The following is a 57,671-nucleotide window of genomic DNA, read 5'->3' as shown; positions in this document are numbered from 1 at the left end:
CTTTGCCCGACCAGCACCACACGTTGTCCGGCTGAAAGGGTGAAATTCAGTGGTCCTGCGAGAGTTTTATCTTCAGTTGATAGAATGACCAAATCACGAGCTTCAATGCTGATTGGCTCGTTATTATTGAATTTTGCTGTGCCTTGTTTGCGTTGCTGCAATGGCGCATCAAGGAAGGTCATCAGGCTGTCGGCCGCTCCCACCGCTTGTGCTTTAGCATGATAAAAAGTGCCCAGATCGCGTAGCGGTTGGAAAAACTCCGGGGCTAAAATCAACGCCAGGAAACCGGCAAATAATGTTACGCCAGTACTGTAATGACCAAAGTTCAGTTCGCCGAGATACGAAAAACCGAAGTAAACCGCGACCAGTGCGATGGACAGAGAAGCGAAAAATTCCAGCACGCCAGAAGACAGAAATGCCAGGCGTAATACTTCCATCGTGCGCTGACGGAAGTCCTGAGATGCCGTGCGGATATTCTCCGTTTCGGCATTGCCACGGTTAAACAAACGCAAGGTTTCCATACCTCGCAGGCGGTCAAGAAAATGCCCGCTCAGCCTCGCAAGCGCCTGGAAGTTACGGCGGTTAGCATCTGCGGCACCCATACCTACCATCGCCATGAACAACGGGATCAGCGGCGCGGTGCAAAGCAGAATCAGGGCTGCAACCCAGTTAGATGGGAAAATGGCGATTAAAATCAACACGGGTACCATGACCGCAAGCGACATTTGCGGCAGATAACGTGCGTAGTAATCGTGCATATCTTCGATTTGTTCCAGCACCAGGGTTGCCCAACTGCCGACCGGTTTCCCGTGGATCCAGGCTGGCCCTGCTTGATGGACGCGATCGAGTACTTGCCGGCGAATCTCCTGACGAATGTGCAACCCAGCGTAAAAACCGACTTTTTCACGTAGCCACACGACCCAGGCGCGCAATACAAAAATCAGTATCAGGATAACGAAAAGCAACAGCAGAGCTTCCCGGGGAATGTTTTCCATGATCATGTGTTGCAGCATCCGGGCAAGCAGCCAGGCTTGAGCAACAATCAATAACCCACTGACCAGCCCTAAAAAACGGGAAAGCCCCAACCAGCGGCGAGAGATAATGCTTTGTTTTTTTAGCCAGCGGCTAAGTTCTTGTTGACGGGTTTTATTCATGGATGCCAGTGCAGGTAGCTAATTAATTATCAGGCAAAATTTGCGGGCAATGTTACAACGCAGGCGAAAGAAAGGCGACCTATTCAGTCGCCTTTACGTATCTTCAAACTGCCGGTTAAGGCGGGGAGAGTTACTTATTCTGTTCGGCAAGTCCGTCCAGGTAGCGTTCGGCATCCAGTGCAGCCATACAACCGGTGCCCGCAGAGGTAATCGCCTGACGGTAGATATGGTCCATTACGTCGCCTGCCGCGAACACACCAGGAATGCTGGTTTGTGTGGCATTACCGTGAATACCAGACTGCACTTTGATGTAGCCATTTTCCAGTTCGAGCTGATCGGCAAAGATTGACGTATTCGGACTATGTCCGATCGCCACGAACAAACCTGCAACTTCTAACTCTTCAGTGGTATCGGTGTTGTGAACGTCACGCAGACGCAGACCACTGACACCCATTTGATCACCAGTAACTTCATCTAAAGTCCGGTTGGTGTGCAGCACGATGTTGCCGTTCTTCACCTTTTCCATCAGACGGTTGATGAGGATTTTTTCGGCTCGGAAGCTGTCACGGCGGTGAATCAGATGCACTTCTGAGGCAATATTTGCCAGATAAAGCGCTTCTTCAACAGCGGTGTTACCGCCACCAATTACCGCAACTTTTTGATTGCGATAGAAGAAGCCATCACACGTTGCGCAGGCTGAAACGCCACGACCTTTAAACGCTTCCTCAGAAGGCAGACCCAGGTATCGGGCAGAAGCTCCGGTCGCGATGATCAACGCATCGCAAGTATATTCGCCGCTGTCACCCGTCAGACGGAATGGACGGTTTTGCAGATCCACTTTAGAGATGTGGTCGAACAGGATCTCTGTTTCGAACTTGGTTGCGTGTTCGTGCATGCGCTCCATTAACGCAGGGCCTGTCAGGTCGTTAGGATCACCCGGCCAGTTCTCAACTTCGGTGGTCGTGGTCAACTGACCACCTTTTTCCATCCCGGTAATCAAAACGGGCTTGAGGTTGGCGCGAGCCGCGTAGACTGCTGCGGTGTAGCCCGCAGGGCCGGAGCCAAGAATTAGCAATTTACTGTGTTTAGCGGTGCCCATGAGATCCTCATTGTTCGTTGGCAGACAATCGAGGGATTGTAGGGAATTTGGCGGGTTAAAAAAAGGGTGAACGGTTGGTGTTGGCGATTATGTTAACTATATGTGCAATAGCTGTGTTCAATCAGCCGCGGTGAATATCGCGAAAGCGCATAAAAATCCACCTAAACAGGCTAAATACTCAGGTTGCTAAAGTGATGAATAATCGTCAAGTAGCCCAGATATATGGCACGTTCCACTAATTTTAGATGTTTTGCTTTGACAATCCGCTAAGCATTTGCGAAAACATTCGAGGAAGAAAAACATTTGGTGTGGCGTTTTGAAATATTCACGCATACCTGATGCAAATTTACCGGGTTATTGAAATCTACTCATGGCGTGGACAGACGCCATGAGTGATGTCGCTAGCAGCCGTTGGGCACCGGTCTTCTCACGTACTCCCGGAACAGTGACGTTACCAGGGTTATGGCAGGTGAAGGAAGGAACACAGAGAGACTATAATAATGGTAGATAGCAAGAAGCGCCCTGGCAAAGATCTCGACCGCATCGATCGTAACATCCTTAATGAACTACAGAAGGATGGGCGTATTTCTAACGTCGAGCTTTCTAAACGAGTAGGGCTTTCACCGACTCCGTGCCTTGAGCGCGTGCGTCGTCTGGAACGACAGGGTTTCATCCAGGGCTATACCGCTCTGCTGAACCCGCATTATCTGGATGCATCACTTCTGGTTTTTGTTGAGATTACTCTGAATCGTGGCGCCCCGGATGTGTTTGAGCAATTTAATGCCGCAGTTCAAAAACTTGAAGAAATTCAAGAGTGTCATTTGGTATCCGGTGATTTTGACTATCTGTTGAAAACCCGTGTACCGGATATGTCTGCGTACCGCAAATTACTAGGCGAAACCTTGTTACGACTGCCAGGTGTGAACGATACCCGTACCTATGTAGTCATGGAAGAGGTCAAACAGAGTAATCGTCTGGTTATTAAGACCCGTTAACACGGGCCAGGTGCAAAATCTGCGTATTTTGGTTACACTCCTGGTAATTCATACAGCAACAGTGCCGGGAATGCCCGGCACTGTTGCTCTCCATATTTATTAAGGACCTGGAGAGTCTTACTTGAGCCAGGAATACACCGAAGAAAAAGAAGTTACATTGAGGAAACTCAGCAGCGGGCGTCGGGCATTAGAGGCGTTACTGCTCCTTGTTGCCATTTTTGCCGTCTATTTGATGGCGGCGTTGCTTAGTTTCAATCCTTCCGATCCTAGTTGGTCACAAACCGCATGGCACGAACCTATTCATAATTTAGGTGGAATGCCGGGGGCGTGGATGGCTGACACTTTGCTGTTCATCTTTGGCGTAATGGCCTACACCATTCCGGTCATCATTATCGGTGCGTGTTGGTTCACTTTCCGCAACAGAGATAGCGAAGAGTTCATCGATTATTTCGCCGTTTCTATGCGCCTGATTGGTGTACTGGCGATGGTGCTCACCGCTTGCGGCCTTGCGGCAATTAACGCCGATGACATCTGGTATTTCGCCTCGGGCGGGGTTATCGGTAGTTTGCTCAGCACTGCAATGATGCCCCTTCTCAACAGCAGCGGCGGCACTATTGCGTTGTTGTGTGTATGGGCGGCAGGGTTAACGCTGTTTACCGGTTGGTCCTGGGTCAGCATTGCTGAAAAAATTGGTAGCGCGACCCTGAGCGTGCTCACTTTTGCCAGTAATCGTACTCGTCGGGATAACACCTGGCAGGATGATGACTACGACTATGAAGATGAAAAACACGACGAAGAGCATGCGCCAGATGTTGAAAAGCGTGAGTCTCGTCGTGCGCGTATTTTGCGTGGCGCATTAGCCCGTAAACAGCGTATCTCTGAAAAATTTGCCAATCCAAACGCACGTAAAACAGATTCTGCGCTGTTTTCTGGTAAGCGTATGGACGACGCTGACGATGACGTTTTGTTCTCAAATAACAAAGCGACGCTTCCGGAAGATGACGTCCTGTTTTCTGGTAACAAAGCCACACTGCCGGAAAGCGAAGAGTACGATCCGCTTCTACACGGCCAGTCAATTGTTGCGCCTGTGGCTGCTACAGCCGCCGCGGCGATGGCTAATACGGCATATGCGGCTCCAGTTATGCCAACGGCAACCGTGCCACCGGTTACGGCCCCAGCTCCAGAAGTTGAGTTTTCGCCTGCAATAGCCTGGGAGCCTGCTCCAACCACAGTGACACCAGAACCGGTGATTGCGCCTGCACCAGAGAATTACACTTCGCCGTACGCTGCGGACCAGTACGTTCCGCAACAGGAAGCCAGTCATTGGGCAGAACCTGTTAGTGAGCCACCTGCTGTTGAACCTCCGCATGCGGAACCTGCTTATTTTGAACCATCTCCGGTAGAGCCTGTCGCCCAGCCAGAGCCTGTTGAAGAAATAAAACCGGCAGCCCGCCCGCCGCTTTACCATTTTGAAGAAATCGAAGAGCGACGCGCGCGTGAGCGTGAACAACTGGCTGCCTGGTATCAGCCAGTTAATGAACCTAAGCCTGACCCATATGGTTATGATCAAAACCCTGCGTTTGCGCAGACAACGCCTGTTCAAATGCCTCAAAGCAGTACTCCGACAATTCCGCAAGGTGGCTTCGATACGTCACCCGCGGTGCCAACCCCTGGTGCCTCTGTTCCACAGGATGTAAAGGATGTGGCAAAAGTGGTCGGCGTCGCTGCGGCCTTCAGCCCGGTATTTAGCATCGCCAGTGACGCGCCTCGTCCACAAACCAAAGAAGGTATTGGCCCGCAATTACCTCGGCCAAATCGTGTGCGTGTTCCTACTCGCCGTGAGCTTGCGTCATACGGAATTAAGTTGCCTTCACAGCGAATGGCTGAAGAGGAAGCTCGTCGTCAGAATGGCATGGACATCGAAGATGACTATGCTGACGAAGCCGAAGAACTTCAGCAGCATGAACTTGCTCGCCAGTTCGCCGCTCAACAACACCAGCGTTACGGTGAAGAGCATGAAGACGACTCTTTGCAGCAAGATGAGGATGAAGCCGAGCAGGCTGAGTTAGCACGTCAGTTTGCGGCGCAACAGCAGCAACGCTATTCAGCTACACAGCAGCAATCCCAGCAGCAAGAGCCGAATAATGTGCCGTTCTCACTGGATGATTTTGATTTCTCACCAATGAAAACGTTAGTCAACGATGGGCCAAGCGAGCCATTGTTTACGCCGAGCCCGGTTGAAGAACCTGTTCGTACTCAGCCTCAGCAAAGCTGGCAGGCTGTGCAACCGCAAAGTGCGCCACAGCAACAACAGCAACAACCCGCACCGGTTGCTGCACCATCGGTACATGAAAGCTTGATCCATCCTTTCTTAATGAGAAATGGTGATGATCGTCCGTTGCAGCGTCCTACCACACCTTTACCATCCCTGGACTTGTTGACATCTCCGCCAGCAGAAGTTGAACCAGTGGATACCTTTGCACTCGAGCAAATGGCGCGTCTGGTGGAAGCTCGTCTTGCGGATTACCGGATTAAAGCCGATGTTGTGGATTACTCTCCAGGTCCCGTCATCACACGCTTTGAGCTTGATTTAGCACCTGGTGTAAAAGCCGCCCGTATTTCCAATTTGTCTCGAGATCTGGCGCGTTCACTGTCAACCGTCGCGGTGCGTGTAGTTGAGGTTATTCCGGGTAAACCTTATGTTGGTCTGGAGTTACCGAACAAGAAACGCCAGACCGTTTACCTGCGCGAAGTGCTGGATTGCGCCAAGTTCCGTGAAAGTGCTTCACCGTTAACCGTGGTGCTGGGTAAAGATATCGGTGGTGAGCCAGTGATTGCCGATCTGGCGAAGATGCCACACTTGCTGGTTGCCGGTACCACGGGTTCCGGTAAATCTGTTGGCGTAAACGCCATGATCCTCAGCATGTTGTATAAAGCGACGCCTGAAGAAGTCCGCTTTATCATGATCGACCCGAAAATGCTTGAGCTCTCAGTTTATGAAGGTATTCCACATCTGTTGACTGAAGTCGTTACAGATATGAAAGACGCCGCTAATGCATTGCGTTGGAGCGTTAATGAAATGGAACGCCGCTACAAACTGATGTCAGCGTTGGGCGTGCGAAATCTGGCAGGTTACAACGAACGCGTGCTGGAAGCCGAGCGCATGGGCCGTCCAATTCCAGACCCATTCTGGAAGCCGGGCGATAGCATGGAAGTTGCCCATCCAATGCTTGAAAAACTGCCGTATATCGTCGTTCTGGTGGATGAATTTGCTGACCTGATGATGACGGTAGGCAAGAAAGTCGAAGAGTTGATTGCTCGTCTGGCTCAGAAAGCTCGTGCGGCGGGTATTCACCTTGTGCTGGCGACCCAGCGCCCGTCGGTTGATGTGATTACCGGCCTGATTAAAGCCAACATCCCGACGCGTGTGGCGTTTACGGTGTCGAGCAAAATTGACTCCCGTACCATTCTTGACCAGGCCGGTGCTGAGTCACTGCTGGGAATGGGGGATATGCTTTATTCCGGGCCAAACTCTACATTGCCAGTGCGTGTGCATGGCGCGTTTGTCCGAGATCAGGAAGTGCATGCAGTCGTTCAGGACTGGAAGGCACGTGGTCGCCCACAATATATCACCGGTATTACTTCAGATAACGAAAGTGAAGGTGGCGCGGGTGGCGGTCTTGACGGTGATGAAGAGCTCGATCCGTTGTTTGACCAGGCTGTTGCTTTTGTGGTCGAAAAACGTAAAGCGTCTATTTCTGGTGTTCAGCGTCAGTTCCGTATCGGTTATAACCGTGCCGCTCGAATCGTTGAGCAGATGGAAGCTCAGGGAATCGTGAGCCCGCAAGGTCATAACGGTAACCGCGAAGTACTTGCTCCACCTCCATTTGAGTAACCCTGAGCACAAGTGTCGTTGTTGCGGCGCTTGTGCAAAGAAGGGTAAATTACCGGAAAATCAGTTTTTTCTTCTGTTGCACCTGAATATCTCTCAACTAGAGTGGGCAGCAGAAATGCCACAGTGCAGTCGCTTTGTGGTGCATGAATTTTAAGGGATCATAATGAAAAAAATCGCTATTACTTGTGCTTTGATGACTGCTCTAACAGCTACATCTGTCTGGGCTGATGCCGCAGGTGACCTGAAAATGCGTCTGGACAAAGTCAGCAGTTTCCACGCCAGCTTCACCCAAAAAGTGACCGACGGCAGTGGTGCAGCAGTCCAGGAAGGTCAGGGTGATTTGTGGGTTAAGCGTCCTAATCTGTTCAACTGGCATATGACTCAGCCCGATGAAAGCATTCTGGTTTCAGATGGTAAAACACTGTGGTTCTATAACCCGTTTGTTGAGCAAGTCAGTGCGACCTGGTTGAAAGATGCGACCGGTAATACGCCGTTTATGTTGATTGCACGTAACCAAAGCAGCGACTGGCAGCAGTACAACATCAAGCAAAGTGGTGATGATTTCATGCTGACGCCAAAAACCAGCGCTGGCAATCTCAAGCAGTTCACCATAAATGTTGGGCGCGACGGGACTATCCACCAGTTCAGTGCCATTGAGCAAGATGATCAACGCAGCAGCTATGCGCTGAAAACTCAGCAAAATGGCGCAGTGGATATGAGCAAGTTTACGTTTACCCCGCCTAAAGGCGTGACGGTGGACGATCAACGTAAGTAGAGGTATGAGTGAGCAACCTGTCGCTCGATTTTTCTGAGAATACCTTCCAGCCTCTGGCCGCGCGTATGCGGCCGGAGAACCTCGCACAATACATCGGTCAACAACATCTGCTCGCCGCTGGCAAACCGCTTCCAAAAGCTATCGAAGCGGGACATCTCCATTCGATGATTTTATGGGGACCACCGGGTACGGGTAAAACCACGCTTGCAGAAGTGATTGCTCACTATGCTGACGCAGATGTTGAACGTATTTCAGCTGTGACTTCCGGGGTGAAAGAAATCCGCGAAGCCATAGAGCGCGCGCGACAGAACCGCAACGCGGGGCGCCGCACTATCCTGTTTGTCGATGAAGTCCATCGCTTCAACAAAAGCCAACAAGACGCTTTTTTGCCGCACATTGAAGATGGCACCATCACGTTTATTGGTGCCACCACTGAAAACCCCTCGTTCGAGCTGAATTCAGCGCTATTGTCACGTGCGCGCGTTTATTTGCTCAAATCGCTCACCACGGAAGATATTGAAAAAGTACTCGACCAGGCGATGAACGATGCTGCACGCGGGTATGGCGGGCAAAATATTGTTCTGCCGGATGAGACTCGTCTTGCAATTGCAGAACTGGTAAACGGTGATGCCCGTCGCGCGTTGAATACGCTCGAAATGATGGCGGATATGGCTGAAACCGATGCGAGTGGCAACCGTGTTCTACAAATTGCGCTTTTGACAGAAATTGCAGGGGAACGCAGCGCGCGCTTTGATAACAAAGGTGACCGTTTCTACGATTTAATTTCTGCATTGCATAAGTCAGTTCGCGGTTCATCACCTGACGCTGCACTGTATTGGTATGCACGCATTATTACCGCGGGCGGCGATCCGCTGTATGTTGCACGCCGTTTGCTGGCTATTGCCTCCGAAGATGTCGGTAATGCCGATCCGCGTGGCATGCAGGTCGCTATTTCTGCGTGGGATTGTTTTACCCGCGTAGGCCCAGCAGAAGGCGAGCGCGCGATTGCACAGGCTATCGTTTATCTCGCATGTGCCCCAAAAAGTAATGCGGTCTACACGGCATTCAAAGCGGCAATGGCCGATGCACGTGAACGCCCGGATTACGACGTTCCGGTTCATCTTCGTAATGCGCCAACTAAACTGATGAAAGAAATGGGATATGGTCAGGAGTATCGATATGCTCATGACGAACCCAATGCCTACGCATCTGGTGAGGTCTACTTCCCGCAGGAAATGGCACAAACACGCTATTATCAGCCGACAAACAGAGGTCTTGAGGGCAAGATTGGTGAAAAGCTCGCCTGGCTTGCTGAACAGGATCAAAATAGCCCGACAAAACGCTACCGCTAATGCAGGCGTTGCGGTAAGGTTAGCAAGAATATCAATGCGGTTGCAGGCTGTAACCGCACCCCTCCATTAATTCGATAAGCACAGGATAAGCATGCTCGATCCCAATCTGCTGCGTACAGAGCCAGACGCAGTCGCTGAAAAACTGGCACGCCGAGGCTTTAAGCTGGATGTAGAAACGCTGCGCTCTTTAGAAGAGCGTCGTAAAGTATTGCAGGTCAACACTGAAAATCTGCAGGCTGAACGTAACTCGCGATCGAAATCCATTGGCCAGGCGAAAGCGCGCGGGGAAGATATTGAGCCGTTGCGTTTGCAAGTCAACCAGTTGGGTGAAGAGCTGGATGCAGCGAAAAATGAGCTTGATGTCTTACTGGCAGAAATCCGCGATATCGCGTTGACGCTGCCTAACATCCCGGACGATTGTGTGCCGATGGGTAAAGACGACAGCGAAAACGTTGAAATCAGCCGCTGGGGTGAGCCACGTAAATTTGATTTTGAAGTGCGTGACCACGTTACGCTGGGTGAAATGGCTAAAGGCCTGGATTTTGCCTCTGCGGTTAAACTGACCGGTTCTCGCTTCGTTGTGATGCAAGGGCAGATTGCTCGTATGCATCGTGCGCTGAGCCAGTTCATGCTCGATTTACACACCGAACAACATGGTTACATTGAAAACTATGTTCCGTATCTGGTGAACCATGACACGCTGTACGGTACTGGCCAACTGCCTAAATTTGCAGGCGATCTGTTCCATACTCGTCCACTGGAAGAAGAAGCAGGTGCCAGCAACTACGCGTTGATTCCAACGGCGGAAGTGCCGTTGACTAACCTGGTGCGTGACGAAATTCTCGATGACGAATCTTTGCCACTGAAAATGACTGCTCATACCCCATGCTTCCGTTCTGAAGCCGGTTCATATGGCCGTGATACGCGTGGTTTGATTCGTATGCACCAGTTCGACAAAGTCGAAATGGTTCAGATCGTGCGCCCAGAAGATTCCATGGATGCGTTGGAAGAGTTGACTGGTCATGCAGAGAAAGTGCTGCAACTGTTGAATCTGCCGTACCGTAAAGTGCTGCTTTGCTCTGGTGATATAGGCTTTGGCGCGATGAAAACTTACGACCTGGAAGTGTGGTTGCCCGCGCAGGACACCTATCGTGAAATCTCTTCTTGCTCCAACTGTGGGGATTTCCAGGCGCGTCGCATGCAGGCTCGTTGCCGCAGCAAAGCAGATAAGAAAACCCGTCTGGTGCATACACTGAACGGTTCTGGTTTGGCTGTGGGTCGTACACTGGTTGCTGTATTGGAAAACTACCAACAGGCAGATGGCCGTATTGAAGTGCCTGAAGTGTTGCGCCCGTACATGAAAGGGCTTGAGTACATCGGCTAATGTATTGATGTCAAAACATTCTAAAAAAGCGCCTTAGGGCGCTTTTTTTATGTCTTAAAAAATCCGAAAATATGCGGATAATCCGCCTTTATTGACTCCAAACAATAACAAATACCTATTAATAAGTATTATTGCCCGAAGAAAGCGAGTGATGATATTTATAAATATTCATTAAAGTCATTTATCATTTGGTTGCCATGGTTTACATGATGTGACGCGGCAAAACCAATCTGCATAACTCTAATTTTCTCGACACTCCTTTCTCTTTTTGGCTGTGCAATGGAGCAGCAGGCCGTTCAATGTCTGCTTTACCGCTGCCAGTTTTTTTTAACTGTGAGCAAAATAAGTAGGTCATTATGACTGAGAAAACCCCTAACGCGATCCTCGCGGCAGAGGTCAGCCGTCGTAAGCTGGTCAAAACTACCGCAATCGGTGGCTTAGCTGCTGCAAGTAGTGCCTTTTCCTTACCCTTTGCCCGAATGGCTTTCGCGCAAACCCCCGATAACACCGTAACGGCGGCAGAAAAAATCATTTGGAGCGCTTGTACGGTTAACTGCGGTAGTCGTTGCCCACTACGTATGCATGTGGTGGATGGCGAAATCAAATACGTTGAGACTGATAATACCGGCGATGATAATTATGACGGCCTACATCAGGTTCGTGCTTGTTTGCGTGGTCGTTCAATGCGTCGCCGCGTTTACAATGCTGACCGACTGAAGTACCCGATGAAACGTGTCGGTGCGCGTGGTGAAGGGAAATTCGAGCAAATTAGCTGGAACGAAGCTTTTGACACCATCGCCAACAGCATGAAAGGCATCATCAAAGAGTACGGCAATGAAGCTATTTATTTGAATTATGGTACCGGTACGCTGGGCGGCACACTGACTCGCTCCTGGCCACCAGGATCAACCTTAATCGCCCGTTTGATGAACTGCTGCGGCGGTTATCTGAACCATTATGGCGACTATTCAACCGCGCAAATTGCCGCTGGCCTGAACTACACCTACGGTGGCTGGGCTGATGGTAATAGTCCTTCAGACATTGAAAACAGTAAGTTAGTGGTTCTGTTTGGTAATAACCCCGGCGAAACGCGGATGAGTGGCGGCGGGGTGACTTATTACCTCGAACAAGCGCGTGAGAAATCCAATGCGCGCATGATTATCATCGATCCGCGTTATACCGATACCGGTGCAGGGCGTGAAGATGAATGGATCCCTATTCGTCCAGGTACTGATACTGCACTGATCTCCGCACTGGCATGGGTCATGATTACTGAAAATTTGGTTGATCAGCCTTTCCTCGATAAATACTGCGTTGGTTACGACGAAAAAACGCTCCCCAAAACTGCTCCAGCGAACGGCCATTACAAGGCCTATATTCTCGGTGCGGGGGCAGACGGCGTGGCGAAAACTCCACAATGGGCTTCCAAAATCACCGGTATTCCTGCCGAGCGCATCACACAACTGGCACGTGAAATTGCGACGGCCAAACCGGCATTTATTAGCCAGGGCTGGGGACCACAGCGCCACTCAAACGGTGAACTGGTTTCTCGTGCCATCGCCATGCTGTCAATTCTGACAGGTAACGTTGGCATAAACGGTGGCAACAGCGGGGCGCGCGAAGGATCTTACGACTTGCCGTTTGTTCGTATGCCGACGCTGGAAAACCCGGTACAAACCAGCATCTCGATGTTCCTGTGGACTGATGCTATCGAGCGTGGTCCAGAAATGACGGCGACCCGAGATGGCGTGCGTGGGAAAGAAAAACTGGATGTTCCAATCAAAATGGTCTGGAACTACGCCAGTAACTGTCTGATTAACCAGCATTCAGAAATCAACCGTACCCATGACATCCTCCAGGATGACAAAAAATGCGAGATGATTGTGGTGATTGATAACCACATGACTTCATCAGCCAAATATGCCGATATTCTGCTGCCGGACTGTACCGCTTCTGAGCAAATGGATTTTTGTCTCGATGCGTCATGCGGCAACATGTCGTATGTGATTTTTGCTGATCAGGTCATTAAACCTCGCTTTGAGTGCAAAACCATTTATGAGATGACCACCGAGCTGGCAAAACGCATGGGCGTGGAGTCGCAGTTCACTGAAGGACGCACACAAGAAGGTTGGATGCGTCATTTGTACAAACAGTCTCAGGAAGCTATCCCTGATCTGCCGAGTTTTGATGAATTCCGCCAGCAAGGCATCTTCAAGCAACGTGATCCTGAAGGGCACCACGTCGCCTATAAAGCCTTCCGTGAAGATCCAGCGGCAAATCCACTGACCACGCCGTCAGGGAAAATTGAAATTTACTCTGAGCAATTGGCCGAGATTGCTGCGACGTGGCAACTCAACGAAGGGGACGTTATCGATCCGCTGCCGGTTTACAGTGCAGGCTTCGAAAACTTTGGCGATCCACTGGCCGAAAAATGGCCATTGCAGATGACCGGGTTCCACTACAAAGCGCGCACTCACTCCACTTACGGCAACGTCGAAGTATTGAAAGCTGCCTGTCGCCAGGAAATGTGGATTAACCCGATTGATGCCCAGAAACGTGGGATTAAGAACGGCGATATGGTGCGCATTTTTAATGGTCGCGGCGAAGTGAATATCAACGCCAAAGTGACACCGCGCATTATTCCAGGTGTCGTCGCGATGGGGGAAGGAGCCTGGTATAACCCGGATGCTAATAAAGTGGACCACGCTGGCTGTATCAACGTGCTAACCACTCAGCGACCATCGCCACTGGCGAAAGGTAACCCATCCCACAGTAACCTCGTCCAGGTCGAAAAGGCGTAAGGAATAGCTGATGACAACCCAATACGGATTTTATATCGATTCCAGCCGTTGCACTGGTTGCAAGACTTGCGAGCTGGCCTGTAAAGACTACAAAAACTTAGGCCCGGACGTCAGCTTCCGCCGAATTTATGAATATGCGGGCGGTGACTGGCAAGAAGACAACGGTGTCTGGCAGCAAAACGTGTTTGCCTATTATCTGTCGATTGCCTGCAACCATTGTGAAGACCCCGCTTGCACTAAAGTTTGCCCAAGCGGTGCGATGCATAAACGAGAAGACGGTTTTGTGGTGGTAAACGAAGACATTTGTATTGGCTGCCGCTACTGCCATATGGCTTGCCCGTACGGTGCACCGCAATACAACGCAGAAAAAGGGCACATGACCAAATGCGATGGCTGTTATTCACGCATTGCAGAAGGGAAGAAACCAATTTGTGTGGAGTCTTGCCCGTTGCGTGCGCTGGATATGGCGCCGATTGCAGAGCTGCGTGAAAAATATGGTGAGCAAGCAGCCATTGCTCCACTGCCATCAGCACATTTCACGAAGCCAAATATTGTCATTAAACCCAACGCCAACAGCCGTCCTTGTGGGGATAAAACCGGCTATCTGGCAAACCCGAAGGAGGTGTGAGATGGGTAACGGATGGCATGAATGGCCGTTAATGGTCTTTACAGTTTTGGGGCAGTGCGTGGCGGGTGGTTTTATCGTCATGGCGCTGGCGTTGCTGACAGGGGTTTCCGATCGCGCACAGCAAAAGCGTGTGCAATGGACAATGATCGTATTGTGGGTGCTCATGGGCATTGGCTTTATGGCCTCTGTGCTTCACCTCGGTTCACCGCTGCGCGCCTTCAACTCACTCAATCGCATAGGTGATTCAGCGTTGAGCAATGAAATTGCCAGCGGTTCAGTCTTCTTCGCGATCGGCGGGTTTTGGTGGCTGGTTACCGTCGTGGGTAAAATGCCGCAGGCGATCGGGAAAATGTGGATGATCCTGACCATGATTCTTGGCGTGGTTTTTGTCTGGATGATGTGCAAGGTTTACCTGATTGATACCGTTCCAACGTGGTATAGCGCGTATACACCGCTCAGTTTCTTCCTGACGATGTTTATCGGCGGGCCACTATTGGGTTACTTATTGCTGCGTGTCGCGGGTGTAACCGGCTGGGGGATGCGCATTCTTCCCGCAGTTTCCCTGCTGGCTGTTGTGATCAGTACCGCGGTGGTGATGCTGCAGGGCATGGAACTGGCAACGATTCAAAGCTCGATTGCGCAGGCTTCAGCATTGGTACCGGAATACGGCGCGTTGATGTCCTGGAGACTGCTGGTGTTAGCTGCGGCTTTGGTTTGCTGGATTGTTCCACAGCTCAAAGGTGGGCAGGCGAGCCCCGCAGTGTTGGCATTCGCTTTTGTGTTGGTCATCGCAGGCGAACTGATTGGCCGCGGTGTTTTCTACGGTCTGCATATGACTGTTGGCATGGCGATAGCCAGCTAACCAGCTATCACAATGAAATGCGCCTGCGGGCGCATTTTTTATTTTCGCATAAGAAAATATCATCCAACTCACCATGAAATTTTTCATCCAATCCGCTTCGATTCATAATCCCTGATCTCATCAAAAACAGAGAGATAGCTTTTTCACTCAACGCTTAGTTCACAAGTTGAATAAGTTTTTCAAATCGACAGACTGTGAATCGGGTCAGGCCCCGTCAGCACTGGATTGACAATCATTTTGCTGGTGGCATGATGCGCACAAATTTATTCTCTTCCTCGCGGTTTTTACATGTCCATCTATACCCGGCCAGTCATGCTTTTGCTCTGCGGTCTGATGCTTTTGACCCTGGCAATCGCGGTTTTAAATACGCTGGTTCCACTCTGGTTAGCTCACGAAAATCTTCCAACATGGCAAGTCGGGATGGTCGGGTCGTCGTATTTTACCGGGAATCTGGTGGGTACGCTGATGACTGGCTGGCTGATAAAGCGCCAGGGATTCAACCGTAGCTACTATCTTGCATCGCTGATTTTCGCGGCGGGTTGTGCAGGACTTGGGTTAATGACCGGGTTCTGGAGCTGGATGATGTGGCGTTTCATCGCAGGAATTGGCTGCGCGATGATTTGGGTGGTTGTCGAGAGTGCGCTGATGTGCAGCGGGACGTCGCGTAACCGTGGACGCCTGCTGGCGGCTTACATGATGGTTTATTACGTCGGTACGGTACTTGGCCAATTGATGATAAGCAAAATGCCGACAGATATAGCCAGCGTTTTGCCGTGGATAACTGCATTAACACTGGCCGCGATTCTTCCGCTGCTCTTCGCCCGCATTGTAAACGATCGCAGCGAAAATCAAGAGGCGACTCCCGTATGGCCAATGCTGCGTTTGCGTCATGCGCGCCTTGGGGTGAACGGCTGTATTATTTCAGGGATTGTTCTCGGTTCTCTGTATGGGTTAATGCCGCTGTATTTAAACCATCAGGGTGTCAGTGATGCCGGGATTGGTTTCTGGATGGCGGTAATGGTCAGCGCGGGGATTGTTGGGCAATGGCCGGTTGGTCGTCTGGCCGATCGATTTGGTCGTTTATTAGTGCTTCGTGTCCAGGTGTTTATTGTGATTCTGGGTTGCATGGCAATGCTGAGTCACGCCGCAATGGGGCCAACGTTATTTGTTCTTGGGGCGGCTGGATTCACACTCTACCCGGTGGCAATGGCCTGGGCTTGCGAGAAAGTTGAACACCATCAGTTGGTCGCAATGAATCAGGCCTTACTGTTGAGTTACACCGTAGGCAGCTTGCTTGGCCCAACGTTTACATCGATGCTGATGCAAAGCTATTCGGACAGTTTATTGTTTGTGATGATTGCTGGTGTGGCATTTGTTTACTTATTGATGCTGCTGCGCAAAGCGGGGCACCACACTACGCCTGTCGCTCATGCCTGATAAAAATAGACCCTCATGCGAGGGTCTATTTTCTAGTACATCACTTTGTGACCGTACTGTTCCAGAATGCCTTTAACGCGTTCCATGGTCTCTTTCTTCGGTGGATGCACGCCGTCGAGTTTATACTCTTCGCCCATTGCCACCCATTTGTGCTTGCCCAGCTCGTGGTACGGCAACAATTCAATTTTCTCTACATTGCCCATATCTCGCGTGAACTCACCAAGACGATGCGCAGAATCGTCATCGTCTGACCAGCCAGGAACAACAACGTAGCGAATCCAGACGTTAATATTTTTATCAGACAAATAGCGCGCAAACTCGAGAGTACGATGGTTTGAAACGCCAACCAGATTCTGGTGAATCTCGTCGTTCATCTGTTTCAAATCAAGCATCACCAGGTCAGTCACTTCAAGCAATTCATCGATGACTGGATCGTAGCGGCGTACAAAACCGTTGGTATCCAGACAGGTATGAATGCCTTCTTTACGGCAGGCACGGAACCAGTCACGAACAAACTCGGCTTGCAAAATAGCTTCACCACCCGATGCTGTGACCCCGCCGCCAGAGGCATTCATGAAGTGTCGATAGGTCACCACTTCTTTCATCAGTTCTTCAACGGTAACCTCTTTGCCGCCGTGTGTATCCCATGTGTCACGGTTATGGCAATACAGGCAGCGCATAAGGCAGCCCTGGAAAAAGGTGATAAAACGAATACCGGGACCATCCACGGTACCGCAGGATTCAAAGGAATGAATTCGGCCAATTACTGACATTGCGGTGTTCTCTCCAGTATTGGCTGATGCTCAATGGCATCAACCAGGTTGAGCGCGGTCTTTAAACAGATTGCCGCGTCGAATCAATTTTGCAAGATAACCTAAACGTAGCAGTTATCTTGCAAAATAGGTTCTGACATAAGAAAAGGCCCCACCGAGGTGGAGCCTTTATTCTACGCCTTTTCAGACAAACCGTGAATTACATGGTTTGAGTGAAGGTACGGGTAATAACGTCCTGCTGTTGTTCTTTAGTCAGGGAGTTAAAACGTACAGCGTAACCAGATACACGAATGGTCAGCTGAGGATATTTCTCAGGGTGTTCCATCGCATCCAGCAGCATTTCACGGTTCATTACGTTCACGTTCAGGTGTTGACCACCTTCGATGGACGATTCGTGGTGGAAGTAACCATCCATCAGACCCGCGAGGTTAGTTTTACGAACTTCGTCGTCTTTACCCAGTGCGTTAGGAACGATAGAGAAGGTATAAGAAATACCATCTTTAGCGTAAGCAAACGGCAGTTTAGCAACGGAAGTCAGAGAGGCAACAGCACCTTTCTGATCACGACCGTGCATTGGGTTAGCACCTGGACCGAATGGAGCGCCTGCACGACGACCGTCTGGGGTGTTACCGGTTTTCTTACCATAAACCACGTTAGAGGTGATGGTCAGAACAGACTGAGTCGGGATAGCGTTACGGTAAGTAGTCAGTTTCTGAATTTTCTTCATGAAACGTTCTACCAGGTCAACAGCGATGTCATCTACGCGAGAATCGTTGTTACCGAACATTGGGTATTCGCCTTCGATTTCGAAGTCTACAGCCAGGCCGTCTTCGTCACGAACAGGTTTAACTTTCGCATATTTGATTGCAGACAGGGAGTCAGCTGCAACAGACAGACCCGCGATACCACAAGCCATAGTGCGAACAACGTCACGGTCATGCAGAGCCATCAGAGACGCTTCGTAGCTGTACTTATCATGCATGTAGTGAATGATGTTCAGCGCAGTGACGTACTGTTTAGCCAACCAGTCCATGAAGTGGTCAAGACGATCCAGAACGTTATCGTAGTCCAGAACGTCAGCCATGATTGGCGCTTCTTTAGGACCGATCTGAATTTTCAGTTTTTCATCAACGCCACCGTTGATTGCATACAGCATGGTTTTCGCGAGGTTAGCACGAGCACCGAAGAACTGCATTTGCTTACCAACGATCATTGGGCTCACGCAGCATGCGATTGCGTAGTCATCGTTGTTAAAGTCAGGGCGCATCAGATCATCGTTCTCGTATTGCAGAGAAGAAGTATCAATGGAAACTTTAGCGGCGAATTTCTTGAAGTTCAGTGGCAGTTTTTCAGACCACAGAATAGTGATGTTCGGCTCCGGAGACGGCCCCATGGTGTACAGGGTGTTCAGGAAACGGAAGCTAGATTTAGTAACCAGAGTACGACCATCTACACCCATACCGGCGATAGATTCGGTCGCCCAGATTGGGTCACCAGAGAACAGCTCATCATACTCAGGGGTACGCAGGAAGCGAACCATACGCAGTTTCATGACCAGGTGGTCAATCATTTCCTGTGCTTCAAGCTCGGTGATTTTACCAGCTTTCAGGTCACGTTCGATGAAGGCATCCAGGAAGGTGGATACACGACCGAAGGACATTGCAGCGCCGTTCTGAGATTTAACCGCAGCCAGGTAGCCGAAGTAAGTCCACTGAATAGCTTCTTGAGCATTTTTAGCAGGACCAGAGATATCGCAGCCATATTTAGCAGCCATTTCTTTGATCTGGCCCAGAGCACGGTGTTGCTCGGAGATTTCTTCACGCAGACGAATTGTTGCTTCCAGGTCTTCGCCGTTTTCCAGTTTGCTCTGCAGAGAGTTGAACTGAGCGAATTTGTCTTTCATCAGGAAGTCGATGCCGTACAGTGCTACGCGACGGTAATCACCGATGATACGACCACGGCCATAAGCATCCGGCAGACCGGTGATTACGCCTGATTTACGGCAGTTCAGGATGTCTTTGGTATAAACGTCAAACACACCCTGGTTGTGGGTTTTGCGGTATTCGGTGAAGATCTTTTTAAGCATTGGGTCAAGTTCACGACCATATACTTTGCAAGAACCTTCAACCATTTTGATGCCACCAAACGGAATAATTGCACGTTTCAGTGGAGCATCAGTCTGCAGGCCAACGATAGTTTCGAGGGACTTGTTGATGTAACCAGCATCATGAGAGGTGATGGTGGAAGCGAGGTCAGTATCGAAGTCAACAGGCGCGTGAGTGCGGTTTTCCTGTTTAACGCCTTCCATGACGTTGTCCCACAATGTGGTAGTTGCTTCAGTAGCACCTGCCAGGAAGGACTCGTCACCCTCGTAAGGGGTGTAGTTTTTCTGAATAAAGTCACGCACGTTGACTTCATTCTGCCAGTCACCTTTGGCAAAACCTTCCCAGGCTGTGGCTAACTTCTCATTAAGCTCGGACATTTAACACCTACCTTCTAATGTGGATTTCTTATTCCCTACACGACGGCTAGCACTTAGTGCTTATCACCACCGCGTAGATAAATTACCCAGTACGTCAACCCAACCAGTACGCCGCCACCGATAATGTTCCCAATAGTCACTGGGATCAGGTTATCTGTGATGAAGTTCAATACGGTCAAGTGAGTGAAATTGTCCGGAGACGACCCAACTGCGGTCCAGAATTCCGGGCTTGCAAAGTTGCGTACTACGATACCCAAAGGGATCAAGAACATGTTTGCGATACTGTGCTCAAAACCACTAGCAACAAACATGGCGACCGGGAGAATCATAGCAAACATCTTGTCCATCAAACTGCGACCCGAGTAGCTCATCCAGACAGCCAGACAGACCATCAGGTTAGCCAAAATACCCAGGCACACAGCTTCAATAAAGGTGTGGTGCATTTTATGGTCTGCGGTTTGAAGCACATTCAGACCCCACGCACCGTTTGCTGTCATGTACATACCTGACAACCAAATCAACACCACGAACATCAAAGCACCGAACAGGTTACCGATGTAAACGTTGACCCAGTTCTTCGCGAGTTGACCCCAGGTGATACGGCCACTGGCTTTAGCAACAACAATCAACACGGTAGAAGTGAAGAGGTCGGCACCGCAGACAACGCACAGGATAAGCCCTAAGGAGAAGCAAGTACCGCCAATCAGCTTCGCAATCCCAAACGGAATGGTCGAAGTACCGGTGGTCGCAGTGATGTAAAAGACAAAGGCAATCGAGATGAACATCCCCGCCGTGATCGCTAAATAAAACGTGGTCAGCGGGTGCTTTGTTGCTTTATAGACGCCAGCGTCTTCGGCGACTTTCGCCATAGCGGCTGGGAGCAATAGATCAAAAGGGTTGTCAGCTTTCACACTAACTCTCTCTTATTTAATTCGGCGACGAGATACTAACAAAGCATTATAGAGTAAAATTTGATATGGATCATATCTCGCCAAGCTTATAGGCCTGATAAAAGCAGGTGTTTACCTGATTTTCAGTTTAAGTTATTGATATTTTTAATAAAAATAAAGTTTAAAATTTATAATGTAATTTGATATTTAGCCTCAACGCTCCTGTGTCGGGGTAATTAGAATGGAGTATTTCTATAATTTGGCAACATTATTTGTAGTTTAATATAATAATATTTCACCAATATTTAACTATTGAGTCACAAATGAAATTATTACGCTGCCAATAAAAACACGGGGCAATAAAAATCGCCCCGTAATATAGCGTAAACATTATGGTTTACGCACCTTTGAGTTTAGTTTTGTTACTTTATTTCCAGAAAGCCGCTTTTGCGCGTTGCAGTTTTTCATACGCCGCTAACAACGCCTGATGGGCAGGGAACGCTTTCAAATCGCTATCTACAGCTTGCAGGCCATAGAATGGCGCTTCACCACTCAGAGCAGCACTTGCCGCTTCTACTGTTTCTGCGCCGTACATACGCACGAAGGCATTCAGATATTGCAGCGGTTGGCGGTCTTCTTCCATCGCCAGTAGCAGCAGGGTTTGCAGGCAGCGATAGTAGTTCGCACGCTCAGGGCTGAAAATAGACGCGTTGAATTCCATCGTCCATTCCGTCCAGATAAGCGCTTGTTCGGTGTCACCGCCAGCCAGTGCCAGCATGGCTTTCAATTCACCAATACGCAGCGTATACCAGCCATTGTCTTTACCTGTCGCCAGACCAAGCAGCTCGCGGACACGGGTGAAATCATCGTGGCCTTCTTCATCTAACTGAGAAATCAGATCGAGATAATCTTGCTTCTCCCACTCACTGCCTGGTAATGACAGAATGGTGTCACGCAAGTGATAGCCCATACTGTTGTTAGCCAGCAGCAGATCTTCGGCAGGATAAATATCGGACATACCAGGAACGATGATGCGGCAAGCGTAAACATCAAGATGCTGGTAGTCAGCGATATAAACTTCCTGGTCTTCTGCATTAAAGATTGCCATCAATGTGGCAAATTCTTCTTCTGTGGTTCCAGAGAAGCTCCAGTCAACAAATGGATAGTCGGCATCTTGCTTGAACATATCCCAGGAGATCAGACCGCTGGAGTCGATAAAGTGAGTTTCGAGATTGGCATGCTCGGCAACTTCTTCGTCATCAAAGGTCGGAGGCGTGAAGACATCCAGATCTTTAAGGCCACGCCCCTGCAGCAGTTCAGTCACGGTACGTTCCAGCGCAACACCAAAATCAGGGTGGGCACCGAACGACGCAAAACACGTGCCGTTTGCTGGGTTGAATAACACCACGCAAATAACCGGATATTTGCCGCCTAATGAACCGTCATACGCGAAGATTGGGAATCCTTCAGCTTCCAGAGTGGCGATTGATTCGACCACGCCAGGATAGCGAGCCAGCACTTCCTGCGGGATTTCCGGCAGGCTAATGCTTTCCGCGATAATGCGATTTTTAATGTAACGCTCAAAAACTTCTGAAAGTCCCTGAACACGGGCTTCGTTTGCGGTGTTCCCTGCAGACATCCCATTAGAAACATACAAGTTCCCGATGATGTTCATCGGAATATAGACGGTTTCTTGATCGGATTGACGGGTAAACGGCAGTGCGCAGATGCCGCGCTCTTCATTGCCGGATTGCAGATCAATCAGCATACCTGCGGTGACTTCGTTCTCAGGATCGTAAAACGCGCGCAAACGATCGTCGAGAATGCCTTCCGGCAGTTGCTCATCTTCAGGAATTGGGAACCACTTCTCGTTTGGATAATGCACAAACGGGCCATTGGCGATGGTTTCACCTAACCAGAAATCAGCAAAGAAATAGTTAGTCGACAAACGCTCGAAATATTCGCCCAGCGCTGAAGCCAAAGCGGCTTTTTTAGTCGCGCCTTTACCATTGGTAAAGCACAGCGCGCTGTCTTTATCACGGATATGCACTGACCAGACGTTTGGCACAGGGTTTAACCAGGAAGCTTCTTCTATATTAAAGCCAAGATCGGCGAGCTTGGTCTGGAAGCGAGCGATGGAATCTTCCAGTGCGGCATCTTTGCCAGGAATAAAGGTTTGAGTCATGAGGTTTCACTTTTGTCGTACGCAAAGCGCGCAATGATACGGGTTTTAGCCGACTGACACCATTGTCAGCAGCCAGCAGGCGGCGATAGCATAACAGGCTATGCTTACTGTCAGTAACCCACTGTAATGGCGGTAAAAATGAAGAGCTTTGATCTTCAACGTATGGCATTAAACGACGTCCCACTGGATTTTCTCTGGGAGGTCGCTTTTCGTAGCCTCTATACCTTTATATTAGTGTTCCTGTTTTTAAAGATAACGGGGCGGCGTGGCGTTCGGCAGATGTCGTTGTTTGAAGTGTTGATAATCTTAACGCTTGGCTCGGCGGCAGGCGATGTGGCGTTTTATCATGACGTACCGATGCTACCTGTGTTGATTGTTTTCGTCACATTGGGGCTGCTTTATCGTCTGGTGATGTGGCTGATGAGCCACAGTGAAAAACTTGAAAACCTGTTTGAAGGAAAACCTTCCGTCATTATCGAAGAGGGGGAGTTTTCCTGGGAAAAAATGAAGTCGCAAAACATGACTGAATTTGAGTTTTTTATGGAGCTACGCTTGCTGGGCGTAGAGCATCTCGGGCAAGTTCGTCTGGCGATACTTGAAACCAACGGCCAGATAAGCGTCTATTTCTTTCCTGATAAACTCGTCAGACCGGGTTTACCGATTTTGCCTGAGCACTGCTGCGAACGGTTTATTAAAATGCCGGAAGATGCGGATTATGCCTGTATCCATTGCAGTGAAGTCGTGGCGTTGAATGCAAATGATGAAATTGCTTGCCCGCGCTGTGCTCATAAAGTGTGGGTTAAGGCCAGTACCGCCACGCGAGTGACCTGACGGGCATTTATCGGGTGTTTAATTCATCGATTAGATGAATCTGTTGTGTGATTTTGCGCACATTCCCGCAGCGCACCTGATTAACCATTGCAGCCTCCGCGAGTGAATGATAAAACCGATACCGTGAAAAAATCTTAGTGCTCTTAGCGTGGTGAGGGGAAATGACTCAGGTATACAATTTTAGTTCCGGCCCGGCGATGCTACCGGCTGAAGTGCTTCGTCGTGCGCAAAGTGAACTCTGCGACTGGCAAGGCTTAGGCACCTCCGTAATGGAGATTAGCCACCGTGGTAAAGAGTTTATTCAGGTAGCTGAAGAAGCTGAAAAAGATTTTCGCTTTCTGCTGCAAATCCCCTCGAACTACAAAGTTTTGTTCTGTCACGGTGGCGGTCGCGGCCAATTCGCTGGTGTACCTTTAAACCTGCTGGGTGACAAAACTAGCGCTGACTATGTTGATGGCGGCTATTGGGCGAGTAGTGCAGTAAAAGAAGCGCACAAATACTGCACGCCAAATGTTATTGATGCGAAAGTGACCGTTGATGGCCTGCGTGCGCTCAAACCGATGAGCGAGTGGCAGGTTTCTGAAGATAGTGCCTACTTGCACTATTGCCCGAATGAAACCATCGACGGTATCGCAACTCACGAAACGCCAGACTTTGGCGATAAGGTTGTGGTTGCCGATTTCTCATCCTCGATTTTGTCGCACTCGCTCGACATTAGCCGTTTCGGCGTAATTTACGCTGGTGCTCAGAAAAACATCGGTCCAGCCGGTTTGACGTTGGTTATCGTGCGTGAAGATTTGCTCGGCAAGGCGCATAAAGCGTGCCCGTCAATTCTTGACTACACCGTGCTTAATGAAAACGACTCCATGTTTAATACCCCACCAACATTCGCCTGGTATCTTTCCGGTCTGGTCTTTAAATGGCTGAAGGAACAAGGTGGTGTGGAAGTCATGGACAAAATTAACCGTGAGAAAGCGAGCCTGTTATACGGTGTGATTGATAAAAGCGATTTTTATCGTAACGATGTTGCTCCGGCCAACCGTTCGCGCATGAATGTCCCATTCCAGTTGGCTGATAGCGCGCTTGATAAACTCTTCCTCGAAGAGTCGTTTGCTGCAGGTCTACACGCATTGAAAGGCCACCGTGTTGTAGGCGGAATGCGTGCTTCTATCTACAATGCGATGCCACTCGAAGGTGTTAAAGCGTTAACTAACTTCATGATCGACTTTGAGCGTCGCCACGGTTAATTGCTGCTCGTTGTTATTCTCCCCGCGGCATGGTTCGCGGGGTTTTTATTCTGTTTGAGTTGAGAGTATTTACCCCATGCTGGAATCCCTGACGTTACAACCCATCGCATTGGTCGACGGCACGATTAATCTTCCTGGTTCAAAAAGTGTCTCTAATCGCGCTCTGCTGCTTGCAGCACTGGCGCATGGCACGACTGAACTGACTAATTTGCTGGATAGCGATGACGTTCGTCATATGCTCAACGCACTGAAAGCATTGGGAGTAAGTTATACACTTTCAGCCGATCGTACACGTTGTGAAGTGACCGGCATGGGGGGTCCATTGCAAGCCGCGGGCGAGCTGGAACTGTTCTTAGGGAATGCGGGTACGGCGATGCGCCCACTGGCGGCGGCACTGTGTCTGGGTAGCAATAACATCGTGCTGACCGGTGAACCACGCATGAAAGAACGTCCGATTGGCCATTTGGTTGATGCTTTACGTCAGGGCGGCGCTCAGATTGATTATCTGGAACAAGAAAATTATCCGCCATTGCGTTTGCGTGGTGGTTTTAGCGGTGGCCAGGTTGCCGTCGATGGCAGCGTTTCCAGCCAGTTTTTGACCGCGCTTTTAATGACGGCACCGTTGGCGGAAAACGACACTGAAATCACTATCAAAGGTGACCTGGTATCGAAACCGTATATCGACATCACCTTACATCTGATGAAAACCTTTGGTGTGGATGTAGAAAACCGCGACTACCGCTGTTTTGTGATTCGTGGTAGCCAGCAGTACTCCTCTCCAGGGGCTTATTTGGTGGAAGGCGATGCCTCTTCTGCTTCTTACTTCCTTGCGGCTGGTGCAATCAAAGGCGGTACGGTAAAAGTGACGGGCATCGGTCGTAATAGCGTTCAAGGCGATATCCGTTTTGCCGATGTGCTGGAAAAAATGGGTGCGAAAGTCACCTGGGGTGATGATTTCATCTCCTGCGAGCGCGGCGAATTAAACGCCATTGATATGGATATGAACCATATCCCAGACGCAGCAATGACTATCGCTACTGCGGCTTTATTTGCCAAAGGTACGACCACTCTACGTAATATTTATAACTGGCGTGTAAAAGAAACTGACCGTTTGAGCGCTATGGCAACTGAACTGCGTAAAGTGGGCGCAATAGTGGAAGAGGGGGAGGATTACATTACCGTGACTCCACCAGCTCAGCTGCAAGTTGCTGAAATTGGAACTTATAACGATCACCGTATGGCTATGTGCTTCTCGCTGGTGGCGTTGTCAGATACTCCAGTGACCATCCTTGATCCGAAATGTACGGCAAAAACTTTCCCGGACTATTTCGAACAGTTAGCGCGTATTAGCACCCTCAAGTAATGCACCACCACTTGCTCCGGTAACGTTGAGTGCCGGAGTAAATTCTCAATATCCTGCATAAGATCAACTCCGTTTTCGTACCTCCGCTTTCATTGCACCCGCTTGTACCACTGTTAATCTCACGTCCGATTTGATCAACAAATCGATGATTTATTTCATGTATAGCTCATCAACGGAAGATAACTATGAAGACTTTCAAAAAGGTAGTATTGGCAGTGTTAATGGCGGGGTCTCTGGTCGCGTGTAAGAACATGAATGGCGATAAACTGGCATCGTCCGGAATGTCGGCCTTCAAAGCCGCAACACTCAGCGATGCGGATGTTAAGGCAGTGGCAAACCAGTCCTGTAAGCAGGCAGATAGTGAAAACCAACTCGCGGGTAAATCCAGCAAATATGCCAAACGCTTGAACAAAATTGCCAAGGCCCTTGGGAATCAGATCGACGGAACACCAGTGAATTACAAAGTTTATTTGACCAGCGATATCAATGCCTGGGCGATGGCCAACGGCTGTGTACGTGTCTACAGCGGCTTAATGGACATGATGACCGATAACGAAGTTGAAGGTGTTCTTGGTCATGAAATGGGTCACGTAGCCTTGGGTCATTCAAAGGAAAAACTGCAAACAGCCTATGCCACTATGGCGGCCAGGGATGCAGTTTCTGCAACCAGCGGAGTGGCATCACAGTTATCTCAGTCACAACTTGGTGATTTAGCAGAAGCGGCGATTAATGCGACGTTCTCGCGCAGTGAAGAGTCAGAAGCGGATGATTTCTCATATGATCTCCTCAAAAAACGCAAAATAAATACTCAAGGACTGGCAAGCAGTTTTGATAAGCTTGCAACGCTTGATGGTGGTGCATCGAAGTCTATGTTTGATTCACATCCGCCATCAGTTGAACGTGCACAACATGTCCGTGACCGCATAGCAGCAGATAAAAAATAAACTACCTCTCTGAATTTGGGGCTGGTTTTTTCCAGCCCCACCTCAAGTTGCGCAATTCTTCTACACTCAACCTCATTAAAGACGATAATTGGCAGGAAAGATAACGGTCAGGATTCTGGCAGCGTATAATATGCGGCGTTTCTATTTTAGGTCCGTAATTCCAGCAAGAGGAGAGTACGATGACGGCACCCGCCCCAGTAATAACAATTGATGGTCCAAGCGGCGCAGGTAAAGGCACGCTGTGTAAAGCCATGGCGGAAGCGTTACAGTGGCATCTGCTTGATTCTGGAGCAATTTATCGAGTTCTGGCATTGGCGGCCTTACATCACCAGGTTGATGTAACCTCCGAAGATACGCTAGTCCCACTTGCTGCCCACCTTGATGTGCGTTTTGTTGCCAATGAAGGCAACCTGGAAGTCATCCTTGAAGGAGAAGACGTCAGCGCAGAAATTCGTACTCAGGAAGTTGCGAATGCAGCCTCTCAGATAGCTGCTTTCCCACGTGTTCGTGAAGCATTGCTACGCCGTCAGCGCGCATTCAGAGAAGCGCCGGGACTGATTGCTGATGGCCGTGATATGGGCACCGTGGTTTTCCCTGATGCACCAGTAAAAATCTTCCTTGACGCATCTTCTGAAGAGCGTGCGCGTAGACGTATGCTACAGTTGCAGGAGAAGGGCTTTAGTGTTAACTTTGAGCGCCTTTTGGCAGAAATAAAAGAACGTGATGACCGTGACCGTAATCGTGCAATAGCACCGTTAGTGCCCGCCGCAGATGCGCTGGTGCTGGATTCAACCAGCATGTCCATTGACGACGTCATCAAACAAGCGCTTACTTATGCGCAAAAAATTTTAACACCAGCTCAATAGTGAATATTGCGCTGGTGTAAGTTTTGTCATATTTGTCATGATATTGCCATAGTGGTATCCTGACATATCGGGTAGTTTTTTACCCCTGTAACCTAAACCCTGTCGGCATGGAGCCAATGGCGGGGTATGTGAAACAACCCCATTCGGCGGGACGCTAAATGGACGTTAAACTAAAGAACCTTGAAGATTAACAACATGACTGAATCTTTCGCTCAACTCTTTGAAGAATCCCTGAAAACAATCGAAACCCGTCCGGGTTCCATCGTTCGTGGCGTAGTAGTTGCTATCGACAAAGATATCGTACTGGTTGACGCTGGTCTGAAATCTGAGTCTGCAATTCCTGTAGAGCAGTTCAAAAATGCTGCTGGCGAACTGGAAATCCAGGTTGGTGACGAAGTTGATGTTGCTCTGGACGCTGTTGAAGATGGCTTTGGCGAAACTCTGCTGTCCCGTGAAAAAGCTAAGCGTCACGAAGCTTGGATCACGCTGGAAAAAGCTTACGAAGAAGCTGAAACTGTGGTCGGTATCATCAACGGCAAAGTTAAGGGTGGCTTCACTGTAGAGCTGAACGGTATTCGTGCGTTCCTGCCAGGTTCACTGGTAGATGTTCGTCCGGTACGTGACACTCTGCACCTGGAAGGCAAAGAGCTTGAGTTCAAAGTCATCAAGCTGGACCAGAAGCGTAACAACGTTGTTGTTTCTCGTCGTGCAGTTATCGAATCAGAAAACAGCGCAGAACGTGATCAACTGCTGGAAAACCTGCAAGAAGGCATGGAAGTTAAAGGTATCGTTAAGAACCTTACTGACTACGGTGCATTCGTTGATCTGGGCGGCGTTGACGGCCTGCTGCACATCACTGATATGGCATGGAAACGCGTTAAGCATCCAAGCGAAATCGTGAATGTTGGCGATGAAATTACCGTTAAAGTACTGAAGTTCGACCGTGAGCGTACTCGTGTGTCTCTGGGTCTGAAGCAACTGGGCGAAGATCCATGGGTCGCAATCGCTAAGCGTTATCCAGAAGGTACCAAACTGACTGGTCGCGTGACTAACCTGACTGATTACGGCTGCTTCGTAGAAATCGAAGAAGGCGTTGAAGGTCTGGTTCACGTTTCCGAAATGGATTGGACCAACAAAAACATCCACCCATCCAAAGTTGTTAACGTTGGTGATGTAGTGGAAGTTATGGTTCTGGATATCGACGAAGAACGTCGTCGTATCTCCCTGGGTCTGAAGCAGTGCAAATCTAACCCATGGCAGCTGTTCGCTGAAACCCACAACAAGGGCGACCGCGTTGAAGGTAAAATCAAGTCTATCACTGACTTCGGTATCTTCATCGGCCTGGACGGTGGCATCGACGGCCTGGTTCACCTGTCTGATATCTCCTGGAACGTTGCAGGCGAAGAAGCAGTTCGTGAATACAAGAAAGGCGACGAAATCGCGGCTGTGGTTCTGCAAGTTGACGCAGAACGTGAGCGTATCTCCCTGGGTGTTAAACAACTCGCAGAAGATCCGTTCAACAACTACGTTGCACTGAACAAGAAAGGTACTATCGTTACTGGTAAAGTAACAGCAGTTGACGCGAAAGGTGCTACAGTTGAATTAGCAGATGGCGTAGAAGGCTACCTGCGTGCTTCTGAAGCTTCCCGTGACCGCGTTGAAGATGCAACTCTGGTTCTGAGCGTAGGCGACGACGTTGAAGCTAAATTCACTGGCGTTGACCGTAAAAACCGTGTTGTAAGCCTGTCTGTTCGTGCTAAGGACGAAGCTGACGAGAAAGATGCAATCGCTACTGTTAACAACAAACAGGAAGATGCACCAAACTTCTCTAACGCTATGGCTGAAGCATTCAAAGCAGCTAAAGGCGAGTAATCGTCTGAGCACTTAAATCAGGGCGGCTACGGCCGCCCTTGTTCGATTGATAGGTGTAAGTTAATTTTCCTGAAAGGAAACCGGAGGAATCATGACCAAGTCAGAATTGATAGAAAGACTTGCAACTCAGCAATCTCACATCCCGGCGAAAGCTGTAGAAGATGCAGTGAAAGAGATGCTGGAGCATATGGCCTCTACTCTCGCCCAAGGTGAGCGTATTGAAATCCGGGGTTTCGGCAGTTTTTCCTTACACTATCGCGCACCTCGCACCGGACGTAACCCAAAAACTGGCGATAAAGTGGATCTGGAAGGTAAGTACGTTCCGCACTTTAAACCAGGTAAAGAATTACGTGACCGCGCCAACATTTACGGTAATTAAGTCTTAGGATTTAATTCTCAAGAACGGCACCTTCGGGTGCCGTTTTTTTATGCCAAAAATCACAGTTTTCGATTCCGCTCGCAAATTATTCGGCTGTATTTTCATGCAGCTCCGAAAGCCTGGAACCCTTCTCGAAGAACTGATTATCCATAGCTGACGTCATTTTTTAATACTTCACACTGCCTTTAACAAGGAGGTAGTCGTGAGGAATTCAATCGGATTATGTTGCAGTGCAATTATTGGCATTCTGCCTCTGGTGTGGCTGGCCAATATTCCTGATATGCCAATTATCGCAGTCATCCTCTTTGCGGCAGTATGCACTGGACTCATCCCGCATCTGTCTGCGCGCTATATCGCTTTTGGTTTGTTGTGCTTTTGCTGGGCGTTACTGAACGCCAGAGCTAGTCTTATGCCTGTCGAACAATGGTCCGGCAAACCTATTACGGTTGAAGCGGTGATGACCCGAACTGATGGAAAGCAAAATCACGATTGGGAAATGGTATCGGTAGAAGGAAAGGTAATTTTTCCACCTGTTGGTATCAGAAGTCGTGGTGGCTACTTACCGGCTAGCGTTTGCGCAGGGCAACGCTGGCGCATGAAACTGCAACTGCGGCCAGTACATGGGCAACTGAACGAAGGCGGTTTTGATAGCCAAAGATATGCTCTTGCACAACATCAACCATTGAGTGCACGTATTATTTCGGCTGATCCCATTACGCAGCGCTGCAGTTTACGGGCTCAATGGTTATCCGCTGTTCAATTTTCGACTCAATCACTCCCCAATCAGGGCGTGATTTTGGCATTAGCATTTGGTGACCGCTCGGCAGTGAATGATGAGCAGAAAAACCTGCTTCGCCAGAGCGGCACGGCACACCTTATGGCCATCTCAGGGATGCACATCTCACTGGCTGCGATGGTGGGTTGGTTAATCGCTCGTTTAATACAACTGAGTTTTCCTGCACATCGAGTTCATTTCAGAATGCCACTCTTAGCCAGTGTCATAGCCGCCGCTGCTTATACCTGGCTTGCAGGGGGAAACCCTCCGGCTGTCAGAGCGCTGATTGGGGTCATTATCTGGCTTTTTCTACGGCTACAGGGGCGATGCTGGTCCGGGTGGGAGGTCTGGCTTTGCTGCATCACGGGCATTCTGATTTATGACCCTCTTACTGTTTTGTCAGACAGTTTTTGGCTATCGGCACTGGCTGTTGCCTCACTCATTTTCTGGTATCAATGGATGCCACTGCCACAAAGTGTACTAACGACGAAATGGTTTTATCGTTATCCACTCGCTTTAATGCACCTGCAGGTTGGCATCATGGTTTTGCTGATGCCACTACAAATTTTCATTTTCCACGGTATTAGCCTTAGCGCGTTAATAGCGAACTTACTCGCAGTACCGCTGATTACTTTTATCGTCGTGCCATTGTTATTAGCGGGATTAGTGCTTACCAGTATCCCGTGGATAGGAGAACATTTGTGGTGGGGTGTAGATCGTCTGCTGGCGCTACTTTTTACATCGTTGTCGCTATTACCTGACGGCTGGCTGGAAGTGGATGACCGTTTTCAGCTTTTGAGTTTGTGTGGCTGGCTGGCGATTATTATCCATAGGTTGGCGTTATGGCGCAGCTCGTCGTTTTCGGTGATAGCGCTGATCCTGTCCCTGGTTGTTTCCACAATGCGGCCTGAGAAAAAAGACGGCTCGTGGCAAATCACCATGTTAGATGTCGGGCACGGTCTGGCGATTGCGATTATCCGGCAAGGAAAGGTCTTTCTATACGATACCGGGAACGCCTGGCCCGGTGGTGATGCGGCTCAGCAAGTTATTATTCCATGGCTGCGTTGGCATAATCTAACCCCAGAGCAAGTCGTCATTAGCCACGAGCACCTTGATCATCGCGGTGGTTTAATCAGTTTGCAGCGCGAATGGCCAGCGTTAAAAATTCACAGTCCACTGCGTTGGGCAGGGCATCACCCTTGTTTTCAAGGGGAGGAATGGCAATGGCGGGGTTTGAAGTTTACTGCGTTGTGGCCTCCAGATCAGCCAGTAAAGACGGGTAATAATGGCTCTTGTGTGGTGATGGTCAGCGACGGGAACTTTCGTATCTTGTTAACCGGTGATGTGGAAGTTGAAGCTGAATTAGCTATGCTCAAGAGACGATGGGATATCTTACATGCTGATATTATTCAGGTTCCTCATCATGGTAGTCGCACATCTTCGGTTGCACCGCTGCTGCGTGCAGTTTCTGGAGGTGCTGCACTTGCCTCTACATCGCGTTATAACGCCTGGCATTTACCTTCCGGGAAAGTGGTTAAACGCTACCAGGCGCAAGGATATAAATGGTATGACACGGCGCAATCAGGCCAGCTGACTATCGATATAAATAGTGATAAATGGCAAATCAATGGCTTCAGAGAACAAATTTCACCCCGTTGGTATCATCAGTGGTTTGGTGTATCCCGGGATAATGGGTAGAATATGCGGCTATTTCATCTAATGCTGGTTTACTGAATGCATAACGATAAAGATCTTTCCACATGGCAGACCTTCCGCCGCCTTTGGCCGATGATTGCTCCTTTCAAGCCGGGTCTGATTGTGGCTGGTATTGCGTTAATCCTAAACGCTGCCAGTGATACCTATATGCTGTCTTTGCTTAAACCGTTACTGGATGATGGTTTTGGAAAAACTGATAAATCAGTGCTGCTATGGATGCCGCTGGTTGTTATCGGGCTGATGGTGCTGCGTGGTGCGACGAGTTACGTCTCCAGCTATTGCATCTCGTGGGTCTCTGGGCAGGTAGTTATGAACATGCGTCGTCGCTTGTTCAGCCACATGATGGGCATGCCGGTTTCGTTTTTTGACCAGCAGTCCACTGGTACGCTGCTCTCGCGCATTACTTACGATTCCGAACAAGTTGCTTCCTCTTCATCTAGCGCATTGATAACGGTCGTGCGTGAAGGCGCATCTATCATTGGCCTGTTTGTGCTGATGTTTTGGTATAGCTGGCAGCTTTCTTTGATTCTGATTGTACTGGCTCCTATCGTTTCCTTCGCGATTCGTATGGTTTCCAAACGTTTCCGTAATATCAGCAAAAACATGCAGAACACGATGGGGCAGGTCACCACCAGTGCGGAGCAAATGCTGAAAGGCCATAAAGAAGTGCTGATCTTCGGCGGCCAGGAAGTGGAAACAGAACGTTTTAATAAAGTCAGTAACCGTATGCGCCGCCAGGGTATGAAACTGGTTTCGGCCTCATCTATTTCTGACCCTATCATTCAGTTGATTGCCTCTTTAGCTCTGGCTTTTGTGATTTACGCAGCAAGCTTCCCGAGTGTGATGGAAACGCTGACAGCCGGTACCATCACCGTGGTCTTCTCTTCAATGATCGCTCTGATGCGCCCATTGAAATCCTTGACAAACGTCAACGCTCAGTTCCAGCGCGGTATGGCTGCTTGCCAAACGTTGTTCTCTATTCTCGATTCTGAGCAAGAGAAAGACGAAGGGAAACGTGTTATTGAGCGCGCTAAAGGTGATGTTGAATTCCGTGATGTGACCTTTACCTATCCGGGTCGTGAAGTGCCAGCTCTGCGCAAGATTGACCTGTCGATCCCAGCGGGTAAGACCGTGGCGTTGGTGGGGCGTTCTGGCTCAGGTAAGTCTACTATCGCAAGCTTAATGACGCGTTTTTACGATATCCAGGAAGGCAGCATCACGATTGATGGGGTGGATATTCGTGAATACACCTTATCTTCGTTGCGTAATCAGGTCGCTCTAGTCTCGCAAAATGTTCACTTATTCAACGACACTGTTGCTAACAATATTGCTTATGCGCGTACTGAACAGTACAGCCGCGACGACATTGAAAAAGCGGCGCGTATGGCATATGCCATGGACTTTATCAGCAAGATGGATAATGGCCTGGATACCGTCATTGGTGAAAATGGTGTCTTGCTTTCAGGTGGTCAGCGTCAGCGTATCGCCATTGCGCGTGCACTATTGCGCGATAGCCCAATATTAATTCTCGATGAAGCGACTTCTGCTCTGGATACCGAGTCTGAGCGTGCCATTCAGGCAGCGTTAGATGAACTGCAGAAAAACCGTACCTCATTAGTCATTGCTCACCGCTTATCAACCATTGAACAGGCTGATGAAATTGTGGTGGTGGAAGACGGTCGTATCGTTGAGCGCGGTCCTCATGCAGAGTTGATTGAGCATCGTGGGGTTTATGCCCAGCTGCATAGAATGCAATTCGGTTCATGATAGAACGCATCTGGTCGGGAAAATCTCCCCTCTACCTTTTGCTATTACCGCTCTCCTGGCTTTATGGCCTGGTGAGCGGTGCTATACGTCTTTGCTACCGCTTAGGGATCAAAAAAACCTGGCGTGCTTCGGTACCGGTGGTCGTTGTTGGTAATCTGACAGCCGGTGGCAATGGTAAAACACCCGTTGTGATTTGGCTGGTTGAACAACTCCAGCAGCGTGGTATCCGTGTTGGAGTTGTCTCTCGCGGTTATGGTGGTAAATCCGAACACTACCCGTTGTTGCTTGATCAACACACCACAACGTCACAAGCAGGTGATGAGCCAGTGCTTATCTATCAGCGCACGGGGGCTGCCGTGGCAGTCGCGCCGCGCCGTAGTGAAGCGGTGAAAATGCTGGTGGAAAAAATCCAACCACAGTTAATCATTACCGATGATGGTTTGCAGCATTATGCGTTGGGGCGCGATAAAGAGATCGTAGTGGTCGATGGTGTTAGGCGTTTCGGTAACGGATGGTGGCTTCCAGCCGGGCCAATGCGCGAACGAATCGGGCGCCTGGCTTCGGTCGATGCCGTCATTACCAACGGGGGTGAACCTAAACCAGGTGAAATAGCGATGACGTTGCAACCCAGTGACGCCGTTAATCTGCTGACTGGTGAACGTCGCCCGGTACAAACGCTTGAAAGCGTTGTCGCTATGGCTGGAATTGGCCATCCGCCACGCTTTTTTGCCACCTTACAGCAATGTGGTGTCACTCCGATTCGGACTGTCAGTCTTTCCGACCATCAGGCGTTAAACGAAAGTGACGTCATAAAATTAGTTCAGCCAGGGGAAACCCTGATAATGACTGAAAAAGACGCTGTCAAATGCCGCTTATTTGTATCCGGCCACACTAACTGGTGGTATTTGCCGGTCGACGCACATTTAGCACAACCGCAGTCCGACGAGTTATTGCAGTCACTATTGGCGCTGGTGCGATAATTGTAAGTTACCGCATCGGAATTCGAGTTTGCTGACGACAAGGTTCATTCATGTCTGTACCGCAACTGACTTTACGTGCAGCCCGCAATCTTCATCTTGCCGCGCAAGGCTTACTGGTTAAGCCTCGCCGCCGTCCAAAACCTGCCGATGTTATTGCAGCCATCGACCGTATGTCGTTGCTCCAGATTGATACTATTAATATCGTGGCTCGAAGCCCGTATCTGGTGTTATTCAGTCGCTTAGGTCATTTCCCGCAAACGTGGCTTGATGATGCTCTACTTAACGGCGATTTAATGGAGTATTGGGCGCATGAAGCCTGCTTTTTACCGAGAAAAGACTTTTCGCTAATACGTCATCGGATGCTGAATCCCGAAAAAATGGGCTGGAAGTACCGCCCTGAATGGATGGTCGAGCACGCCGAAGAGATTGAAAAACTCCTGGTTCACATTGAAAACAACGGCCCGGTACGATCTGCTGACTTTGAACATCCCCGTAAAGGCTCGAGCGGGTGGTGGGAATGGAAACCTCACAAGAAACATCTTGAGGGGTTATTCACCGCTGGGAAGGTCATGGTGATTGAGCGACGCAATTTTCAGCGTGTTTATGACTTGACCTCTCGCGTGATGCCGCACTGGAATGACGATTTGCATCTTATACAACAGCAGGATGCTGAACTGCAGATGCTGGAAAACAGCGCGCGCAGCCTTGGTATTTTCCGCCCTGAATGGCTGGCAGATTATTACCGATTGAAGAAGATCTCTCTCAAACCGTTGTTAACCCAATGGCAGGACAAGGGTAGCGCCATTCCGGTTAGCGTTGAGGGTATTGGCGAAATGTGGCTGCACAGTGATCTGTTCCCTTTACTGACTAAAGCTGAACAAAACACTTTGCGCGCCACCCACACCGCGGTGTTATCACCGTTTGATCCTGTGGTCTGGGATCGCAAGCGTGCCGAAGCTCTGTTTAACTTCTCCTATCGCCTTGAATGCTATACCCCAGCCGAAAAACGCAGGTATGGATATTTTGTTCTGCCGCTGCTGCATCAGGGGGAGATTGTGGGGCGAGTCGATGCAAAAATGCACCGCAAATCCGCAGTGCTGGAAATTATCAGCTTATATCTTGAGGATGGCGTTAAGCCGAACCAGTCCTTAATCAAAGGTCTGCATACAGCATTCACAGACTTTGCTCATTGGCAGGGCGCGACACAGATTCGCCTGGGTAATATCCCTGCGTTATTCGCTTCATCATGGGGCGAAGGTTGGGAAATTAACCCTGAGAACGCGTGAGTTATGTTATCCTTTCGCCTTTGATGGCGGTCATTCTGGAGTAACCATGGATCATCGATTACTTGAAATCATCGCTTGCCCGGTTTGTAACGGCAAGCTCTACTTTAATCAGGAAAAGCAGGAGCTTATCTGCAAACCTGACCACCTGGCGTTTCCTCTGCGCGATGGTATTCCAGTGCTGCTGGAGACTGAAGCTCGAGTTCTGAATTCTGACGAGAAAAACCCATGAGTTTTGTGGCCATAATTCCTGCTCGCTTCGCCTCTACACGCTTGCCGGGCAAACCGCTTAAAGACATCAACGGCAAACCGATGGTCGTTCATGTGATGGAGCGCGCCCGCGAATCGGGTGCCGAGCGTATCATCGTTGCAACCGATCATGAAGACGTTGCTCGTGCCGTTGAAGCGGCGGGTGGTGAAGTTTGTATGACCCGCGCCGATCACCAATCTGGCACCGAACGCCTTGCCGAAGTCATTGAAAAATATGGTTTCAGTGATGATACCGTGATTGTGAATGTGCAGGGTGATGAGCCAATGATCCCTCCGGCGATCATTAGCCAGGTTGCCAGCAATCTGGCAAATAGCCAGGCGGGCATGGCCACACTTGCGGTGCCAATCGACTCTGCGGAAGAAGCATTCAACCCGAACGCAGTAAAAGTGGTCATGGATGCGCAGGGCTACGCGCTTTATTTCTCCCGTGCGACGATTCCATGGGACAGAGACCGTTTTGCACAGTCTCGCGAAACCATTGGCGATACTCTGCTGCGCCATATTGGTATCTATGGTTATCGTGCAGGTTTTATTCGTCGGTACGTGACCTGGGAACCAAGCCAGCTCGAACAAATCGAAATGCTCGAACAATTGCGTGTGCTGTGGAATGGCGAAAAGATCCATGTCGCCGTCGCGAAAGAGATTCCGAGTATTGGGGTTGATACGCCTGAAGATTTGGAACGGGTGCGCCAGGCGATGCGCTAACGTTTTGAGTCGCAGTGTGGAACTTACCCCATGTATAAAAAAACCGGCATAGAACGCCGGTTTTTTTATTATCTAAAGGCATATTGATCTCAGGTGATGACATCCTGCGCTGGCAAGCTCATTATAAAAACACCAGTGTTGCAAGGGGTAATGAGTCATGGAGTTGCTACGCAAGGAATTGAGTCATCTGCTGGGTGAAAAACTAAGCCGGATAGAATGTATCAACGAACAGCCAAACACCGCGCTATGGTCGCTGTATGACAGCGAGGGTAATGCGATGTCTTTGCTGGCAAAAAGCTTTAGTTCCCGAGGCGTGGCTGCTCAGCTAGCCTGGAAAATGTCCATGCTCGCTCGCTCCGGCACGGTGCGTTTACCCGTGGTTTACGGGGTGGTAACGCATGATGATACGCCAGGGCCAGACGTGCTTTTAATGGAACGCTTGCGTGGCGTACCAGTGGAAGCGCCAACCCGCACTCCAGACCGTTGGGAACATCTGAAAGACCAAATTGTGGAAGGGCTGCTAGCCTGGCACCGCGTTGATAGCCGCGGCTGCGTCGGGAACGTCGACAGCACACAAGAAAATATCTGGCCATCATGGTATCGGCAACACGTCGAAACACTGTGGGCAACCCTCAATCAATATCCCAACAATGGCCTGACCATGCAGGACCGTCGCATCCTGTTCCGTACCCGCGAATGTTTACCGCGCTTATTCGAAGATTTCAACGATAACTGCGTGCTGGTGCACGGCAACTTTTCGCTCAGTAGCATGTTGAAAGACGGGCGTAGCGACCAGTTACTGGCGATGGTAAATCCTGGAATGACGCTTTGGGCACCGCGCGAATATGAAATATTCCGCCTGTATGAACAAGGGCAGTCGGAAAGCCTGCTGTGGCATTACTTGCAACGCGCACCCGTTGCTGAGTCGTTTGTGTGGCGGCGCTGGTTATACGTCTTATGGGATTGCATAGCGCAACTGTTGCAGTCAGGCCGACTAAACCGACCCGCCTTTGATGTCGCGTCGAAAAATTTACTGCCCTGGATCTCCTGACGCCCCCTTGAGCCATTGCCAGACGCGTCCTACCGTTTCATAAATGGCACGATCGCTGTGCATTAACCAAACCGGAGCCGGGATAATTCGCTCCCATGGATTAAGTGGCGATGCAATGGCCAGTTGATTGGCTGGTGCCGGGAGTGGATTTAATCCAGCATGACGGAAAAAAATCATCGCACGTGGCAGATGTGACGCGGAACTCACCAGTAAAAATGGCTGGTGGCCAAGAGTTTTCGCGACGGCTGCCGCTTCTTCCTCAGTATCTTTCGGTTCTTCCAGCGTGATGATTTGTGAGCGCGGAATCCCCAGGCTTTCTGCCACCCGAGCACCAGCCTCTGCGGTACTAACCGGATTTGTCAGCGCTCGCGCACCGGTAAAGATCATCTTCGCACCTGGGTTTGCCTGCCACAAACGCACCGCTTCAGTCACTCGTGGCAAACTATTGCTGATGAGATTGGAACTTGGTGCCCATTCCGGGTTCCATGTATAGCCGCCACCGAGCACCACAATGTAATCCACTTTTTCACTACCGCGCCAGGTTGGGTAGGTATCTTCGATGGGTTTGAGCATTTTGTCAGCCACCGGTTGCAGGCTAATCAGTAGTAAAACTAACCAACTCACGCTTAATAAGGCTTTTGCGCTTTTTTGCCAGCGGCTGAACCACAGTAAGCAAAGCGCAAAACCCATCATCAATAACAAAAAAGGTAAGGGGAGCAGCAGCCCGCCGATATATTTTTTCAGGATAAAAAGCATGAATTATGGGTCCTTTTTTAGCCATACAGCAGGTAAACAGGGGTGATATTACACCAGACGGGTTCATTCTTGGCTCGGCTGTGCCAAAATACGCTCTTTCCCCCCTATGGAGCCGTACCCGTGCGTGATCGCAATTTTGACGACATTGCTGAGAAGTTCTCACGCAACATTTACGGTACAACCAAAGGACAGCTCCGCCAGGCCATTTTATGGCAAGATCTTGATGCCTTACTTTCCACGCTGCCTGAAAAACTACGTGTGTTGGATGCGGGTGGTGGCGAAGGGCAAACCGCGTGCGGCCTTGCTGAACGTGGTCATGATGTCCTGCTTTGCGATGTTTCTGCTGAGATGATCTCCCGCGCCCAGGCTCAGGCCAGTGAAAAAGGTGTGAGCGACAATATGAATTTCATACATTCCTCGGCCCAGGATATTGGTCAACATTTGGAAAAGCCGGTTGATCTGATATTGTTTCACGCTGTGCTGGAATGGGTCGTCGACCCGCAGGCCGTGCTTAAAACCCTATGGGATTGCCTTGCACCAGGCGGTGCTTTATCCCTGATGTTCTACAATGCTAACGGTTTGCTGATGCGTAACATGTTTGTCGGCAACTTCGAATATGTTCTCCAGGGTATGAAAAAGAATAAGAGAAAAACACTTTCGCCTGACAATCCGCTGCAGCCAGAACAGGTTTATCACTGGCTGGAGCAAATTGGCTGGCAGATTACCGGTAAAACCGGTGTGCGAGTATTCCACGATTACTTGCGCGATAAGCATAAACAACGCGATGGTTTTGAGAATTTGCTTGAACTGGAAACGCGTTATTGCCGTCAGGAGCCTTTTGTGAGCCTCGGCCGCTATATCCACGTGACAGCCATCAAGCCGCTTGAGCCAAGGAAAAATTATGAGTGATGTTTCCCAGACAGTGCCGGAACTGGTTGCCTGGGCCAGGAAAAATGACTATTCGATTTCGCTACCGACAGAGCGTTTGACGTTTCTGCTGGCGATCGCCACGTTGAATGGCGAGCGGCTTGACGGTGAAATGAGTGAAGGTGAACTGATTGATGCTTTCCGCCACGTGAGTGACGGTTTTGAGCAGACCAGTGAAACCATTAACGTTCGTGCCAATAACGCCATCAATGACATGGTGCGCCAGCGTTTGATCAACCGTTTTGTCAGTGAAATCAATGAAGGCAATGCAATTTATCGCCTGACGCCACTCGGCATTGGTATTACCGATTACTACATCCGTCAGCGTGAGTTTTCAACGCTGCGTTTATCTATGCAGTTGTCGATTGTAGCCGGTGAACTGAAGCGTGCCGCTGATTCGGCAGATGAAGGTGGCGACGAGTTCCACTGGCATCGCAATGTCTTCGCCCCGCTGAAATACTCGGTGGCCGAGATTTTTGACAGCATTGATCTCACCCAACGGATCATGGATGAGCACCAGCAACAGGTTAAAGATGACATCGCGCAACTGCTGAACAAAGACTGGCGTGCGGCGATTTCCAGCTGTGAAATGTTGCTGTCAGAAACCTCCGGTACGTTACGTGAGCTGCAAGATACGCTCGAAGCCGCAGGCGACAAACTCCAGGCTAACTTGTTACGTATTCAGGATGCGATTCTGGGGCGTGACGATCTGCATTTTGTTGATCGTCTGGTGTTTGATCTGCAAAGCAAACTTGACCGTATCGTCAGTTGGGGTCAGCAGGCTATCGACTTGTGGATAGGCTACGACCGCCACGTTCATAAATTCATTCGTACCGCCATCGACATGGATAAAAACCGTGTCTTTGCCCAACGTCTGCGCGTTTCGGTACAGAACTATTTCGATGCACCGTGGGCGCTCACCTATGCCAACGCCGACCGTCTGCTGGATATGCGCGATGAAGAAATGGCGCTGCGTGATGAAGAAGTGACCGGTGAACTGCCAAGCGATCTGGAATTCGAAGAATTCAATGAAATCCGCGAACAACTCGCAGCCCTCATCGAAGCCGCACTGCAGGTCTACAAAACCAGACAAGTGCCGCTAGATTTAGGCGTAGTAATGCGGGACTATCTGGCGCAATACCCACGCGCCCGCCATTTTGATGTGGCGAGAATCGTAGTCGACCAGGCAGTACGTCTGGGTGTGGCTGAAGCAGATTTTACTGGCTTGCCGCCACAGTGGCAGGCAATTAACGATTACGGAGCCAAGGTACAGGCGCATGTCATCAACAAATATTGAAAAAGTGATGCCAGTAAAACTGGCACAGGCGTTGGCCAATCCGTTATTTCCGGCACTCGACAGCCAATTACGTTCCGGACGGCACATTGGGCTCGATGAGCTGGATAATCATGCCTATTTGATGGATTTCCAGGATGAACTGGAAGAGTTTTACACCCGCTATAACGTGGAGTTGATTCGCGCCCCGGAAGGTTTCTTCTATTTGCGTCCGCGATCCACCACGCTGATTCCGCGCTCTGTATTGTCCGAACTGGATATGATGGTCGGTAAAATTCTTTGTTACCTCTATCTCAGCCCGGAACGACTGGCAAACGAAGGTATCTTCACGCAGGCCGAACTCTATGACGAGCTGTTGACGCTGGCGGATGAAAACAAGTTACTCAAACTTGTGAATAACCGTTCTACCGGCTCGGATGTGGACAGGCAAAAACTGCAAGAAAAAGTCCGTGCTTCGTTAACCCGTCTACGCCGCCTCGGCATGATCTGGTTTATGGGCCACGACAGCAGCAAATTCCGCATTACCGAATCTGTATTCCGCTTTGGCGCCGATGTGCGCGCCGGCGATGATGCGCGCGAAGCGCAATTACGCATGATCCGCGATGGTGAAGCGATGCCGGTCGAAACTCGTTTGCAACTCAATGATGAAACGGAAGAGTCGCAAATTGTTCAGGATAACGCGGAGGATGAACAGGAATGATTGAACGCGGGAAATTTCGCTCACTTACGCTGATTAACTGGAATGGTTTCTTCGCGCGTACGTTTGATTTGGATGAACTGGTCACCACGCTTTCTGGTGGTAATGGTGCCGGTAAATCCACCACCATGGCGGCTTTTGTTACTGCATTAATCCCCGATTTAACGCTGTTGCACTTCCGAAATACCACCGAAGCGGGGGCCACTTCAGGTTCACGCGACAAAGGTCTGCACGGTAAGTTGAAAGCAGGGGTCTGTTACTCACTGCTGGATGTGGTTAACTCACGTCACCAGCGCGTTGTTGTTGGTGTGCGTCTGCAACAAGTAGCCGGTCGTGACCGTAAAGTCGACATCAAACCGTTTGCGATTCAGGGTTTACCAGAGTCTATTCAGCCAACACAGTTACTGACAGAGACCATTAACGAGCGCCAGGCACGTGTTCTGAGCCTGCAAGAACTGAAAGATAAAGTGGAAGCCATCGAAGGCGTTCAGTTTAAACAGTTCAACTCAATTACCGATTACCACTCGCTGATGTTCGATTTGGGCATTGTTGCGCGTCGCCTGCGCAGTGCATCGGATCGTAGCAAGTACTACCGTCTTATCGAAGCCTCGCTGTACGGCGGGATTTCCAGCGCCATTACCCGTTCACTGCGCGACTACTTGTTGCCAGAAAACGGCGGTGTGCGCAAAGCGTTCCAGGATATGGAAGCGGCACTGCGCGAAAACCGCATGACGCTGGAAGCCATTCGCGTCACCCAGTCGGACCGTGACCTGTTTAAGCATCTGATTTCTGAAGCCACTAACTACGTGGCAGCGGATTACATGCGTCACGCCAACGAACGCCGCATCCACCTGGATAAAGCGCTCGAGTTCCGTCGTGAGTTATTGACCAGCCGTAAGCAACTGGCTGCAGAGCAATACAAACATGTCGAAATGGCGCGTGAACTGGCTGAACACAGCGGTGCGGAAGGGGATCTGGAAACAGATTATCAGGCGGCGAGTGACCACCTGAACCTGGTGCAGACGGCAATTCGCCAGCAGGAAAAAATCGAGCGTTACGAAGCTGACCTCGACGAACTGCAAATGCGCCTCGAAGAACAAAATGAAATTGTTGCCGAAGCCTCTGAGCAGCAAGAAGAAAACGAAGCTCGCGCCGAAGCCGCTGAACTGGAAGTCGATGAGCTGAAAAGCCAGCTTGCCGATTACCAGCAAGCGCTTGATGTGCAGCAGACGCGTGCGATTCAGTATCAACAAGCATTACAGGCACTGGAGCGTGCACGTTCGCTGTGCCATTTGCCTGACCTGACTACCGATAGCGCGGAAGAATGGTTAGAAACATTCCAGGCAAAAGAGCAGGAAACCACTGAAAAACTGCTGACGCTGGAACAGAAAATGAGTGTGGCACAAACGGCGCATAGCCAGTTTGAGCACGCTTATCAGCTTGTTACCGCGATCAATGGCCCAGTGAGTCGTAGCGACGCCTGGAACGTGGCGCGTGAATTACTACGCGACAGCAATAACCAGCGCCATTTGATGGAACAAGTTCAGCCGCTCAGAGCGCGCCTTAACGAACTCGAACAACGTCTGCGCGAACAGCAAGAAGCTGAGCGCATGCTCGCTGAGTTCTGCAAACGTCAGGGCAAACACTTTGATCCTGAAGATTTGGAAGTGTTGCACGAAGAACTCTCTGAACGTATCGAAACCTTGCAGCAGCGTGTTTCTGATGCCAGCGATCAGCGTGCAAACCTGCGCCAGGAACAAGAGCAGATTCAGGCTCGCACTAAGCGTTTGCTGCTGCGAGCCCCAATTTGGGTGGCGGCACAAACCAGCCTCAATCAGCTTTGTGAGCAGAGCAACGAGCAGTTTGAAAGCAGCCAGCAAGTTACCGAATACATGCAGCAACTGCTTGAGCGTGAGCGTGACGTCACCGTTGAACGTGACGAAGTCGGCGCGCGTAAACGTGCCATTGACGAAGAAATCGAACGCCTGAGCCAACCCGGCGGTGCCGAAGATCCACGTTTAAATGCGCTGGCTGAACGTTTTGGCGGCGTGCTGTTATCTGAAATTTATGACGATATCAGCATCGACGATGCTCCTTACTTCTCGGCATTGTATGGCCCATCGCGTCACGCCATTGTGGTACCCGATTTATCGCTGGTGCGCGAGCAGTTAGACAACCTGGAAGATTGTCCTGAAGACCTCTATTTAATTGAAGGTGACCCATCTTCCTTTGATGACAACGTCTTTACCGTTGAAGAATTAAACGCAGCCGTTCTGGTGAAAACCGCAGAGCGTCAGTGGCGTTACTCTCGCTTGCCTGAGCTGCCAATATTTGGCCGTGCCGCACGTGAGAATCGCCTTGAGAACCTGCATGCTGAACGCGAAACCCTGGCAGAGCGTTTCGCGACACTGTCGTTCGATGTTCAGAAATCACAGCGTTTACACCAGGCATTTAGTCGTTTCATCGGTCAGCATTTGGGTGTGGCATTTGATGACGACCCGGAAGCAGAAATTCGTCAACTCAACACCCGTCGTGGTGAAGTTGAACGTGCTATCAGCAACCATGAAAACGACAATCAGCAACAGCGTCAGCAATACGATCAGGCGAAAGAAGGGGTTGATCAACTTAACCGCTTATTGCCGCGTATCAACTTACTCAATGATGAAACGCTGGCTGACCGTTGCGATGAAATCCGTGAACGCCTCGACGAAGCGCAAGAAGCCGCGCGCTTCCTGCATCAGTTTGGTAACCAACTTGCCAAACTCGAAGCCGTGGCATCGGCACTGCAAAGTGACCCTGAGCAGTTTGAGCAGTTAAAAGAAGATTATCAGTACGCGCAACAAGTACAACGCGATGCCCGTCAGCAGGCATTTGCCTTGACTGAAGTGGTGCAGCGTCGGGCGCACTTTAGCTACTCTGATTCTGCCGCGATGCTCGATGGCAATAGCGATTTAAATGAAAAATTGCGTAGCCGTCTGGAGCAAGCAGAAGCGGAACGTACCCGTTCACGCGAAGCCTTGCGTCAGCATGCACAGCAATTAAGTCAGTTCAGCCAGTTAATGGCATCGCTGAAAAGCTCCTTTGATACTAAAAAAGAGCTGTTAACCGATCTGCACAAAGAACTACAGGACATCGGCGTTCGCGCTGATATTGGCGCTGAAGAGCGTGCGCGCTCACGTCGTGATGAATTACATACCGCACTGAGCACCAACCGTAGCCGTCGTAATCAGCTCGAAAAAGCGCTGACTTATTGCGAAGCGGAAATGAGCAACTTAACCCGCAAACTGAAACAGCTGGAACGCAGCTATTTTGAAATGCGTGAACAGGTTGTCACCGCGAAAGCAGGCTGGTGTGCGGTGATGCGGATGGTGAAAGACAATGGCGTTGAGCGCCGTCTGAATCGCCGCGAATTGGCTTATGTCACCGGTGATGAACTGCGTTCTATCTCGGATAAAGCGTTGGGTGCGCTGCGTTTGGCGGTTGCGGACAACGAACATCTGCGCGATGTACTGCGTATGTCTGAAGATCCAAAACGCCCTGAACGTAAGATTCAGTTCTTTGTGGCGGTTTATCAGCATCTTCGCGAACGTATTCGCCAGGACATTATCCGTACTGATGACCCGGTTGAAGCCATCGAGCAGATGGAGATTGAACTGAGTCGTCTGACGGAGGAACTCACTTCACGCGAGCAAAAACTGGCGATCAGTTCTCGCAGCGTGGCGAATATCATCCGTAAGACTATTCAGCGTGAACAAAACCGTATCCGCATGCTGAACCAGGGTCTGCAAAGTGTCTCCTTCGGCCAGGTGAATAGCGTGCGTTTGAACGTGAACGTGCGTGAAACTCACGCCATGTTGCTGAATGTCCTTTCAGAACAACATGAGCAGCATCAGGATCTGTTCAACAGCAACCGTCTGAGTTTCTCTGAAGCATTAGCGAAACTGTACCAACGCCTGAATCCACAAATTGATATGGGCCAGCGCACACCACAGACCATCGGTGAAGAGTTGCTCGATTATCGTAATTACCTCGAAATGGAAGTGGAAGTTAACCGTGGTTCAGATGGCTGGCTTCGTGCGGAAAGTGGCGCGCTGTCAACCGGTGAAGCGATCGGTACCGGGATGTCGATTCTGGTCATGGTGGTTCAGAGCTGGGAAGAAGAGTCTCGTCGACTACGTGGGAAAGACATTTCCCCATGCCGTTTGCTGTTCCTCGATGAGGCTGCACGTCTGGATGCGAAGTCGATTGCCACGTTGTTTGAGCTATGCGAACGTCTTGAAATGCAACTGATCATTGCAGCGCCGGAGAACATTAGCCCAGAAAAAGGCACTACCTATAAGCTGGTGCGTAAGGTTGTTCAGAACCATGAACACGTTCATGTCGTTGGGCTGCGGGGCTTTGCGCCTCCGCTTCCTGAACCGTCGGCTGACATGACTGAAGCGTCATAATTAACGCGGGCTACGGCCCGCGTTTTCTTTGGCTCGAAAGTTCTTATTCTTTAATTTTATTTACATTTATGCGGGCAAATAGTTTTTGCTGTTTATATACTGATATTTAAGCCCAGTGAGATAATTTGGGTTAATTAGAAAGTTTTAAAAACAGGGGGCAAGGGATGTTGCTTAAAAAATTGCACAGTTTTCGAGTGTCAGCGCTTACGTTGGGACTGGCACTCAGTTTCGCTCCACTGTTTATGGCGCAGGCCGATGAGCCAGAGGTTGTTCCATCAGATAGCTCTGCGGTGAGCATTGAACCCGCAAGCTCACCTGACCAGCCATTACCACAATCTACTGCGACCGCTAATATGGTGGGAGTGTTGCCGCTCAACTCAACCGGCATGTCTGCCGCACAAAGTCGCACGCAGCTGGTGGCTCAAATGCCTGCGGGTTATACGCCGGTTTACCTCAATGCGCTTTCAGCGTTCTATGCCGCCCGTGAAATGAAACCGATGTGGGGAAATCGCGATGCGGTGAAAGCTTTCCAACAACAGCTTGCGGAACTGGCCATTGCCGGTATTCAGCCGCAATTTACCACTTGGGTTGAGCTGCTCACCGACCCTGCCGTCACGGGTCTGGCGCGAGACATCGTTTTGTCAGATGCGATGATGGGATATCTGCAATTTGTGTATGGTATCCCAACGGAAGGTAACCGCTGGTTGTACAGCACTAAGCCATACAAGCTGCAAACTCCGCCTATTTCCGTGATTAACCAATGGCAGGTGGCGGTTGACCAGGGAACGCTGGTGAGTTTTATCGAAACACTTGCGCCTCAGCATCCGCAATACGCCAAATTGCATCAATCACTGGTGCATTTGTTAAGTGACTCACGTCCGTGGCCGCAACTGACCGGCAGTGAAACGCTCCGTCCTGGCCAGTGGAGCAACGATACGCCAGCACTGAGAGAAATTCTGGCCCGTACCGGCATGCTGCAAGCTGAACCTGCAATACCGCTTAAAGAACGGGATAGTGTATCTAATACTGTCGTTGCAATCAGTCCATCGGCCATTCAACTAGACAGTGAGCAGGTGGCGCAACAGACTCCTGAAGCGGTTGCCGGGAAGAAAAAGAAATCAGCGCCTGCTGTGCGAAGCGTTTACAGCAACGAACTGGTGGAAGGGGTGAAACGTTTCCAGAAATGGCAGGGTTTGGGTGTGGATGGCTCCATTGGGCAATTAACGCGTAACTGGCTGAATGTCACGCCACAGCAGCGTGCGTCGTTAGTAGCATTAAATATCCAACGTTTGCGATTGCTGCCGAAGAAACTCGACACCGGTATTATGGTGAACATCCCTGACTATTCGCTGAGCTATTACCTCAACGGCAGTGAAGTATTGGCTTCGCGGGTGATTGTCGGGCGTCCTGACCGTAAAACGCCAATGATGAGCAGTGCGCTTAATAACGTGGTGGTGAACCCGCCATGGAATGTGCCGCCAACGCTTGCACGCAACGATATCCTGCCAAAAGTCCGTCAGGACCCGGGTTATCTTGATCGCCATGGTTACAGCGTTTTACGCGGCTGGAGCAACAATGCTGAAGCTATCGACCCGTGGCGTGTGGATTGGGAAACTATCACAGCCAGCAATCTGCCATTCCGTTTCCAGCAAAAACCAGGGGTGCAGAACTCGTTAGGGCGTTACAAGTTTAATATGCCGAGTTCTGACGCTATCTATTTGCATGACACGCCAAACCACACCCTGTTCCAGAAAGATGCACGAGCGCTGAGTTCTGGCTGCGTACGCGTGAATAAAGCGTCTGAACTGGCAAATATGTTATTGCAGGATGCTGGCTGGAACGATGCCCGGATTTCAAGTCAACTGAAAGACGGCAGCACCAAGTATGTCAATATTCGCCAGACCATTCCGGTCAATCTTTACTATTTGACGGCGTTTGTCGGTGAAGATGGACGTACACAGTACCGAACCGATATTTACAATTACGATCTTACCGCGCGATCTGGCGCACAAATTCTTCCAAAAGCTGAACTATTGATTCGCTAAATGCAGTAATTCTAATGAATTAGCGGTCGTAATAATTGCGATACCCAGCCGGGTCCTCTACAGGGCCCGATTTTGCTGGGTTTTGCACACCTTGACTCGCTTTGTTTTGGCAGTTAAGGTGCCAGGCAGTGCGCTGAAGTGCATATTATTCGATCGTTTTTTACCTGTAGACCTGGACATCATGGACAAATTTGACGCAAACCGCCGCAAGCTGCTGGCGTTGGGTGGCGTGGCTTTAGGTGCCTCGCTGTTACCAACACAAGCGTTTGCCATGCTATCAACACCGCGCCCACGCGTTCTGACTCTGAATAACCTGCATACAGGGGAGTCATTGAAGGCTGAATTTTTCGATGGTAAAGGCTATATTCAGGATGAATTAGCAAGGCTTAATCATTTCTTCCGCGATTATCGCGCGAATAAAATTAAATCCATCGACCCCAAATTATTCGACCAGCTATATCGCCTGCAAGGCTTGTTGGGGACCAACAAACCGGTGCAACTGGTCTCTGGCTATCGCTCTCTGGACACCAATAATGAGCTTCGTGCTCACAGTCGTGGGGTTGCGAAAAAAAGCTACCACACCAAAGGCCAGGCCATGGATTTCCATATTGAAGGGATTTCGTTGAGCAATGTTCGCAAAGCAGCATTATCTATGCGCGCAGGTGGTGTAGGATACTACCCCAGCAGCAACTTTGTGCATATTGATACCGGGCCATTAAGGCGCTGGTAAAACAACGGAATCCGGCGATGGTTGCCGGTATTGGAGTGTCATGAACTATCACATAATTCCGGTCACCGCATTCGGACAAAACTGTTCGCTGATTTGGTGTGAAGTAACTCAACAGGCAGCACTGGTTGATCCCGGTGGCGAAGCCGAAAAGATCAAGCAGCAAGTGGCGGCGCAGGGCGTGACTATTACGCAAATCCTGTTAACGCATGGTCATCTTGATCATGTTGGGGCTGCTGCTGAACTGGCCGAACATTACGGTGTTCCTGTTGTTGGGCCGGAAAAAGAAGACGAATTTTGGTTGCAGGGTTTACCCGCGCAAAGCCAAATGTTTGGGCTTGAGGAGTGTTTGCCGCTGACGCCAGACTGTTGGCTGAACGAGGGTGATAGTGTGTCAGTGGGAAATGTAGCCTTACAGGTGCTGCATTGCCCGGGCCATACTCCTGGTCACGTCGTTTTCTTTGATGCGCAATCTCAGTTACTGATTTCCGGCGATGTGATTTTCAAAGGCGGAGTAGGGCGTAGCGACTTCCCGCGTGGCGACCATGCGGCGCTGATTGACTCGATTAAACGTAAACTGTTGCCATTAGGTGATGATGTGACGTTTATTCCAGGTCACGGGCCGTTGTCCACTTTGGGTTATGAACGCCTGCACAATCCCTTCCTGCAAGACGAATTACCGGTCTGGTAAGTTTGTTAAGCTAAATAAAAAGAGCCGCTTTGAGCGGCTCTTTTCATATCTGCTGATGGCTTACAGCACAGCAACAATCGCTTCGCACAGCGGAGCCATATTGTCTGGCGTCATGCCTGCAACGTTCACACGCCCTGAAGCAACCGCATACACACCAAACTCTTCACGTAAACGCAGCACCTGCTCTTTAGTCAGGCCGCTGAACGAGAACATACCGTTCTGGTTGATGATGAAGCTAAAGTCGCGGTTAGCGCCTTTCTCTTGCAGGGTATTGACGAACAACTGGCGCATACGGTGAATACGCTGACGCATGTCTGACAGCTCTTGTTCCCAAATTGTACGCAGCGCGTCATTGCTCAGAATGGTAGCAACAACGGAGGCGCCGTGTGCTGGCGGGTTAGAGTAGTTAGCACGAATCACAGCCTTCATCTGGCTGAACGCACGATCCACGGTATCCGCATCAGCAGCAACCAGAGTACAAGCACCTACGCGCTCGTTGTAGAGGCCAAAGTTCTTAGAGTAAGAGCTGGCAACAATCAGTTCTTTGTGGCTTGCAGCAAAGATACGCAGACCTTCGGCATCTTCTTCCAGACCACGGGCAAAGCCCTGATAGGCGAAGTCAAACAGCGGCAACCAGCCTTTAGCCAGTGACATTTCTGCCAGAGTTTTCCACTGCTCAGCCGTTGGATCAATACCGGTTGGGTTATGGCAGCAACCGTGGAACAACACCACGTCACCTGCTTGTGCAGCTTGCAGGCTGTTAATCAGGCCATCGAAATTCAGAGAGTGGTTCTGCGCGTCATAGTAATCATATTCGCACACTTCCAGCCCAGCAGAGTTAAAGACGCTTTTGTGGTTTGGCCAGCTTGGATTGCTCACCCACACACGTTGGGTGGTGGTATTTTTAGCGAGGAAATCAGCGGCAACACGCAGTGCACCAGTACCACCAGGGGTTTGAGCCGTACGAGCACGTTTGTTTGCACTCAGAGCATTATTTTTCCCGAACAGCAATTCCTGGGTACAGCTACCAAATTCTGGAATACCGTCAATACCGAGGTAGTTCTTGGTGTTCTCATTTTCCAGCAGATACAGCTCCGCTTTCTTAACGCAGGTTAAAACCGGAGTTTTACCCGTTTCATCCTTATAAACACCAATACCAAGGTTAATTTTAGTCGGACGGTCATCGGCGCGAAACAGATCGGCCAAACCAAGAATTGGATCAGCAGGAGCAGCGGTAATGTTCTCAAACATGACGAGTTTCCATTGTGATATCGAGGGGAGTAACGCACTCAGGTTAACTGCTGTTTTAGTAAATGCCAACCGTTTGCAACAAAAAGAAACTGCTCTCGTCACAAGTTATTTTTTTCACCTCTCCGGGCATAAAAAAACAGGGCCGAAGCCCTGTTTTTAAATCATCCTGGCAACAATGTTGCTGGATAATTAGAACTGATAAACGATACCAACAGCAGCCTGGTCGCCAGTTGCTTGTTTAGCAGATTCGCTATACTCGTTGTCGTCCAGCATGTTGAACTGGTATGCAGCATACACGTTCATGTTTTTGTTGAAGTAGTACCAGGTACCCACTTCGATGTATTTAACCAGGTCAGCATCGCCACCGGAGAAGGTGCCACGAGCCTTCAGGTCTTTACCTTTAGACTGCACGTAAGCGATGGATGGACGCAGACCGAAGTCGAACTGGTATTGAGCTACAGCTTCGAAGTTCTGAGTTTTGTTTGCGAAGTTATTGTCTGGTTCGCGAGTCATGTTAGTAGTTTCAGCATACATGATTGCAGCGTAGACGTTGTTTGCATCGTACTTAGCAGCAGTAGACCATGCTTCAGCGCGGTCGCCACCAGCACTTGCCCAGTTGGCATTAGTTGCTGCTTCACGTTGTTCGAAAGTACGGTTTGCAGACTCATAACCAGCTGCAACGCTGAAGCCTTCGCCGATGTCATAAGTTACAGCGGTGCTGTAGCCGTCGCCGTTAGCTTTAGCGCCGTTACCAGCACGACCTAAAGTAGGCACGCCGTTTTCGTCCAGGCTTGGAGCAACTACGTTGCTACGCTCGTTTTTACCCTGGTATTGCAGAGCAAACGCCAGGCCATCAACCAGACCGAAGAAGTTGTTGTTACGGTAAGTCAGAACGCCAGTAGTACGGCCGTTCATGAAGTTGTCGGTAGCAGCCCAAGAATCGCCGCCCCACTCAACCAGCATATCGGTATAAGCCGCTACGTCGTAGATTGCGCCGTAGTTACGGCCGTAATCCAGGGAACCTGCATCACCAAATTTCAGACCAGCAAATGCCAGACGGGTGTTAGTAGGCTGAGTGCCTTCCGCGTTGGAGGCATTCATGTTGTATTCCCACTGGCCGTAACCGGTCAGTTGGTCATTGATCTGAGTTTCTCCTTTGAAACCGATACGAGCATATGTGGTGTCATTGCTAGAAGTGTCACCAGTAGTGGTCCATACGTGCTCGCCTACAGCTTTACCGTAGAAATCCAGTTTGTTGCCGTTTTTGTTATAGATTTCTGCAGCGTTTGCTGCACCGGCTACCAGCAGAGCAGGGATTACCACTGCCAGAATATTGCGCTTCATCATTATTTATTACCCTCATTAGGTTTTTTTGTAACACCTGCCACTGCCGTCAATAATTCTGTACGGAACTATTGATGAGAGTTTGGTGTCTTTCTGTATCTGTCAGGCATCTTTCCATCCATGAAACCGTTTCGCTAGCCAGAAAGTGCTACAAACATCGAGACTTGGTTACAAAAAGAAACTATATGTAACTAAATGTGTATTTTGTGGAACTTTGTGAACTATCTCAAACTTCCTTGCCGCTTCGCCTAAAAAAACACCTATTTATATCTATATATATGAATTACTTATGTTTAATTTAGAATAAGAAAAATATTGTGTATATTTTGCTTACATTTGTACATTATTTGAGTGACTTCTGGACATCCAGACTTCTGAGCAAGTTTTATCCGAATATGCTAAGTCAATGCTGGTAGAGAGAGTGCTAGCGGTAAGTGTGGTTATTTTGTGTTTGTCTGTGTCATAGACACACTTAGTAACGGGGTAGTTGTGGAATGGGGTTGAAATTGACGTTTGTTTAACTTTCGTTGAAGAAAAAAGACGTTCAGACAGTAGATGTAAAAAAGGCCAGCAATGCTGGCCTTAGAAAAATAGCGGTTTTAGAAGCTAGCGTTACGTGGTGTACGTGGGAATGGAATCACGTCACGAACGTTCTGCACACCTGTTACATAGGCAATCAGGCGCTCAAAGCCAAGACCGAAACCGGAGTGTGGAACGGTGCCGTAACGACGCAGATCGCGATACCACCAGTAGTCTTCTTTATTCAGACCCATCTCAGCCATGCGCGCATCCAGTACATCCAGACGTTCTTCACGCTGAGAACCACCGATGATTTCACCAATACCTGGCGCTAACACGTCCATTGCGGCAACGGTTTTACCGTCTTCGTTAAGGCGCATATAGAAGGCCTTAATATCTTTTGGATAGTTTTTCACGACTACCGGCGCTTTGAAGTGTTGCTCAGCAAGATAACGCTCATGCTCGGAAGAAAGGTCTACACCCCAGTACACTGGATTCTCGAATTTCTGACCACAATTCTCGAGAATTGTAACCGCATCGGTGTAATCAACCTGCGCAAAATCGGCATCGATGAAACGCTGTAAACGATCCACTGCATCTTTGTCAACGCGTTCAGCGAAGAACTCCATGTCATCCATACGCTCGTCAAGCACCGCTTTGAAGACATACTTCAGCATGGCTTCAGCCAGGCCCGCGACGTCGTCCAGATTGGCGAAAGCCACTTCTGGCTCCAGCATCCAGAATTCAGCCAGGTGACGACTGGTGTTGGAGTTTTCTGCACGGAAGGTTGGGCCGAAGGTATAAACCTTTGATAACGCACACGCGTAGGTTTCGCCGTTCAGCTGACCGGATACGGTCAGGAACGCTTCTTTACCAAAGAAGTCTTTATCGAAATCAACTTTGCCCGCTTCGGTACGCGGCAGGTTTTCCATGTCCAGCGTAGATACACGGAACATTTCGCCAGCGCCTTCGGTATCAGATGCAGTAATCAGCGGTGTGGATACCCAGAAATAACCATTTTCATGGAAGAAACGGTGTAAGGCTTGAGCAAGGGTATGACGCACACGGGCAACGGCGCCAATCATGTTGGTGCGTGGGCGCAGGTGAGCTACTTCACGCAGATACTCAATGCTGTGACGTTTTGCCGCCATCGGATAAGTATCAGGATCATCAACCCAGCCAGTCACTTCAACTTCACTTGCCTGGATTTCAAAGCTCTGGCCCTGACCAAGAGACTCTACAACTTTACCAGTCACGACAACGGAGCAACCGGTTGTCAGGCGCAGTACGTCATCATTGTAATTAGGCAGAGAATTATTAATGACGGCCTGTACAGGAGAGAAGCAGGAACCGTCATAGACGGCGAGGAAGGAGATACCAGCTTTTGAATCTCTACGAGTACGCACCCATCCGCGCACGGTGACTTCTTGGTCAACGGCTACGCGGCCCTGGAGTACGTCGGCTACAGGCACAACGCTCATATTTTTCTCTCTATTAAATGGTCAGTGACAATAAAAAATAACCCACATTCGGGGGTTATCTATGTTACCTGTAGCCAGCTTTCAGACAAGCAGAAAAATCAAAGGAAACGAAGAAATACATAAAGAGGGGAGTCACAGATATAAAGAAAGAAACCTATGAGTGCGATGAATATCACCCACAGGTTTATTGGCTCAACTGGCTTTCTTGACTAGTGGTAAATCGAAAGCTTTACGCAGTGCGCGGACAAAAGCTTTATCGTGGCAAATCGTTTTGCCTGGGCTGTCGGACAGTTTAGCGACCGGCTTGCCGTTACACTCAACCAACTTGATGACAATATTAAGTGGCTTCACCTGCGGAATATCGCATGTCAGGCGCGTGCCAATACCGAAGCTGAGATTCACGCGAGTGCAGAAATGGCGATAAAGCTCGATGGCTTTTGGCAAATCGAGATTGTCCGAAAATACCAATACTTTGGTTTTTGGATCAATGCCGAGTTTTTCGTAATGCGCGATAGCTTTTTCGCCCCATTCAAACGGGTCACCTGAATCGTGGCGCAGCCCCTGATACCGGCTGGCGAATGAAAGATCAAAGTCGCGTAAGAAGGCATCCATTGTGATGCAGTCGGTCAGCGCGATGCCAAGTTTATCCGGGTACTCATCAAGCCAGGCCTGGAGCGCTGCGCGCTGGCTGTTTGCGAGAGTCGGGCTGATTTGCTGATGTGCCTGGAACCATTCGTGAGCCTGAGTGCCCATCGGGGTTAAATTCAGACGGCGCGCGAGGTCGTAATTGCTGGTGCCAACAAACCATGATTCTTGTTGCAGGCGGCTTACAATAGCTTCCTGAACTTCACGCGAGAAGCGGCGACGAGTGCCAAAATCCATCAGGCGGAAAGCAGAAAGATCGATATCTGCCGTCAATTCTTTGAACTGAACCAGTTTGCTTTCCAGACTCTCTAGCGCCATTTGCGTGGTCACGCCTGGCGAGCGGTGTTGATGCACCACTTCGCTGATCACCGCCAGCAATGGCACTTCCCACATAATCACTTCCAGCCACGAACCGGTTAGACGAATATCTAAATGGCCGTTGTTATTGCTGATGTGCACCTGAGTGGGGTCGTAGCGGAAAGTACGCAGCCAGCAGAGGTAATCGGCCTGGAAGAATGGCAGAGTTTCCAGAAACGCGAACTCCTCGTCACTTAACGCGAGGTGTTGCATTAAATCAACCTGCTCACGAATGGCGTCTGCGTAAATGCCCAGCAGATCATCACCGCGGCAACGGAACTCGGCCGCGACGTTCACGTCGTGATAACGGTGGAAAACGGCCTGCTGCATATGAAGCTTATAGGCGTCAGTATCCAGTAGCGTTTGCAAAATCGGGGAAGCGTGTCGTGTCATGGCGCGTTGCAGCATCCTCTCACAGGAGCGTTTCCATCAAGGGCTAAGCAGATAAAAGACGCAGGAGTATACCCTGATTATCTGTTTATTAAACCTGGATCACAACACACGGACATTTTCTGGTCGATAGCAATTTGTGCCGCTTGTTATATAAATGTAGCAATTCGCGTGAGAAGCCCAGAAAAGTTGAAGATTCTGCGTGGCAACATTCGGGCAACAGGAATAGACTGAACTCCGCAAACTTACGGATGATGTATAAGGTTTTTTATGACACAACAGCCACAAGCCAAATATCGCCACGACTACCGTGCGCCGGATTACACGATTACCGATATCGATTTGACCTTTGACCTTGATGCCGCAAAAACCCTGGTCACAGCTATTAGCCAGATCACCCGCCAGGGTGCAGCAGGCGCGCCTCTGCGTCTTGATGGCGAAGACCTGACGCTGGTGTCTGTTGCTGTAAACGGCACTACCTGGGAAGATTATCGCCAGGACGAGGGTGCATTGATCATCGAGTCACTGCCAGAAACCTTCACGCTGACTATCGTTAATGAAATTAGCCCTGCCACGAATACTGCGCTGGAAGGACTTTATCTTTCTGGCGATGCACTTTGCACTCAGTGTGAGGCTGAAGGTTTCCGCCACATTACCTGGTATCTCGACCGACCAGACGTTCTGGCGCGTTTCACCACCAAAATCATTGCGGATAAAAAGCAATATCCTTTCCTTTTATCTAATGGCAACCGTATCGCTGAAGGTGAACTGGAAAACGGCCGTCACTGGGTACAATGGCAAGATCCGTTCCCAAAACCGTGTTACCTGTTTGCGCTGGTGGCAGGTGATTTCGATGTATTACGCGATACCTTCAAAACGCGATCTGGCCGTGATGTAGCGCTGGAGCTGTTCGTTGACCGTGGCAATCTTGACCGTGCAAGCTGGGCGATGACTTCTTTGAAAGCATCCATGAAATGGGATGAAACCCGTTTCGGCCTCGAGTATGACCTCGACATCTATATGATTGTCGCCGTGGACTTCTTCAACATGGGTGCGATGGAGAATAAAGGACTGAACGTCTTTAACTCCAAATATGTGCTGGCCCGTGCTGAAACTGCGACAGATAAAGACTATCTCGACATCGAACGTGTTATCGGTCACGAATATTTCCATAACTGGACCGGCAACCGTGTGACTTGTCGCGACTGGTTCCAGTTAAGCCTGAAAGAAGGGCTGACCGTGTTCCGCGATCAGGAATTTAGCTCGGATCTCGGCTCACGTGCAGTAAACCGTATTCAGAACGTGCGCACCATGCGTGCCGCGCAGTTTGCTGAAGAC

General features: G+C 49.8%; 42 protein-coding genes (2 of these 42 running past the window's edge). 31 read left to right on the top strand and 11 right to left on the bottom strand.

Annotation, left to right across the window (positions count from 1 at the left end; translation table 11 throughout):
* Together cydD and trxB are read right to left on the bottom strand one after the other, a co-directional pair.
* Window positions 1-1,154: the 5' portion of a heme ABC transporter permease/ATP-binding protein CydD gene (gene cydD, locus MNO13_RS16780; protein ID WP_241939030.1), read on the bottom strand. The gene continues 613 nt to the left of window position 1, outside the view; the window shows 1,154 of its 1,767 coding nt (coding positions 1-1,154); its start codon is at window positions 1,152-1,154; the stop codon falls past the left edge of the window.
* Between the two features lie 130 nt (window positions 1,155-1,284).
* Entirely contained in the window at window positions 1,285-2,253 is a 969-nt protein-coding gene (trxB, locus tag MNO13_RS16775; RefSeq protein WP_064548261.1) for a thioredoxin-disulfide reductase, read from the bottom strand.
* Window positions 2,254-2,753: 500 nt separating this feature from the next.
* On the opposite strand from trxB, the gene lrp reads away from it, so the two are divergent.
* The 9 genes from lrp (at window position 2,754) to MNO13_RS16730 (ending at window position 16,382) form a co-directional block, all read left to right on the top strand.
* Window positions 2,754-3,248, top strand: coding sequence for a leucine-responsive transcriptional regulator Lrp (gene lrp, locus MNO13_RS16770; RefSeq protein WP_000228469.1), 495 nt, complete (start codon window positions 2,754-2,756; stop codon window positions 3,246-3,248).
* A gap of 121 nt (window positions 3,249-3,369) precedes the next feature.
* Window positions 3,370-7,143 carry a DNA translocase FtsK 4TM domain-containing protein gene (locus tag MNO13_RS16765; RefSeq protein WP_241939029.1) on the top strand — a complete coding sequence of 1,258 codons (3,774 nt, stop codon included), beginning with the start codon at window positions 3,370-3,372 and terminating at the stop codon, window positions 7,141-7,143.
* A gap of 163 nt (window positions 7,144-7,306) precedes the next feature.
* Entirely contained in the window at window positions 7,307-7,918 is a 612-nt protein-coding gene (gene lolA / locus MNO13_RS16760) for an outer membrane lipoprotein periplasmic chaperone LolA (RefSeq protein WP_241939028.1), read from the top strand.
* Between the two features lie 8 nt (window positions 7,919-7,926).
* The gene (locus MNO13_RS16755) at window positions 7,927-9,270 is read left to right on the top strand and encodes a replication-associated recombination protein A (protein ID WP_064548254.1); all 1,344 of its coding nucleotides are present in this window, start codon (window positions 7,927-7,929) and stop codon (window positions 9,268-9,270) included.
* A 91-nt stretch (window positions 9,271-9,361) separates the two neighbouring features.
* On the top strand, window positions 9,362-10,654 hold the full coding sequence (serS, locus tag MNO13_RS16750; RefSeq protein WP_064548253.1) for a serine--tRNA ligase: 1,293 nt from the start codon (window positions 9,362-9,364) through the stop codon (window positions 10,652-10,654).
* 356 nt (window positions 10,655-11,010) lie between these two features.
* Window positions 11,011-13,455 carry a dimethylsulfoxide reductase subunit A gene (gene dmsA / locus MNO13_RS16745; protein ID WP_121813955.1) on the top strand — a complete coding sequence of 815 codons (2,445 nt, stop codon included), beginning with the start codon at window positions 11,011-11,013 and terminating at the stop codon, window positions 13,453-13,455.
* A 10-nt stretch (window positions 13,456-13,465) separates the two neighbouring features.
* Window positions 13,466-14,083: a DMSO/selenate family reductase complex B subunit gene (locus MNO13_RS16740; protein WP_064548249.1), complete on the top strand. Its 618-nt coding sequence runs from the start codon at window positions 13,466-13,468 to the stop codon at window positions 14,081-14,083.
* A gap of 1 nt (window position 14,084) precedes the next feature.
* Window positions 14,085-14,945 (top strand): dimethyl sulfoxide reductase anchor subunit family protein, encoded by an 861-nt coding sequence (locus tag MNO13_RS16735; RefSeq protein ID WP_241939027.1) that lies wholly within the window; start codon window positions 14,085-14,087, stop codon window positions 14,943-14,945.
* A 288-nt stretch (window positions 14,946-15,233) separates the two neighbouring features.
* Window positions 15,234-16,382 carry an MFS transporter gene (locus MNO13_RS16730; protein WP_064548245.1) on the top strand — a complete coding sequence of 383 codons (1,149 nt, stop codon included), beginning with the start codon at window positions 15,234-15,236 and terminating at the stop codon, window positions 16,380-16,382.
* Between the two features lie 32 nt (window positions 16,383-16,414).
* On the opposite strand, the gene pflA is transcribed toward MNO13_RS16730, so the two are convergent.
* The 4 genes from pflA to ycaO all read right to left on the bottom strand — a co-directional run bounded on the left by pflA (window position 16,415) and on the right by ycaO (window position 22,712).
* A complete protein-coding gene (pflA, locus tag MNO13_RS16725; RefSeq protein ID WP_064548243.1) occupies window positions 16,415-17,155 on the bottom strand; it encodes a pyruvate formate lyase 1-activating protein in 741 nt (246 codons plus the stop codon).
* Window positions 17,156-17,354: 199 nt separating this feature from the next.
* Window positions 17,355-19,637 (bottom strand): formate C-acetyltransferase, encoded by a 2,283-nt coding sequence (gene pflB / locus MNO13_RS16720; protein ID WP_064548240.1) that lies wholly within the window; start codon window positions 19,635-19,637, stop codon window positions 17,355-17,357.
* 53 nt (window positions 19,638-19,690) lie between these two features.
* Window positions 19,691-20,548: a formate transporter FocA gene (focA, locus tag MNO13_RS16715; RefSeq protein ID WP_064548239.1), complete on the bottom strand. Its 858-nt coding sequence runs from the start codon at window positions 20,546-20,548 to the stop codon at window positions 19,691-19,693.
* Between the two features lie 406 nt (window positions 20,549-20,954).
* Window positions 20,955-22,712 (bottom strand): 30S ribosomal protein S12 methylthiotransferase accessory factor YcaO, encoded by a 1,758-nt coding sequence (gene ycaO, locus MNO13_RS16710; RefSeq protein ID WP_133522497.1) that lies wholly within the window; start codon window positions 22,710-22,712, stop codon window positions 20,955-20,957.
* Between the two features lie 138 nt (window positions 22,713-22,850).
* Here ycaO and MNO13_RS16705 point away from each other — a divergent pair, with 138 nt between their 5' ends.
* The 14 genes from MNO13_RS16705 (at window position 22,851) to MNO13_RS16640 (ending at window position 38,761) form a co-directional block, all read left to right on the top strand.
* Window positions 22,851-23,543: a DUF421 domain-containing protein gene (locus MNO13_RS16705; RefSeq protein ID WP_064548235.1), complete on the top strand. Its 693-nt coding sequence runs from the start codon at window positions 22,851-22,853 to the stop codon at window positions 23,541-23,543.
* Window positions 23,544-23,704: 161 nt separating this feature from the next.
* Entirely contained in the window at window positions 23,705-24,790 is a 1,086-nt protein-coding gene (gene serC, locus MNO13_RS16700) for a 3-phosphoserine/phosphohydroxythreonine transaminase (protein WP_241939026.1), read from the top strand.
* A 79-nt stretch (window positions 24,791-24,869) separates the two neighbouring features.
* Complete coding sequence (aroA, locus tag MNO13_RS16695) at window positions 24,870-26,153, top strand: 3-phosphoshikimate 1-carboxyvinyltransferase (RefSeq protein WP_232886544.1); 1,284 nt, start codon at window positions 24,870-24,872, stop codon at window positions 26,151-26,153.
* Between the two features lie 185 nt (window positions 26,154-26,338).
* On the top strand, window positions 26,339-27,097 hold the full coding sequence (loiP, locus tag MNO13_RS16690) for a metalloprotease LoiP (RefSeq protein WP_064548231.1): 759 nt from the start codon (window positions 26,339-26,341) through the stop codon (window positions 27,095-27,097).
* Between the two features lie 179 nt (window positions 27,098-27,276).
* Window positions 27,277-27,963, top strand: a complete 687-nt coding sequence (cmk, locus tag MNO13_RS16685; RefSeq protein WP_064548229.1) for a (d)CMP kinase — start codon at window positions 27,277-27,279, stop codon at window positions 27,961-27,963.
* A 195-nt stretch (window positions 27,964-28,158) separates the two neighbouring features.
* Window positions 28,159-29,835: a 30S ribosomal protein S1 gene (rpsA, locus tag MNO13_RS16680; RefSeq protein WP_034456368.1), complete on the top strand. Its 1,677-nt coding sequence runs from the start codon at window positions 28,159-28,161 to the stop codon at window positions 29,833-29,835.
* 91 nt (window positions 29,836-29,926) lie between these two features.
* On the top strand, window positions 29,927-30,214 hold the full coding sequence (gene ihfB, locus MNO13_RS16675) for an integration host factor subunit beta (protein WP_034456367.1): 288 nt from the start codon (window positions 29,927-29,929) through the stop codon (window positions 30,212-30,214).
* 280 nt (window positions 30,215-30,494) lie between these two features.
* On the top strand, window positions 30,495-32,687 hold the full coding sequence (locus MNO13_RS16670; protein WP_232886545.1) for a ComEC family protein: 2,193 nt from the start codon (window positions 30,495-30,497) through the stop codon (window positions 32,685-32,687).
* A 36-nt stretch (window positions 32,688-32,723) separates the two neighbouring features.
* Window positions 32,724-34,472 (top strand): lipid A ABC transporter ATP-binding protein/permease MsbA, encoded by a 1,749-nt coding sequence (msbA, locus tag MNO13_RS16665; RefSeq protein ID WP_064548225.1) that lies wholly within the window; start codon window positions 32,724-32,726, stop codon window positions 34,470-34,472.
* Entirely contained in the window at window positions 34,469-35,452 is a 984-nt protein-coding gene (gene lpxK / locus MNO13_RS16660; protein ID WP_121813950.1) for a tetraacyldisaccharide 4'-kinase, read from the top strand. The genes msbA and lpxK overlap by 4 nt, the downstream gene beginning before the upstream one ends.
* Before the next feature lie 50 nt (window positions 35,453-35,502).
* The gene (locus MNO13_RS16655; protein ID WP_232886485.1) at window positions 35,503-36,738 is read left to right on the top strand and encodes a winged helix-turn-helix domain-containing protein; all 1,236 of its coding nucleotides are present in this window, start codon (window positions 35,503-35,505) and stop codon (window positions 36,736-36,738) included.
* 46 nt (window positions 36,739-36,784) lie between these two features.
* Window positions 36,785-36,967, top strand: a complete 183-nt coding sequence (gene ycaR / locus MNO13_RS16650) for a protein YcaR (RefSeq protein WP_064548219.1) — start codon at window positions 36,785-36,787, stop codon at window positions 36,965-36,967.
* Window positions 36,964-37,710: a 3-deoxy-manno-octulosonate cytidylyltransferase gene (gene kdsB / locus MNO13_RS16645; RefSeq protein WP_121813948.1), complete on the top strand. Its 747-nt coding sequence runs from the start codon at window positions 36,964-36,966 to the stop codon at window positions 37,708-37,710. The genes ycaR and kdsB overlap by 4 nt, the downstream gene beginning before the upstream one ends.
* A gap of 157 nt (window positions 37,711-37,867) precedes the next feature.
* Window positions 37,868-38,761, top strand: a complete 894-nt coding sequence (locus MNO13_RS16640; protein WP_064548215.1) for a YcbJ family phosphotransferase — start codon at window positions 37,868-37,870, stop codon at window positions 38,759-38,761.
* Here MNO13_RS16640 and elyC read toward each other — a convergent pair.
* Window positions 38,741-39,517, bottom strand: a complete 777-nt coding sequence (gene elyC / locus MNO13_RS16635) for an envelope biogenesis factor ElyC (RefSeq protein WP_133522502.1) — start codon at window positions 39,515-39,517, stop codon at window positions 38,741-38,743. The two genes, MNO13_RS16640 and elyC, sit on opposite strands and share 21 nt — an antisense overlap.
* Before the next feature lie 120 nt (window positions 39,518-39,637).
* Between elyC and cmoM the strand changes: the two genes are divergently transcribed.
* The 7 genes from cmoM (at window position 39,638) to MNO13_RS16600 (ending at window position 50,346) form a co-directional block, all read left to right on the top strand.
* Complete coding sequence (gene cmoM / locus MNO13_RS16630) at window positions 39,638-40,426, top strand: tRNA uridine 5-oxyacetic acid(34) methyltransferase CmoM (RefSeq protein ID WP_064548211.1); 789 nt, start codon at window positions 39,638-39,640, stop codon at window positions 40,424-40,426.
* Window positions 40,419-41,741 carry a chromosome partition protein MukF gene (gene mukF / locus MNO13_RS16625; RefSeq protein ID WP_064548209.1) on the top strand — a complete coding sequence of 441 codons (1,323 nt, stop codon included), beginning with the start codon at window positions 40,419-40,421 and terminating at the stop codon, window positions 41,739-41,741. The genes cmoM and mukF overlap by 8 nt, the downstream gene beginning before the upstream one ends.
* The gene (gene mukE / locus MNO13_RS16620) at window positions 41,722-42,438 is read left to right on the top strand and encodes a chromosome partition protein MukE (protein WP_064548207.1); all 717 of its coding nucleotides are present in this window, start codon (window positions 41,722-41,724) and stop codon (window positions 42,436-42,438) included. The genes mukF and mukE overlap by 20 nt, the downstream gene beginning before the upstream one ends.
* Complete coding sequence (gene mukB / locus MNO13_RS16615) at window positions 42,435-46,883, top strand: chromosome partition protein MukB (protein ID WP_064548205.1); 4,449 nt, start codon at window positions 42,435-42,437, stop codon at window positions 46,881-46,883. The genes mukE and mukB overlap by 4 nt, the downstream gene beginning before the upstream one ends.
* A 164-nt stretch (window positions 46,884-47,047) precedes the next feature.
* Complete coding sequence (gene ldtD / locus MNO13_RS16610) at window positions 47,048-48,928, top strand: L,D-transpeptidase (protein ID WP_241939025.1); 1,881 nt, start codon at window positions 47,048-47,050, stop codon at window positions 48,926-48,928.
* A gap of 181 nt (window positions 48,929-49,109) precedes the next feature.
* On the top strand, window positions 49,110-49,658 hold the full coding sequence (gene mepK / locus MNO13_RS16605; protein ID WP_064548200.1) for a peptidoglycan L,D-endopeptidase MepK: 549 nt from the start codon (window positions 49,110-49,112) through the stop codon (window positions 49,656-49,658).
* 40 nt (window positions 49,659-49,698) lie between these two features.
* On the top strand, window positions 49,699-50,346 hold the full coding sequence (locus tag MNO13_RS16600; protein WP_064548198.1) for an MBL fold metallo-hydrolase: 648 nt from the start codon (window positions 49,699-49,701) through the stop codon (window positions 50,344-50,346).
* Between the two features lie 60 nt (window positions 50,347-50,406).
* On the opposite strand, the gene MNO13_RS16595 is transcribed toward MNO13_RS16600, so the two are convergent.
* From MNO13_RS16595 to pncB, 4 genes are all read right to left on the bottom strand, one after another.
* Entirely contained in the window at window positions 50,407-51,597 is a 1,191-nt protein-coding gene (locus MNO13_RS16595; RefSeq protein WP_064548196.1) for an amino acid aminotransferase, read from the bottom strand.
* Window positions 51,598-51,786: 189 nt separating this feature from the next.
* Window positions 51,787-52,944, bottom strand: a complete 1,158-nt coding sequence (locus MNO13_RS16590) for a porin (protein WP_064548194.1) — start codon at window positions 52,942-52,944, stop codon at window positions 51,787-51,789.
* A gap of 596 nt (window positions 52,945-53,540) precedes the next feature.
* On the bottom strand, window positions 53,541-54,941 hold the full coding sequence (asnS, locus tag MNO13_RS16585) for an asparagine--tRNA ligase (RefSeq protein WP_064548192.1): 1,401 nt from the start codon (window positions 54,939-54,941) through the stop codon (window positions 53,541-53,543).
* Between the two features lie 192 nt (window positions 54,942-55,133).
* Window positions 55,134-56,336, bottom strand: coding sequence for a nicotinate phosphoribosyltransferase (gene pncB, locus MNO13_RS16580; RefSeq protein ID WP_064548314.1), 1,203 nt, complete (start codon window positions 56,334-56,336; stop codon window positions 55,134-55,136).
* Window positions 56,337-56,603: 267 nt separating this feature from the next.
* On the opposite strand from pncB, the gene pepN reads away from it, so the two are divergent.
* On the top strand, window positions 56,604-57,671 hold the beginning of the coding sequence (gene pepN / locus MNO13_RS16575) for an aminopeptidase N (RefSeq protein WP_241939024.1). It continues 1,545 nt past the right edge of the window; 1,068 of the gene's 2,613 nt are visible here — the first part of the coding sequence; it begins with the start codon at window positions 56,604-56,606; the stop codon falls past the right edge of the window.

Source organism: Buttiauxella ferragutiae (assembly GCF_022637515.1).
Lineage (GTDB): Bacteria > Pseudomonadota > Gammaproteobacteria > Enterobacterales > Enterobacteriaceae > Buttiauxella > Buttiauxella ferragutiae.
This window is presented reverse-complemented; position numbering and strand designations above follow the sequence as displayed.

What these genes read in the sequence shown, in the direction of transcription:
- dmsA (WP_121813955.1), top strand. Translation starts at nt 11,011, where the DNA reads ATGACTGAGAAAACCCCTAACGCGATCCTCGCGGCAGAGGTCAGCCGT.
- rpsA (WP_034456368.1), top strand. Translation starts at nt 28,159, where the DNA reads ATGACTGAATCTTTCGCTCAACTCTTTGAAGAATCCCTGAAAACAATC.
- trxB (WP_064548261.1), bottom strand. Translation starts at nt 2,253, where the DNA reads ATGGGCACCGCTAAACACAGTAAATTGCTAATTCTTGGCTCCGGCCCT.
- mukF (WP_064548209.1), top strand. Translation starts at nt 40,419, where the DNA reads ATGAGTGATGTTTCCCAGACAGTGCCGGAACTGGTTGCCTGGGCCAGG.
- lpxK (WP_121813950.1), top strand. Translation starts at nt 34,469, where the DNA reads ATGATAGAACGCATCTGGTCGGGAAAATCTCCCCTCTACCTTTTGCTA.
- pflA (WP_064548243.1), bottom strand. Translation starts at nt 17,155, where the DNA reads ATGTCAGTAATTGGCCGAATTCATTCCTTTGAATCCTGCGGTACCGTG.
- MNO13_RS16655 (WP_232886485.1), top strand. Translation starts at nt 35,503, where the DNA reads ATGTCTGTACCGCAACTGACTTTACGTGCAGCCCGCAATCTTCATCTT.
- MNO13_RS16735 (WP_241939027.1), top strand. Translation starts at nt 14,085, where the DNA reads ATGGGTAACGGATGGCATGAATGGCCGTTAATGGTCTTTACAGTTTTG.
- asnS (WP_064548192.1), bottom strand. Translation starts at nt 54,941, where the DNA reads ATGAGCGTTGTGCCTGTAGCCGACGTACTCCAGGGCCGCGTAGCCGTT.
- ihfB (WP_034456367.1), top strand. Translation starts at nt 29,927, where the DNA reads ATGACCAAGTCAGAATTGATAGAAAGACTTGCAACTCAGCAATCTCAC.
- MNO13_RS16670 (WP_232886545.1), top strand. Translation starts at nt 30,495, where the DNA reads ATGCCAATTATCGCAGTCATCCTCTTTGCGGCAGTATGCACTGGACTC.
- ycaO (WP_133522497.1), bottom strand. Translation starts at nt 22,712, where the DNA reads ATGACTCAAACCTTTATTCCTGGCAAAGATGCCGCACTGGAAGATTCC.
- MNO13_RS16740 (WP_064548249.1), top strand. Translation starts at nt 13,466, where the DNA reads ATGACAACCCAATACGGATTTTATATCGATTCCAGCCGTTGCACTGGT.
- loiP (WP_064548231.1), top strand. Translation starts at nt 26,339, where the DNA reads ATGAAGACTTTCAAAAAGGTAGTATTGGCAGTGTTAATGGCGGGGTCT.
- MNO13_RS16640 (WP_064548215.1), top strand. Translation starts at nt 37,868, where the DNA reads ATGGAGTTGCTACGCAAGGAATTGAGTCATCTGCTGGGTGAAAAACTA.
- pncB (WP_064548314.1), bottom strand. Translation starts at nt 56,336, where the DNA reads ATGACACGACACGCTTCCCCGATTTTGCAAACGCTACTGGATACTGAC.
- MNO13_RS16705 (WP_064548235.1), top strand. Translation starts at nt 22,851, where the DNA reads ATGAAGAGCTTTGATCTTCAACGTATGGCATTAAACGACGTCCCACTG.
- serS (WP_064548253.1), top strand. Translation starts at nt 9,362, where the DNA reads ATGCTCGATCCCAATCTGCTGCGTACAGAGCCAGACGCAGTCGCTGAA.
- mukB (WP_064548205.1), top strand. Translation starts at nt 42,435, where the DNA reads ATGATTGAACGCGGGAAATTTCGCTCACTTACGCTGATTAACTGGAAT.
- MNO13_RS16730 (WP_064548245.1), top strand. Translation starts at nt 15,234, where the DNA reads ATGTCCATCTATACCCGGCCAGTCATGCTTTTGCTCTGCGGTCTGATG.
- ldtD (WP_241939025.1), top strand. Translation starts at nt 47,048, where the DNA reads ATGTTGCTTAAAAAATTGCACAGTTTTCGAGTGTCAGCGCTTACGTTG.
- msbA (WP_064548225.1), top strand. Translation starts at nt 32,724, where the DNA reads ATGCATAACGATAAAGATCTTTCCACATGGCAGACCTTCCGCCGCCTT.
- MNO13_RS16590 (WP_064548194.1), bottom strand. Translation starts at nt 52,944, where the DNA reads ATGATGAAGCGCAATATTCTGGCAGTGGTAATCCCTGCTCTGCTGGTA.
- MNO13_RS16595 (WP_064548196.1), bottom strand. Translation starts at nt 51,597, where the DNA reads ATGTTTGAGAACATTACCGCTGCTCCTGCTGATCCAATTCTTGGTTTG.
- cmk (WP_064548229.1), top strand. Translation starts at nt 27,277, where the DNA reads ATGACGGCACCCGCCCCAGTAATAACAATTGATGGTCCAAGCGGCGCA.
- ycaR (WP_064548219.1), top strand. Translation starts at nt 36,785, where the DNA reads ATGGATCATCGATTACTTGAAATCATCGCTTGCCCGGTTTGTAACGGC.
- kdsB (WP_121813948.1), top strand. Translation starts at nt 36,964, where the DNA reads ATGAGTTTTGTGGCCATAATTCCTGCTCGCTTCGCCTCTACACGCTTG.
- elyC (WP_133522502.1), bottom strand. Translation starts at nt 39,517, where the DNA reads ATGCTTTTTATCCTGAAAAAATATATCGGCGGGCTGCTGCTCCCCTTA.
- mepK (WP_064548200.1), top strand. Translation starts at nt 49,110, where the DNA reads ATGGACAAATTTGACGCAAACCGCCGCAAGCTGCTGGCGTTGGGTGGC.
- mukE (WP_064548207.1), top strand. Translation starts at nt 41,722, where the DNA reads ATGTCATCAACAAATATTGAAAAAGTGATGCCAGTAAAACTGGCACAG.
- lolA (WP_241939028.1), top strand. Translation starts at nt 7,307, where the DNA reads ATGAAAAAAATCGCTATTACTTGTGCTTTGATGACTGCTCTAACAGCT.
- pflB (WP_064548240.1), bottom strand. Translation starts at nt 19,637, where the DNA reads ATGTCCGAGCTTAATGAGAAGTTAGCCACAGCCTGGGAAGGTTTTGCC.
- lrp (WP_000228469.1), top strand. Translation starts at nt 2,754, where the DNA reads ATGGTAGATAGCAAGAAGCGCCCTGGCAAAGATCTCGACCGCATCGAT.
- serC (WP_241939026.1), top strand. Translation starts at nt 23,705, where the DNA reads ATGACTCAGGTATACAATTTTAGTTCCGGCCCGGCGATGCTACCGGCT.
- MNO13_RS16600 (WP_064548198.1), top strand. Translation starts at nt 49,699, where the DNA reads ATGAACTATCACATAATTCCGGTCACCGCATTCGGACAAAACTGTTCG.